The 57,671-nt window shown below is 69.1% G+C and carries 49 protein-coding genes and 4 tRNA genes (2 of these 53 only partly in view); 39 read left to right on the top strand and 14 right to left on the bottom strand.

Translation table 11 applies throughout. The features are described 5' to 3' along the window. The 4 genes from BM424_RS06045 to BM424_RS06030 all read left to right on the top strand — a co-directional run. Nucleotides 1-451, top strand: the end of a protein-coding gene (locus tag BM424_RS06045; protein ID WP_093414271.1) for an NADH-quinone oxidoreductase subunit M. It extends 1,127 nt beyond the left edge of the window; only the last 451 of its 1,578 coding nucleotides appear in the window; the start codon falls outside the window, past its left edge; its stop codon occupies nucleotides 449-451. Between the two features lie 14 nt (nucleotides 452-465). Then, nucleotides 466-2,037 carry an NADH-quinone oxidoreductase subunit NuoN gene (gene nuoN / locus BM424_RS06040; protein WP_093414714.1) on the top strand — a complete coding sequence of 524 codons (1,572 nt, stop codon included), beginning with the start codon at nucleotides 466-468 and terminating at the stop codon, nucleotides 2,035-2,037. A 47-nt stretch (nucleotides 2,038-2,084) separates the two neighbouring features. Beyond that, entirely contained in the window at nucleotides 2,085-3,113 is a 1,029-nt protein-coding gene (locus BM424_RS06035; protein ID WP_093414269.1) for a polyprenyl synthetase family protein, read from the top strand. A gap of 156 nt (nucleotides 3,114-3,269) precedes the next feature. Beyond that, nucleotides 3,270-4,559: a LapA family protein gene (locus tag BM424_RS06030; protein WP_093414268.1), complete on the top strand. Its 1,290-nt coding sequence runs from the start codon at nucleotides 3,270-3,272 to the stop codon at nucleotides 4,557-4,559. A 19-nt stretch (nucleotides 4,560-4,578) separates the two neighbouring features. Here BM424_RS06030 and BM424_RS06025 read toward each other — a convergent pair whose 3' ends face one another. Then, nucleotides 4,579-5,025 (bottom strand): Lrp/AsnC family transcriptional regulator, encoded by a 447-nt coding sequence (locus BM424_RS06025; protein ID WP_093414266.1) that lies wholly within the window; start codon nucleotides 5,023-5,025, stop codon nucleotides 4,579-4,581. Nucleotides 5,026-5,099: 74 nt separating this feature from the next. Between BM424_RS06025 and ddaH the strand changes: the two genes are divergently transcribed. Then, the gene (gene ddaH, locus BM424_RS06020; RefSeq protein WP_093414265.1) at nucleotides 5,100-5,954 is read left to right on the top strand and encodes a dimethylargininase; all 855 of its coding nucleotides are present in this window, start codon (nucleotides 5,100-5,102) and stop codon (nucleotides 5,952-5,954) included. A 96-nt stretch (nucleotides 5,955-6,050) separates the two neighbouring features. Here the strand turns inward: ddaH and BM424_RS06015 are convergent, their stop codons facing one another. Beyond that, nucleotides 6,051-6,962, bottom strand: coding sequence for a YceI family protein (locus BM424_RS06015; protein ID WP_093414263.1), 912 nt, complete (start codon nucleotides 6,960-6,962; stop codon nucleotides 6,051-6,053). A 195-nt stretch (nucleotides 6,963-7,157) separates the two neighbouring features. Here BM424_RS06015 and htpX point away from each other — a divergent pair, with 195 nt between their 5' ends. Further along, entirely contained in the window at nucleotides 7,158-8,033 is an 876-nt protein-coding gene (gene htpX / locus BM424_RS06010; protein WP_093414262.1) for a zinc metalloprotease HtpX, read from the top strand. Nucleotides 8,034-8,055: 22 nt separating this feature from the next. Here htpX and rfbA read toward each other — a convergent pair whose 3' ends face one another. The 4 genes from rfbA to BM424_RS05990 form a co-directional block, all read right to left on the bottom strand. Beyond that, on the bottom strand, nucleotides 8,056-8,931 hold the full coding sequence (rfbA, locus tag BM424_RS06005; protein WP_093414260.1) for a glucose-1-phosphate thymidylyltransferase RfbA: 876 nt from the start codon (nucleotides 8,929-8,931) through the stop codon (nucleotides 8,056-8,058). A 229-nt stretch (nucleotides 8,932-9,160) separates the two neighbouring features. Next, on the bottom strand, nucleotides 9,161-10,477 hold the full coding sequence (locus BM424_RS06000) for an HNH endonuclease signature motif containing protein (RefSeq protein ID WP_175547938.1): 1,317 nt from the start codon (nucleotides 10,475-10,477) through the stop codon (nucleotides 9,161-9,163). 160 nt (nucleotides 10,478-10,637) lie between these two features. Further along, entirely contained in the window at nucleotides 10,638-11,129 is a 492-nt protein-coding gene (locus tag BM424_RS05995; RefSeq protein WP_093414257.1) for a YajQ family cyclic di-GMP-binding protein, read from the bottom strand. A 46-nt stretch (nucleotides 11,130-11,175) separates the two neighbouring features. Then, complete coding sequence (locus BM424_RS05990) at nucleotides 11,176-11,568, bottom strand: VOC family protein (RefSeq protein WP_093414256.1); 393 nt, start codon at nucleotides 11,566-11,568, stop codon at nucleotides 11,176-11,178. 95 nt (nucleotides 11,569-11,663) lie between these two features. Here BM424_RS05990 and BM424_RS05985 point away from each other — a divergent pair, with 95 nt between their 5' ends. Together BM424_RS05985 and BM424_RS05980 are read left to right on the top strand one after the other, a co-directional pair. Then, complete coding sequence (locus BM424_RS05985) at nucleotides 11,664-12,134, top strand: hypothetical protein (protein ID WP_093414254.1); 471 nt, start codon at nucleotides 11,664-11,666, stop codon at nucleotides 12,132-12,134. Further along, entirely contained in the window at nucleotides 12,131-12,493 is a 363-nt protein-coding gene (locus BM424_RS05980; protein ID WP_093414253.1) for a hypothetical protein, read from the top strand. The genes BM424_RS05985 and BM424_RS05980 overlap by 4 nt, the downstream gene beginning before the upstream one ends. A 200-nt stretch (nucleotides 12,494-12,693) precedes the next feature. Here BM424_RS05980 and BM424_RS05975 read toward each other — a convergent pair. After that, a tRNA-Tyr gene (locus tag BM424_RS05975) sits at nucleotides 12,694-12,778 on the bottom strand. 74 nt (nucleotides 12,779-12,852) lie between these two features. Next, entirely contained in the window at nucleotides 12,853-13,161 is a 309-nt protein-coding gene (locus tag BM424_RS05970) for a hypothetical protein (protein ID WP_093414251.1), read from the bottom strand. Nucleotides 13,162-13,511: 350 nt separating this feature from the next. Between BM424_RS05970 and BM424_RS29370 the strand changes: the two genes are divergently transcribed. Continuing rightward, the gene (locus BM424_RS29370; RefSeq protein ID WP_245775622.1) at nucleotides 13,512-13,667 is read left to right on the top strand and encodes a hypothetical protein; all 156 of its coding nucleotides are present in this window, start codon (nucleotides 13,512-13,514) and stop codon (nucleotides 13,665-13,667) included. A 16-nt stretch (nucleotides 13,668-13,683) separates the two neighbouring features. Here the strand turns inward: BM424_RS29370 and BM424_RS05960 are convergent, their stop codons facing one another. Beyond that, complete coding sequence (locus BM424_RS05960; protein ID WP_175547937.1) at nucleotides 13,684-14,091, bottom strand: TIGR03668 family PPOX class F420-dependent oxidoreductase; 408 nt, start codon at nucleotides 14,089-14,091, stop codon at nucleotides 13,684-13,686. A 28-nt stretch (nucleotides 14,092-14,119) separates the two neighbouring features. Between BM424_RS05960 and BM424_RS05955 the strand changes: the two genes are divergently transcribed. The 12 genes from BM424_RS05955 (at nucleotide 14,120) to rplA (ending at nucleotide 22,581) form a co-directional block, all read left to right on the top strand. Then, nucleotides 14,120-15,094 (top strand): alpha/beta hydrolase, encoded by a 975-nt coding sequence (locus tag BM424_RS05955; RefSeq protein ID WP_245775621.1) that lies wholly within the window; start codon nucleotides 14,120-14,122, stop codon nucleotides 15,092-15,094. A 315-nt stretch (nucleotides 15,095-15,409) separates the two neighbouring features. Next, nucleotides 15,410-18,037 carry a putative bifunctional diguanylate cyclase/phosphodiesterase gene (locus BM424_RS05950; protein ID WP_093414248.1) on the top strand — a complete coding sequence of 876 codons (2,628 nt, stop codon included), beginning with the start codon at nucleotides 15,410-15,412 and terminating at the stop codon, nucleotides 18,035-18,037. Between the two features lie 132 nt (nucleotides 18,038-18,169). After that, nucleotides 18,170-18,242 (top strand) — tRNA-Thr (locus BM424_RS05945). A 102-nt stretch (nucleotides 18,243-18,344) separates the two neighbouring features. Further along, a tRNA-Met gene (locus BM424_RS05940) sits at nucleotides 18,345-18,420 on the top strand. A 65-nt stretch (nucleotides 18,421-18,485) separates the two neighbouring features. After that, nucleotides 18,486-18,650, top strand: coding sequence for a 50S ribosomal protein L33 (gene rpmG / locus BM424_RS05935; RefSeq protein WP_132621563.1), 165 nt, complete (start codon nucleotides 18,486-18,488; stop codon nucleotides 18,648-18,650). Between the two features lie 84 nt (nucleotides 18,651-18,734). After that, the gene (locus BM424_RS05930) at nucleotides 18,735-19,184 is read left to right on the top strand and encodes a MaoC family dehydratase N-terminal domain-containing protein (protein ID WP_093414245.1); all 450 of its coding nucleotides are present in this window, start codon (nucleotides 18,735-18,737) and stop codon (nucleotides 19,182-19,184) included. Beyond that, nucleotides 19,181-19,606, top strand: a complete 426-nt coding sequence (locus BM424_RS05925) for a MaoC family dehydratase (protein ID WP_093414244.1) — start codon at nucleotides 19,181-19,183, stop codon at nucleotides 19,604-19,606. Before BM424_RS05930 ends, BM424_RS05925 begins: the two co-directional genes overlap by 4 nt. Before the next feature lie 178 nt (nucleotides 19,607-19,784). Then, nucleotides 19,785-19,857 (top strand) — tRNA-Trp (locus tag BM424_RS05920). Between the two features lie 30 nt (nucleotides 19,858-19,887). Then, nucleotides 19,888-20,262 carry a preprotein translocase subunit SecE gene (gene secE, locus BM424_RS05915; RefSeq protein WP_093414709.1) on the top strand — a complete coding sequence of 125 codons (375 nt, stop codon included), beginning with the start codon at nucleotides 19,888-19,890 and terminating at the stop codon, nucleotides 20,260-20,262. 79 nt (nucleotides 20,263-20,341) lie between these two features. Then, nucleotides 20,342-21,187, top strand: coding sequence for a transcription termination/antitermination protein NusG (nusG, locus tag BM424_RS05910; RefSeq protein WP_093414242.1), 846 nt, complete (start codon nucleotides 20,342-20,344; stop codon nucleotides 21,185-21,187). Nucleotides 21,188-21,341: 154 nt separating this feature from the next. Beyond that, nucleotides 21,342-21,776, top strand: coding sequence for a 50S ribosomal protein L11 (gene rplK / locus BM424_RS05905; RefSeq protein WP_093414241.1), 435 nt, complete (start codon nucleotides 21,342-21,344; stop codon nucleotides 21,774-21,776). Between the two features lie 97 nt (nucleotides 21,777-21,873). Beyond that, nucleotides 21,874-22,581: a 50S ribosomal protein L1 gene (rplA, locus tag BM424_RS05900; RefSeq protein WP_093414239.1), complete on the top strand. Its 708-nt coding sequence runs from the start codon at nucleotides 21,874-21,876 to the stop codon at nucleotides 22,579-22,581. A gap of 234 nt (nucleotides 22,582-22,815) precedes the next feature. Here rplA and BM424_RS05895 read toward each other — a convergent pair whose 3' ends face one another. Next, entirely contained in the window at nucleotides 22,816-23,583 is a 768-nt protein-coding gene (locus BM424_RS05895) for a hypothetical protein (protein WP_093414238.1), read from the bottom strand. A 300-nt stretch (nucleotides 23,584-23,883) separates the two neighbouring features. Between BM424_RS05895 and rplJ the strand changes: the two genes are divergently transcribed. The 13 genes from rplJ (at nucleotide 23,884) to BM424_RS05830 (ending at nucleotide 36,545) form a co-directional block, all read left to right on the top strand. Then, entirely contained in the window at nucleotides 23,884-24,399 is a 516-nt protein-coding gene (gene rplJ / locus BM424_RS05890; RefSeq protein WP_093414236.1) for a 50S ribosomal protein L10, read from the top strand. A 133-nt stretch (nucleotides 24,400-24,532) separates the two neighbouring features. After that, nucleotides 24,533-24,919 carry a 50S ribosomal protein L7/L12 gene (gene rplL / locus BM424_RS05885; protein WP_093414235.1) on the top strand — a complete coding sequence of 129 codons (387 nt, stop codon included), beginning with the start codon at nucleotides 24,533-24,535 and terminating at the stop codon, nucleotides 24,917-24,919. A gap of 306 nt (nucleotides 24,920-25,225) precedes the next feature. Further along, a complete protein-coding gene (locus BM424_RS05880; RefSeq protein ID WP_093414233.1) occupies nucleotides 25,226-26,518 on the top strand; it encodes an ABC transporter ATP-binding protein in 1,293 nt (430 codons plus the stop codon). After that, entirely contained in the window at nucleotides 26,515-27,303 is a 789-nt protein-coding gene (locus BM424_RS05875; protein ID WP_093414231.1) for an MlaE family ABC transporter permease, read from the top strand. The genes BM424_RS05880 and BM424_RS05875 overlap by 4 nt, the downstream gene beginning before the upstream one ends. A gap of 22 nt (nucleotides 27,304-27,325) precedes the next feature. Then, nucleotides 27,326-28,165, top strand: a complete 840-nt coding sequence (locus tag BM424_RS05870) for an MlaE family ABC transporter permease (protein ID WP_093414230.1) — start codon at nucleotides 27,326-27,328, stop codon at nucleotides 28,163-28,165. Then, nucleotides 28,162-29,505, top strand: a complete 1,344-nt coding sequence (locus BM424_RS05865) for an MCE family protein (protein ID WP_093414228.1) — start codon at nucleotides 28,162-28,164, stop codon at nucleotides 29,503-29,505. Before BM424_RS05870 ends, BM424_RS05865 begins: the two co-directional genes overlap by 4 nt. Beyond that, a complete protein-coding gene (locus BM424_RS05860; protein WP_093414227.1) occupies nucleotides 29,502-30,560 on the top strand; it encodes an MCE family protein in 1,059 nt (352 codons plus the stop codon). Before BM424_RS05865 ends, BM424_RS05860 begins: the two co-directional genes overlap by 4 nt. Next, complete coding sequence (locus BM424_RS05855) at nucleotides 30,557-31,537, top strand: MCE family protein (RefSeq protein ID WP_093414225.1); 981 nt, start codon at nucleotides 30,557-30,559, stop codon at nucleotides 31,535-31,537. Before BM424_RS05860 ends, BM424_RS05855 begins: the two co-directional genes overlap by 4 nt. Then, complete coding sequence (locus BM424_RS05850) at nucleotides 31,534-32,727, top strand: MCE family protein (RefSeq protein WP_093414223.1); 1,194 nt, start codon at nucleotides 31,534-31,536, stop codon at nucleotides 32,725-32,727. Before BM424_RS05855 ends, BM424_RS05850 begins: the two co-directional genes overlap by 4 nt. Next, nucleotides 32,724-33,911 (top strand): MCE family protein, encoded by a 1,188-nt coding sequence (locus BM424_RS05845; protein WP_245775620.1) that lies wholly within the window; start codon nucleotides 32,724-32,726, stop codon nucleotides 33,909-33,911. Before BM424_RS05850 ends, BM424_RS05845 begins: the two co-directional genes overlap by 4 nt. Next, entirely contained in the window at nucleotides 33,911-35,014 is a 1,104-nt protein-coding gene (locus BM424_RS05840) for an MCE family protein (RefSeq protein ID WP_093414222.1), read from the top strand. The genes BM424_RS05845 and BM424_RS05840 overlap by 1 nt, the downstream gene beginning before the upstream one ends. Before the next feature lie 12 nt (nucleotides 35,015-35,026). Continuing rightward, on the top strand, nucleotides 35,027-35,545 hold the full coding sequence (locus BM424_RS05835) for a hypothetical protein (protein ID WP_245775619.1): 519 nt from the start codon (nucleotides 35,027-35,029) through the stop codon (nucleotides 35,543-35,545). Nucleotides 35,546-35,582: 37 nt separating this feature from the next. Continuing rightward, entirely contained in the window at nucleotides 35,583-36,545 is a 963-nt protein-coding gene (locus BM424_RS05830) for a prolipoprotein diacylglyceryl transferase (RefSeq protein ID WP_093414220.1), read from the top strand. Between the two features lie 220 nt (nucleotides 36,546-36,765). Here BM424_RS05830 and BM424_RS05825 read toward each other — a convergent pair whose 3' ends face one another. Beyond that, nucleotides 36,766-40,014: a CHAT domain-containing protein gene (locus BM424_RS05825; RefSeq protein ID WP_093414218.1), complete on the bottom strand. Its 3,249-nt coding sequence runs from the start codon at nucleotides 40,012-40,014 to the stop codon at nucleotides 36,766-36,768. 1,083 nt (nucleotides 40,015-41,097) lie between these two features. Between BM424_RS05825 and rpoB the strand changes: the two genes are divergently transcribed. After that, nucleotides 41,098-44,592 carry a DNA-directed RNA polymerase subunit beta gene (rpoB, locus tag BM424_RS05820; RefSeq protein WP_093414217.1) on the top strand — a complete coding sequence of 1,165 codons (3,495 nt, stop codon included), beginning with the start codon at nucleotides 41,098-41,100 and terminating at the stop codon, nucleotides 44,590-44,592. A 115-nt stretch (nucleotides 44,593-44,707) separates the two neighbouring features. Further along, the gene (locus tag BM424_RS05815; RefSeq protein WP_093414215.1) at nucleotides 44,708-48,619 is read left to right on the top strand and encodes a DNA-directed RNA polymerase subunit beta'; all 3,912 of its coding nucleotides are present in this window, start codon (nucleotides 44,708-44,710) and stop codon (nucleotides 48,617-48,619) included. A gap of 626 nt (nucleotides 48,620-49,245) precedes the next feature. Here BM424_RS05815 and BM424_RS05810 read toward each other — a convergent pair. The 3 genes from BM424_RS05810 to pdxR all read right to left on the bottom strand — a co-directional run bounded on the left by BM424_RS05810 (nucleotide 49,246) and on the right by pdxR (nucleotide 51,925). Continuing rightward, nucleotides 49,246-49,569 carry a hypothetical protein gene (locus BM424_RS05810; RefSeq protein ID WP_139274010.1) on the bottom strand — a complete coding sequence of 108 codons (324 nt, stop codon included), beginning with the start codon at nucleotides 49,567-49,569 and terminating at the stop codon, nucleotides 49,246-49,248. A gap of 402 nt (nucleotides 49,570-49,971) precedes the next feature. Continuing rightward, a complete protein-coding gene (locus BM424_RS05800) occupies nucleotides 49,972-50,451 on the bottom strand; it encodes a DUF6319 family protein (protein WP_093414211.1) in 480 nt (159 codons plus the stop codon). Between the two features lie 100 nt (nucleotides 50,452-50,551). Continuing rightward, a complete protein-coding gene (pdxR, locus tag BM424_RS05795) occupies nucleotides 50,552-51,925 on the bottom strand; it encodes a MocR-like pyridoxine biosynthesis transcription factor PdxR (RefSeq protein WP_245775618.1) in 1,374 nt (457 codons plus the stop codon). A gap of 135 nt (nucleotides 51,926-52,060) precedes the next feature. On the opposite strand from pdxR, the gene BM424_RS05790 reads away from it, so the two are divergent. The 3 genes in view from BM424_RS05790 to BM424_RS05780 are tightly spaced (at most 15 nt apart) and all read left to right on the top strand, a layout consistent with a single transcriptional unit that may run on beyond the window. Next, nucleotides 52,061-52,621 carry a YbaB/EbfC family nucleoid-associated protein gene (locus BM424_RS05790; RefSeq protein ID WP_175547935.1) on the top strand — a complete coding sequence of 187 codons (561 nt, stop codon included), beginning with the start codon at nucleotides 52,061-52,063 and terminating at the stop codon, nucleotides 52,619-52,621. A gap of 15 nt (nucleotides 52,622-52,636) precedes the next feature. After that, the gene (locus BM424_RS05785) at nucleotides 52,637-52,945 is read left to right on the top strand and encodes an ESX-1 secretion-associated protein (RefSeq protein WP_093414208.1); all 309 of its coding nucleotides are present in this window, start codon (nucleotides 52,637-52,639) and stop codon (nucleotides 52,943-52,945) included. After that, on the top strand, nucleotides 52,942-57,671 hold the 5' portion of the coding sequence (locus tag BM424_RS05780; RefSeq protein ID WP_093414206.1) for an ADP-ribosyltransferase. It continues 649 nt past the right edge of the window; the window shows 4,730 of its 5,379 coding nt (coding positions 1-4,730); the start codon lies at nucleotides 52,942-52,944; its stop codon lies off the right edge, out of view. Before BM424_RS05785 ends, BM424_RS05780 begins: the two co-directional genes overlap by 4 nt.

Below are 57,671 nucleotides of genomic sequence, written 5' to 3'. Positions count from 1 at the left end.
GCTGCTGGCGGGCACCCTGCTCATCGCCGGTCTGAGCACCCTGTCGCTGCCCGGGACGAACTCGTTCGTCAGCGAATTCCTCGTGCTCGTCGGGTCTTTCACGACCCGGCCGGTGTACGCGACGCTGGCCACGATCGGCATGGTGCTGGCCGCGGTCTACGTGCTGTGGCTCTACCAGCGCACCATGCAGGGCCCGGTGCGCGGCGACGCGCTGCTGGGCACCGCGGGCGGCCCGGGCGCGGTGACCGACCCGAATCGGGAAGGCGCGCACCGGCTTCGGCTCGCCGACCTCGGCGCCCGCGAGATCGCCGTGCTGGCCCCGCTGATCGTGCTGATCGTCGGGCTCGGCGTGTACCCGAAACCGGTGCTGGACGTGATCAACCCGTCGGTCGCGGCAACCATGAGCGAGGTCGGCGTCACCGACCCCGTGACCTCGCAGGGAGGTAACTGACAGTGGGAGCGTTCATGGGAGTCACGGGGAGCGTCCCGGCCCAGCTCGGGGCCGTCCAGGTCCCGCCGATCGACTACGCGGCGATCGCGCCGGTGCTGGTGATCCTCGCCGCCGCGTGCCTGGCGATCCTGGTCGAGGCGTTCCTGCCCCGGCACCAGCGCTGGTCGGTGCAGGTCGGGCTGAGCCTGGTCGCCATCGTCGTCGCCGGTGTCGCGCTGGCGGTCTTCGCGCGGTCCGCGGGCACCGGGGTGACGACGCTGTCGGACTCGCTGGCCATCGACCCGCCGACGCTGTTCCTGTGGGGCACGTTGCTGGCGCTCGGCCTGGGCTCGGTGCTGCTGATCGCCGACCGCTCGGTGGAACCGGGCGGCGCGTTCGTGGCCGAGGCGGCCCCGGCGGAAGGCCCGGGGACGATGAGCCGCGCCGCCGCGTCGGCGGCCGGGATGCGCACCGAGGTCTTCCCGCTCGCCCTGTTCTCCCTCGGCGGGATGATGGTGTTCTGCGCGGCCAACGACCTGCTGACGATGTTCATCGCGCTCGAGGTGCTGAGCCTGCCGCTGTACCTGATGTGCGGGCTGGCCAAGCGCCGCCGGCTGCTGTCGCAGGAGTCGGCGGTGAAGTACTTCCTGCTGGGGGCGTTCGCCTCCGCGTTCTTCCTCTACGGCCTCGCGCTGCTCTACGGCTACGCGGGTTCGGTGAAGCTGCAGGCGATCGCCGACGCCACCGCCGGTTCGGAGCGCTCGGACACGCTGCTGTTCGCCGGCCTCGGCCTGCTGCTGGTGGGCCTGCTGTTCAAGGCCTCGGTCGGCCCGTTCCACACCTGGACCCCGGACGTCTACCAGGGCGCGCCGACCTCGGTGACCGGTTTCATGGCCGCCTGCACCAAGGTCGCGGCGTTCGGCGGCATCCTGCGGGTGCTGCAGGTGGCCTTCGAGGCCTCCAGCTGGGAGTGGCGCGGCGTGGTGTGGACGATCGCCGTGGTGTCGATGGTCATCGGCGTGGTGCTGGGCCTGACCCAGCGCGACATCAAGCGGATGATCGCCTACTCGTCGGTGGCGCACGCCGGGTTCATGCTGCTGGGCGCTCTCGCGCTGTCCGACCGCGGGCTCGCGGCGACGCTGTTCTACCTGCTGGCCTACGGCTTCACCACGATCGCCGTGTTCGGTGTGATCAGCCTCGTACGGCGGTCCGACGGTGAGGCAACTCACCTTTCGGACTGGGCGGGTCTGGCAAAGCGGTCACCTCTCGTTGCCTGGGTGTTCACGTTCCTCCTGCTCGCCCTCGCCGGCATCCCCATGACCAGCGGTTTCGTCGGGAAGTTCGTGGTGTTCGAGGCCGCGCTCACCGACGGGATGGCGCCGCTGGTCGTGGTGGCCCTGGTGGCCAGTGCGGTTGCGGCCTTCTTCTACCTTCGTGTCATCGTGCTGATGCACTTCCAAGAACCGGCTGCGGACGGCCCCACCGTCAGCGTGCCGGGTGCGTTCACGACGGCGGCGATCACGCTGGGCGTGGTCGTGACGCTGTTGCTGGGCGTGTTGCCGACGTTGGCTCTGGACTGGGCGAACGTCGGCGGCTTCGTGTCGTAGAGTGCTCGCCCGTAGGGCGATCGTGGGGGAGCGAAGGCGACGGTGACGTGAGCAGGCCAGCGGATGACCCGATCAGTGAACTGACGGCGGGCGGGTCGGGTGGTTTCCAGATCACCGACACCGCGTTGGCCGACTCGGTCAAGCAGGGCATGGCCCGCGTCGAGCAGCTGCTGCACCACGAGGTGCGCAGCGAGCTCGACTTCGCCACGCGCACGTCGCTGCACCTGGTGGACGCGGGCGGCAAGCGGTTCCGGCCGCTGTTCGTGCTGCTCGCCGCCCAGTTCGGCGACCCCACGACGGACGAGGTGATCAAGTCCGGGGCGGTGGTGGAGATGATCCACCTCGCGACGCTCTACCACGACGACGTGATGGACGAGGCCACCATGCGGCGGGGCGCGACCAGCGCCAACGCCCGCTGGGACAACTCGGTCGCGATCCTCACCGGCGACTTCCTGTTCGCCAAGGGCTCCCAGCTCATCGCCGACCTCGGCGCCGAGGCGGTCCGCCGGATGGCGGTCACCTTCGAGGCGCTGGTCACCGGGCAGATGCGGGAGACCGAAGGCGTCCGCGACGGCGAGGACGCCGTCGACTTCTACCTCAAGGTGATCTACGAGAAGACGGGTTCGCTGATCGCGACCGCCGGTCGCTTCGGCGCCTGGTTCTCCGGGGCCGACGAGGCGACCATCGAGTCGATGGAGCGCATCGGCACGCTGATCGGGACCGGGTTCCAGATCTCCGACGACATCATCGACATCGCCTCGCCGTCGAACGAGTCCGGCAAGACGCCCGGCACCGACCTGCGCGAGGGCGTCAAGACGCTGCCGATGCTGTACGCGCTGGCCGACGAGAACTGCTCGCCGCGGCTGCGGGACCTGCTGTCCCGTCCGCTGGACACCGACGCCGAGGTCGCGGAGGCCCTGGAGCTGCTGCGGGAGAGCCGCGGTCTGGAGCGGACCCGCGGCACGTTGCAGGAGTTCGCCGACGATGCGCGCAAGGAACTCGCCTCGCTGCCGGACGTGCCGGCCCGCGACGCGCTGTCCTCGCTGGTCGACTACGTGGTCGCGCGCACCTGGTGAGCTGTCCGGTGTTCAGTCGCGTGAGCCGGGTGCTGTCTTGAACTCGCCGTGTCCGTCACGAGCGGGTCAAAGAGGTACCGGGGCTCGTCGGGCGCGTGGTAGGAACCCGGGAGTGACCGGCGGTGTCGCTGGAGCCCCGGAGGAGGGACATCACTCGTGATCACCTGGCTGTTCACCCAGGTGTGGCTGTGGAGCCTCGCCGCATTTCTGCTGGGTGCGTTCATCACCTGGTTGCTGTTCGTCCGGCCGCTGCGCCGCCGCCTGAAGGCGGAGCTGTCCCGGCCGCTGCACGCCCAGCCCCTCTACGACGAACCGGTGTACGACGAGCCCGTCTACGACGAGCGGTACGCGGACGACCGGCACGCCGATGACCGCTACGTCGACGACCGGTACGCCGACGAGCGCTACGCCGACGAGCGGGCGACCGCGCACCAGCCCGCGCCGCTGGACCTGCTGGAGCAGCCGCGCCAGTGGGAGGCGCCGGAGGACCACCAGGTCGACGAGTGGGACCGCAGGCCGCGTCCGTGGGTGGCGCCGGAGACGGTGCGCTCCGCTCCCGCCGAGACCCAGGCCGCTGAGACCCCGTCCCCCGAGACCCAGGCTGCGGGAACCCGGCGCCTGCCCGAGCCCGAACCGACCCCGGAACCCGTCGCCGAGACCCTCGTCGAGCCCGTCGCCGAGTCCGAGCAGGCCGGGGACAACACCTGGTTCCGCAACCCCGAGGCCGAGGAGGCCCGGGGTGAGGCGCGGCCGTCGCAGTACCCGCCGGGAGCCGACGACGAGGACTCCGGGCAGCTCTCGGGCCAGCTGCGCTCGTTGTTCGAGCCGGAGTCCGCGGGCGGAGCCCAGGAGCCGTACACGCCACCGGTCGGCGCCGACGCCACTCAGGTGATCCCCGCCGTTCCCCGCGAGCAGGACGCGTCCGCGCAGGTCAGAGGCACCCTCGACGAACCGGGATCGTCCGCGGCACCGCTGCCGAAGCGGACTCCGCAGCCGCGCGCCGACGCCGCGCACGCCGAGGTCCCGCCGATCCCGGAGTCGCTGCGCAGGCACGTCGAGGACGGCCGGCCGCTGCCGAAGGTCGACGAGAACGCCGCCGATCCGGCGGAGATCAAGCTCGTCGACAACCCGGACGAGTCGTCGCCGCTGCCGCGCCGGACGCCGGGCGCGGGCCCGCACCCGGGCCGCGACGCGAAGTGGGAAACCCCCTCGGAAGCCCCCAAGCAGGAAGCCCCGCAGGAGCCCGCCCAACAGGGGTCAGCAGGGCAGGAGCCCGTCCAGCAGGGGTCGACGAAGGCGACCTCCGGGCCGATGATCAAGGGCCACTCGGCGTCCCGGAAGTACCACAGCCCGGACTCGCCCGAGTACGACCAGATCACCGCCGACGTCTGGTTCCGGACGCCGTCCGACGCCGAGATCGCCGGTTTCGAGCCCTGGCACCGCTGAGCCTGAAGGCTCGGAGAGCTCAGCCTGCCTGCTGGGGCTGGCGTTCGAGCAGCCGGGACAGCACCACGGTCGAGACCGTGCGGGAGATGAAGTCGACCTCGCGCAGCCGCTCCATCGCCTCCTCCAGGTGGTGGATGTCGGCCGCGCGCAGGTGCACGATCGCGTCCGCCTGCCCGGACACCGTGTAGGCGGCGACGACCTCCGGCAGCGGTTCCAGGCCGGTGCGGATGCGGTGCGCGGGGACGTTGCCGTGGCAGTGGACCTCCACGAACGCCTCGGTGCCCCAGCCGAGCGCCTCCGGGTCGACCACGGCCGTGAAGCCCTGCAGAACGCCCTGGTCGAGCAGCTTGTCCACCCGTCGCTTCACCGCGGGCGCGGACAGCCCGACGTCCGAGCCGATCTCCGCGTAGCTCGCGCGCGCGTCCGCGACCAGGCGCGAAATGATTCGTTGATCCAGGGCGTCCATGCGCAACATTCTGCCGCAGATCGGGAATGGAGCGGCGTTGATGGCCGGTATCAACACCGCTTAGATTTCGATTCATGACGGCAACAGCGGCGCGATCCGCCGACACGCTTCCGGCCCGGCGGGCCGGCACCCGCCACTTCCTGATGTGCCCGCCCGCGTACTTCACCGTCGAGTACGCGATCAACCCGTGGATGAACCCGGACGAGCCGGTGGACGCGGCTCGGGCGATGGCGCAGTGGGAGGAGCTGAAGAACACCTACCTCCGGCTCGGGCACACCGTGGACGTCATCGAGCCGCAGCCCGGGCTGCCCGACATGGTCTTCGCCGCGAACTCGGGCACCGTCATCGAGGGACGCGTGCTGGGGTCGCGGTTCCGCGCGCCGGAGCGCGCCGCCGAGGCCGAGCACTTCCGCCGCTGGTTCGTCGCCCGCGGCCACCGCGACCTGGTGATGCCGACCCGGATCAACGAGGCGGAGGGCGATTTCGCCTGGACCGGGGAGGTGCTGCTGGCCGGGACGGGTTTCCGCACCGATCCGGCCGCGCACGCGGAGGCGCAGGAGGCGCTGGGGGTGCCGGTCGTCTCGCTCACCCTCGTCGACGAGCGCTACTACCACCTGGACACGGCGCTGTTCGTGCTGCAGAAGGGGCCGAACGCGCAGATCGCCTACTACCCGGAGGCGTTCTCGGAGGGGTCTCGCCGGGTGCTGGCCCGGATGTTCCCGGACGCGGTGATCGCGGACGCGGCCGACGCCTCCTGCCTGGGGCTCAACGGCGTCTCCGACGGCCGTCACGTGGTGCTGCCGGTGGAGGCGGCGGGATTGGCCAAGCAACTCACCGACCGGGGCTACGAGGTGATCGGGCTGGACGTCTCGGAGCTGCGCAAGTCCGGCGGCGGCCCGAAGTGCTGCACCCTGGAGCTGCACTCCTGATGCGCACCTGACAGAGCTCTGAGACGGAGCGGGACGGCGGCGCAAGAGTGTTGCGCAGCCGTCCCGCGGGGCTGTCCCGAGTGCGTCAGGGGCCCGTCATTCCATGACGGCTTGAACGCCGATCTCGATGTTGATCGTCGGTCCGACCACGGCGATGCCCTTGGCGAGGGTGGCCTGCCAGTTCACCGAGTAGTCCTCGCGCCGCAGCACGGCCTTGGCGTCGCAGGCGACCCGCAGGTCACCGTCGAAGCCCGGGCCCTGGTACCTGCGCTGCCCCAGGTAGGACGTCTCCAGGTCGACGGGGCTGGTGGTGCCGCGCAGCGTGAGCCGTCCGCTGACGGTCCAGCGGTCCGCGCGCAGGTGGGTGAGCCGTTCGCTGCGGAAGAGGACCCTCGGGTGCGATTCGACGTCGAGGAAGTCGGCCGACCGCAGGTGGTCGTCGCGCATCTTCACGCCGGTGTCGATGGAGGCGGCCTCCATGACGACCTCGATCTGGGAGTCCTCGAACCGGGGTGCGACCTCGATCATGCCGTCGAACTGGCGGAACTCGCCGTGGATCTTGGACATCCCGATGTGCTGGGCCACGAACCGGATCTCCGTGTGGTACGGGTCGAACCGGTAGCGGCCGGGTTGCGGGAGCTGCAGCGAGTCGTCGGGTTCCAGTCCGAGGCTGCCGAGCGGGGTGTGCTGGTTGACGTGAACCTGGACTCGGGTGCTGAACCGGCGGTAGCCGCCGTTGGTGATGGACAACCGGTGGGCGCCGGGCGCGACGGAGAGCGCGAAACCGCCGTAGGCGTCGGTCTGCGACTCTCCGATAACCTGGTTCAACCGGTTGACGACGGTGACGGTCGCGCCGGGGAGGAGCGCGCCGCGTTCGTCGTGCACCTGACCGCTCACCAGACCGCTGTCCAGTGGCGTCGGGTAGAGGGAGAATCCCCCGCCGCGTGGGGAACGCGCCGGGGTGCCCTCGCTGGCCGACCAGCGTCGGCGCAGCTTGGCGAAAACCATGGGGTGTCCCTTCTGGCCATCCTCCGTTGGGGGGATGTGGAGGATGACTTACGGTTACATCTGCTAGACCTTTCAGCGTAGATTGAAATCTTATTTCATCCGATCGGTGGGTGGAGTTGCATTCCGCACATCCGTTCAGCGGAACCACTGGCCGCGCCCGCGCGTTTTCCAGTTGAATCACGGGCGGAGGCAGAGGTGCACAGTCATTTCAACGGTCTGAAAACCGCAGTGCTGCTCGGTGGGATGAGCGCGCTGGTGCTGCTGGTCGGCGCGATCTTCGGTCGGGCCGGACTGGTCATCGCGCTCGTCGTGGCGCTGGGCATGAACGGGTACGCCTACTTCAACTCGGCGAAGATGGCGCTGCGCTCGATGCACGCCAGGCCGGTCTCGGAGGCCGAGCAGCCGGCCATGTACCGGATCGTGCGCGAGCTGGCGACGTCGGCGCGGCAGCCGATGCCGGCCCTGTACGTCAGCCCGACCCGGGCCCCGAACGCGTTCGCGACCGGCCGCAACCCGCGCAACGCCGCCGTGTGCTGCACGCAGGGAATCCTGGAGCTGCTCGACGAGCGGGAGCTGCGCGCGGTGCTCGGCCACGAGCTCTCGCACGTCTACAACCGCGACATCCTGATCTCCAGCGTGGCCGGTGCGCTGGCCAGCGTGGTGACGTTCCTGGCGAACTTCGGGATGTTCTTCGGCATGTTCGGCGGCAACGACGAGGAACGGCCGAACCCGTTCGCGATGCTGCTCGTGGCGCTGGTCGGCCCGATCGCGGCGGCCGTGGTGCAGATGGCGGTGAGCCGGTCCCGCGAGTACCAGGCGGATGCCTCGGGAGCCCAGCTCACGGGTGATCCGCTGGCGCTGGCCTCGGCGCTGCGGCGGCTGGAGATGGGCACGCAGGCGGCCCCGCTGGCCCCGGAACCGCAGCTGGTGTCGCAGTCGCACCTGATGATCGCCAACCCGTTCCGCCCGGGCGAGCGGCTCGCGAAGCTGTTCTCCACGCACCCGCCGATGGCGGAGCGGATCGCCCGGCTGGAGGGCATGGCGGGACGGCAGCTGCCGCCGATCCGCTGAGCGCGTCTCAGGTGGGCGTGTCTCAGGCCCCGGCTTTCCGGGCGACCTCCATGACGTACTCGCCGTAACCGGACTTGGCTTGCTTGGCGCCGAGCTCGTAGCAGGCCTCGGCGGAGATGAAGCCCATCTTGAGCGCGATCTCCTCCAGGCAGGCGATCCGCACGCCGGTGCGGTGCTCCAGCACCTGCACGAACTGCCCGGCTTCGAGCAGGGAGTCGTGGGTGCCGGTGTCCAGCCAGGCGAAACCGCGGCCCAGCTCGGTCAGCTGCGCCCGGCCTTCTCGCAGGTAGGCGAGGTTGATGTCGGTGATCTCCAGCTCACCCCGCGCCGAGGGCGTGAGGCCCTTGGCGATGTCGACGACGGCGTTGTCGTAGAAGTAGAGGCCGGTGATCGCCATGTTCGACCGCGGTTCGGCGGGCTTCTCGACGATCGACAGCAGCTTGCCGCTGTCGTCGACCTCGCCCACCCCGTAGCGCTGCGGGTCCCGCACGGGATACCCGAACAGGGTGCATCCGAGCAGGTCGCGGGCGCAGTTGCGGAGGATCCCGGAGAAGCCCTGGCCGTAGAAGATGTTGTCGCCGAGCACCAGCGCCACCGGTTCGTCGGCGACGAAGTCGGCCCCGATGACGAACGCCTCGGCCAGCCCGTTCGGCTGCGGCTGCTCGGCGTAGGAGATGTCGATCCCGAACTGCGATCCGTCGCCCAGTAAACGCCGGAACAGCGGCAGGTCGGAGGGCGTGGAGATCAGCAGCACCTCGCGGATCCCGGCCAGCATCAGCACCGAGATCGGGTAGTAGATCATCGGCTTGTCGTAGACGGGGAGGAGCTGCTTCGACACCGCCTGGGTGAGCGGGTGCAACCGCGTCCCGCTCCCGCCGGCCAGCACGATCCCCTTCACAACAGCCTCCACTGAACCTCGAGTCGCACCGGCTCGTCCGGCGGACCCACCCTCGCACGAGGGTAGCCAGCCCAGTGGCCCGCCGTCGGTGCCCAGCCCGAGCAACATGCCCCGTGGCACGAACCCGCCAGGCTCCGCAGCGCGCAGGTGACCCCGGTATGCAGTTGTCAAACAGCAAGCCCTTCGGAGGGCGTGGTGGGGCGACCGGTCAGGTGGTCCGGCCGGTGCTTCAGTCGTCGAGTCGGGCGGTGCGTTGTCGTGGGATCACCTCCTTGATCAGTTGTCGGTGGGCGCCGGGCCGCGGGGCGTCGTCGACCCGGGGTGTTCGCGTCGGGTCGATGCGACGCGGCGGCGTGAACACGGCTCTGCCGTCCGTGATCGCGATGGTCCAGCGGTCACTGTGGACGATCCGGTGGTGGTGCGCGCAGAGCATGACCATGTTGGTCAGCGACGTTTCCCCGCCGTGGAACCACTCGACGATGTGGTGGGCCTGCGACGTCCCCGGCGGGTGCTCGCACCCGGGGAACGCGCACACGCCGTCGCGCCGGTAGAGGGCGGCCCGCAGCTGCGGAGGTGCGGTGCGCTGCTCGCGCCCGTAGTCGAGAGCGGCACCGTCGCCACCGAGGACGACCGGCAGGATTCCGGCGTCGCAGGCCAGCCTGCGCACGTTGTCGGTGCTGATCGGAACGCCGTTGCCGAACGTTCCGGGAGCGATGCCGATGGCGTCGGGGTCGAGGCTGCGCATGAGGTCGTCGTAGTCGACGGCGACCTGGATCTGCACGCGCTGGCCACCCACGCCGGGCATTCCTTCGGCCCCGAGAGCGAGGTCGACCAGCGTGGCCAGTCCGTCCGCGTGGCGCTGTCCGGGTGTGCGCGGGTCCGGCCGACCATCGTGAGCCGGGCACGGCTTGGACAGCGGACGCAGGGCGGCGATGAACTTCTGCCCGGTCTCCTTGTCCAGCCTCGCCTTGATCTGCACGGTGCCGTCGCCGCTGGTGACGTAGTGCAGTTCGCGCGACTCGTGCTGCGCCCGCTCGTCGGCCAGGGCGGTCTGCCGGTCGAAGCCGGCGTTGATGCCCTCGGCGAGCTGCCGCAGGTCCCACGGTCGGCACCGCCGCGCCTGCTCGGTCAGTACCGTCTCCACCCGGACCGCCTCACCGGAGGCCGATCGGGGAAGTTTGCGCAGGCAGGTGGTGATGACCTGGGCGTGCTCAACGCCGATGGCGCCGTCGGCCAGGGCCTGCTTGGCCAGGCCTGTGTCGGCGGTGGCGATCTCGACCCTGCCTCGGGCCTGGCCGGGGTTGATGTTGAGGGCGTCCTGCAGCCAGGTCGCGGTGTTGCGCGCACCGGTGGTGCGGGCGAGGTCGTCGTGGTCGGCCTGGCGGATCAGCTGGGCTTGAACCGAGTACACGTGGCGTGCGAGCGATTCGAGCTCCGAGATCGCATGTCGGAGCTCGTGGGCAGGGGTCGGTGACGCCACGGCCTCCGCGAGCGCGGCCCGAGCCGTGGCAACGGCATCGGCGAAGGTCAACGTCATCGAACTCATGTTCCCCATGATGCCCGCGGGGAATCGAAAACACGAGCGAAAAACCGTCGCTCGATGGGGTGATCATCGAGGGCGCGGAACGCGAAAGTTCTTACAGGTGAAGAAAAAGCCCGTTCCGCCGGTCGATCTGGCGGAACGGGCCGGGGAGAGGTGCCGGGTGTTACCGGTAGTTCTCGAACTGCAGCGCCACGTCGAAGTCGGAGGACTTCAGCAGCGAGATGACGGCCTGGAGGTCGTCCTTCTTCTTGCCGGACACCCGCAGCGCGTCACCCTGGATCTGCGCCTGAACGCCCTTTGGTCCCTCGTCGCGGACCTTCTTGGAGATCTTCTTCGCGATGTCCTGCGAGATGCCCTGCACGATCTTGCCGGTGACCTTGTAGATCTGGCCGGAGCTCGCCGGCTCGCCCATGTCCAGGGCCTTCAGCGAGATGTTCCGCTTGATCAGCTTTTCCTTGAAGACGTCGATCGCGGCCTTGCAGCGCTCCTCGGTCTCCGACTCCAGGACGACGGCGTCCTCACCGGACCAGGAGATCTTGGTCCCGGTGCCCCGGAAGTCGAACCGGTTGGCGAGCTCCTTGGCCGCCTGGTTCAGCGCGTTGTCCACCTCCTGGTGATCCACCTTGCTGACCACGTCGAAGGACGGGTTTGCCACCTGACTACCTCCCAGTTGAGCCGCTGTTCAGGTCTGCCTGGACACGCTACCGGGGTCCGAGCAGGTCCCACTTGTTACCCGCGATGTCCCGGAACACCACCACGCGCCCGTACGGCTCGGTCCGAGGTTCGCCGAGGAACTCCACCCCGGCCTCGACCATCCGCCGGTACTGCGCGTCGAAGTCGTCGGCGTGCAGGAAGAACCCCACCCGGCCCCCGGTCTGGTTCCCCGAGGCCGCGGCCTGCTCCTCTCCGTCGGCCCGCGTCAGCAGCAGCCCGGTCTCCGCCCCCGGCGGCCGCACCACGACCCACCGCTTCGCCCGCCCGTCGTTGGTCAACGACGGCGAGTCCTCCACCAGCTCGAACCCCAGCACCCCCACGAAGAACTCGATGGCCCGGTCGTACTCATCAACGACAAGAGAAACCAGAGAAACCCGCATCCCCCCATGCTCCCGCCTCGCCCCGACGAGACCGATGGTGTGATGACCTGCGAAGCCCGTTGCGAAGGGGCGCACTTTCAAAGTAGTTTGAAAGTATGTCGAGCAAGGTCGAAGCTCAGTTCTCCGAGCTGATCAACCGCCCCAAGGACACCGTCGCGAAGCTCGCGACGGGACGAGAGCTGCTGTTGCATCGGCGAGATGCCGAGGACTTGGTCCTCACGACTGCGACCAGGGCCGAGCAGGACAACCAGGTCGTTTCGGCGACGACACGAATGTTCGTGGCGATGATGCGGCACGACAAGCAAGCGCGAGCGTTGATGCTTGACGTCGTTCCGCAGGCCTTTCCGTGGGTCCGCTTCCTGCCCACGGAAGATCGGCGAGAGTTTCTGGTCGAACTGGTGGAAACCCTTCGCGCTGTTGACGACATCGAGAACCCGGCCCCGGTCGTGGACCTGCTCGCGCAGTGGCGCAACACCGCTGAGGTCCACGCTGACCCCGAACTGCACGCAGCTCTCACGGCGGGTGCCACTGACGAAGGCCCGGTCCCGACGCCTCCTGCCTCATGAGTCCCAAGCGCAAGGAACGTGCTGCACCCCCGGCGGATCACGCGCGGGGGCACTGGGAGATCCGTTTTGGGAACACGGCGTCGGCGTCGGGGTGGGAAGAGCTCTGTCGGCAAGCGGCCGGAAACCTCAGCCGGGCTTGGGAGCTGCTGCGCACCGATCCGGTCCGGACTGCTCAAACCGGGAGGCATCATCGCCTCAAGGGGTCGTTGTCGAGTGCCCCGTTCGAAGGCCGTCAACTGCCGCAGTGGCAGATCGAAGTGACCGGAGCGGCGAGAATCTGGTACTTGATCGACGAGGAACGCAAGACCGTCTGGATCCAGCACGCCGGTACCGGACACCCGAAAGCAACCGAGCGCTGAGGTTTCCGATGCGACGCGAAGCGCGGCCCGCTTGATCAACTGACCACTCGTCGACCACTGCCAGCGGCACTGAACTGGGCGCTAGGCGAGGCGTCGCGCCCGCGAGATCTGAGTTCTGCCGTGGCCCGTCGTACACGGCGGGACTGCAAAGCAAAGACCCCGTGACCGCTTTGATGCTGGTCACGGGGTCTTTTTTCTGCTGGTGCCGGGTGGAGGATTCGAACCTCCGAAGGCAATGCCGGCTGATTTACAGTCAGCTCCCTTTGGCCGCTCGGGCAACCCGGCGTGCTCGCCAGCGTGCTGGCTTGCGGGAAAAAGCATACAGACCGCTTCGGGGGATGTTTCGCCGGGGTCCCCGGTCAGGTTTCCTCTGGGCGGAAGACCAGGTCGTCGGCTTTCTCGGTGCCCGCGGTGAGGGTGTCCCGCTCCTGCCGGCCGAGGGTGTCGGGGAAGTCCGGGCCCGCTGCCTTGATCAGGACCATGAGGCGTTTGGCGAGGCCTCGGGCCTGGGTGAGGCGGATCTGCGGCTCGTTCAGCAGGGCTTGGGATTCGTGGAGCATCTTGCGGTAGCGGTCGTTGAGGTCCGCGCGGGCGTCGAGGAGTTCGAGGGCTCGGGCGAGGTCTTCGAGGTCCGTCGTCGCGACCTGGACGTGGTACGGGTCGGGCACGGCTCGACCCTACTGAGTGCCTGGCGGGGCCCGGCGTCGCCGGAGTTTCCGGGGGCGTCGTCGGTTTGGGGACAGTTTTAGTCATAACTGCCGGGGGTTGGTGTCCCTTTTGTCCGGACAGTTCTGGCAAAAACTGTCCTGCTCCCGGGCCCCGTTGCTCCCGGAGGTGCCGCTGCGCGGGGTGAGGGCCGCGGGACGTGGGGCGTGAATCGAGGGGTTCGTCGGGTTAGCGTGGAGTCATGGCCATTGATCGGGCGGGACGGGCTAGGCGGCGGGCTGCGCTTCGGGCGGCCGGGCCGGAGCCTGGGGCCGGGCCGGAGTCCTCGCCGGAGCGCTCTCGGGGTGGGTCTGTGGCCATGGGGGTTGAGGGGTTGTTCAACGCTGGGGTCAAGCACCAGCTCGACCACCTGGCCTGGGTGGAGGTGGCCAAGGAGGACGAGCGCGAGTCCGGGGCCGGGCCGCTGGACCTCGACTCCGACGTCGTGCATCTCAGGCCGCAGAGCTAGACCGGCCAGAGCTCGATCAGCCGGAGCTGGACCAGCCCGACCAGCGGTGCACGCGCACCGCGATCAGCGGGCCTCCCGGGGGTTTTCCCTGGTACTGCGGGTACTTCGCGATCAGCGCGTCCAGCAGCGGGTGGGTGTCGCGGATCTCCGCCGTGCCGTCGGCGCGGGCCCACCACAGCTTCGACCAGTCCTCGTCGTAGCCGTCCGCCAGGACCGAGACCCGCGGGTTCTCCTCGATGTTGCGGATCCGGCGCAGCGTGCGCCCCGATTTCGGCTTCCAGTCGACCGCGGTGATCAGCTCGTCGGCCGAGGCCGCGAGCACGATCGGCACCACGTGCGGTGTGCCGGTGGCGTCGGCGCTCGCCAGGTGGGCGACCCTGGCCGCGGCGATCCGGTCACGTGCCTGCTCTCGGTTGATGCGCATGGTCACCCGGACTCCGTATGTTCGAGGTGTGCCTTCGAGCGCTCCATCCACCCCAGGGTCCGCCACCGACGTCGGCCCCGGCTACCGCGACCACCTGCACTGGCAGCGCTACCAGGCGTTCTTCCCGGGCGCGCTGCGCCTGAGCGCCGACAACGCGCCCGACGAGCAGTGGTGGCGGTGGCGCGGGCTGAAGGTGCACGTGGACCGGGTCGACCGCCCCGACGCCCCCGCCAAGGTGATCGCGCTGCACGGCGTCGGCACCTACGGCCGCATGCTCGCGCCCTACGGCAGGCTGCCCGCGCTGGCCGACCTCGAGTACATCGCCCCCGACCTGCCCGGGTTCGGGCTCACCGGCGCCCCGCTGCTCGGCGCGACCTACGCGGACTGGCTGGACTGCGTGCGCGACCTGGTGCGCAGCGAGCGGGAACGCGACGGGCGGCCCATCGTGCTGCTGGGCGTGAGCACCGGCGGCAGGCTCGCCTACGACGTCGCCGCGACCACCCGCGTCGACGGGGTCATCACCACCTGCCTCGTCGATCCCGCTCGTGACGAGGTGCGGCGGGTGCTGGCCGCCCGGCCGGAGATGGCGCGCTGGTCGGGACTGCTGTCGCTGGTGCGCCCGCCGTTGTCGGCGGCGCGGGTGCCGGTGCACTGGCTGGTCAACATCGCCGCGGTGTCCAACCAGAGCCAGTACGCAAACCTCGTGTGGGCCGACGAGCTCGCCGGTGGCGGCTGGATCTCGCTGCGCTTCGCCCGCAGCTGCCTGGTGGCCGCCCCGGCGCTGCCGCCCGAGCGCTTCACCGGCACGCCGCTGCTGCTCGCGCACCCCGACGAGGACCGGTGGACGCCGCCGCTGCTGTCGGAGGAGTTCTTCGGCCGGATCGCAGCGCCGACCCGCTCGGCGGCGTTGCGCGGTGCCGGGCACCTGCCCGTCGAGGAGTCCGGGCTGGCCGACCTCGACCGTGCGGTGCGTGACTTCCTGGACGAGTTCGATCTCCAATGATGACATCTTGTGGTCAGACCGAACACGTACCGTGATGTTCTGCTGGTGTTGTTGCGGTGATCCTCACAAAGTTGCTCAGCCGCCCCGCTGAGCGCAAGAGAAACTCCCGCTTCCACTTGATCGGTTCAATCTTCGCAGGTCAGACGACATCTGACCGAAAGAAGATCGCCGCCACCCGCCGGTTGAACCCATCTGATGCGTGCATCCGGAGTGCGCTGCGGGGGCCATTCGACCCTGGCCTTCCGTGCTCTCGTGCGTCACGATCGGCGGACGGACATATGTGGTACGGCCGTATCGCCAGCGGGAGGAGCGTGGATGATCGAGCGTCACCGCTCCCTTGGTCCGCATTCCGGCCTGGAATCAGCCAGGCCTCCGGTCAGAGCCGAGGTCGATCCGGTGCGCCGCCGGACGTTCACGATCTTCTCGTTCGTGGTGCTCGCGGGAGGCGTGCTCGTCTCGCTGCTCACCGCGGGCGGCTCCACCGGGCGGTACAGCCCTGAGCTGCTGTTCATCGGCCCGCTGCTGGCCGTCGGGTTCCTGCTCGCCGAGCAGCTGACCATCGACGTCGACGTCAAGCGCGTCGGCTGGACGATCTCCTTCACCGAGATCCCACTGCTGCTGGGTCTGCTCACCGCGCCGTTCGAGGTGGTGCTCGCGGCGAACCTGCTGGCCGGGCTCGGCGCCCAGGTCGGCAGGCGCGCGGCCACCCACGTCGTCTACAACGCCGGCGTGCTGTGCCTGGAGATCGCGGTGCCGTTCGCGGTCGCCAACCTGGTCAACCGGACTCTCGTGGGCATCGCCCCGGACTGGTTCGGCCCGGTCGTGGGCACCCTGACCTCGCCGCTGATCAGCTGCGGTTTCGCGCTGGCGGCGCTGACCGTGCTCGGCGGTGCGATGAAGGTCGCCGCGGGCGCGCGGCTGGCCGGGCGCACCCTGGCCGTCGGCCTGCTCAACACCTCCGTCGGCCTCATCGGCTACGAGGTCGCCATCGGCACCCCGTGGGGCTGGCTGCTCGTCGGCCTCGTCGCGGTCGCCGTGATCGGCCTCTACCGCGCCTACTCCGACCTGCTGCGCGAGCAGCGCGACCTGGAGGCGCTCAGCGACGTCAGCCTCAGCGTGGCCCGCTCCGGCCAGGGCGCGCCTGCCGCGCCCGACCCCGTCGGCGAGCAGGCCGTGCCGGTGGGCGAGTGGGAGCCGGTCGCCGAGCGGATCCGCGAGCAGCTCAACGCCACCCGGGTGGTGCTGCGGCTGCGGCTCGACCCGCGGGGTGAGGTCACCACGCTCGTCGCCGGGGAACCCCTGCCGGACGCCGCGGTGCAGGCCGCGCCGGACGCGCTGCGCGACGACCCGCTGCTGCAGCTGCCGGGCAGTCACGTGCGGTCCTTCCGGACCCTCGAAGCGCCCGAGGAGGTCCGCCGCGTGCTGCGGCAGCGCGGCGCCTACGAGGCGCTGGTGGTGCCGCTGCGCGGGGCCAGCCAGCTGCTCGGCGCCGTCGAGGTGCACGACCGGGTCAGCCGGTGGCGCGGGTTCGGCCGCGCCGACGTGCGCCTGCTGCACACCCTGGCCAGCCACCTGGCGACCGCGATGGACAACCGCAGGCTGCTCGCCCGGCTGCGGCACGACGCCTACCACGATCCGCTGACCGGGCTGCTCAACCGGACCGGGTTCCGCGAGATCTCCGGCGAGGAGCTGCGCAGCGGGCGCGCCGCCGTGGTGCTGCGCGTCGACCTGGACCTGCTCACCACGGTCAGCGAGGCCCTCGGCTACACCTGGGGCGACCGGATGGTGGTCGCCGCCGGGCGGCGGATGCGCGAGGCCCTGGGCGACGCGCCGCTGGCCCGCCTGGAGGCGAACTCGTTCGCGGTGCTGCTGCTCGACCACACCGAGGAGCAGGCGCACGAGGTCGCGGTCGAGCTCTGCGACGTGATCGCGATGTCGTACCCGCTGGACCGGATCGTCGTCGAGGCCGCCGGGGTCGCCGGTTACGCCTCGTCCGACCCGGCCGACGGCGAGGCCGAGACCGATGTGGACACGCTGCTGCAGCACGCCGACGTGGCGGTGCGGGCCGCGCGCAACGGCGAGGACGGCGTGCGCTGCTACGCCCCGGCGATGGGGCAGGTGTTCCTGCGCCGCTTCCAGCTGGTCACCCAGTTCCGGCAGGCGCTGGACACCGGCCAGGTCGAGGTGCATTACCAGCCCAAGGTCGCGCTGCCGGAGCGCCAGGTCGTCGGCGCCGAGGCGCTGGTGCGCTGGTCGCACCCGGAGTACGGGCGGCTGGACCCGGACGAGTTCGTGCCGCTGGTGGAGGCCACCGGGCTGGTCGACGCGCTCACCGCGTTCGTCCTGGAGTGCGCGCTGATCAAGATCCGGGAGTGGATGGACCGCGGCCTGCGGATGTCGGTGGCGGTGAACCTGTCGGTGCGCAACCTCGCCGACGAGACCTTCCCGGACCGGGTGGCGGAGGCGCTGGAGCGCCACGACATCCCGCCCGAGCTGCTCACCCTGGAGCTGACCGAGTCCAGCGTGATGGCCGACAAGGAGCGGTCCCTGCCGGTCCTGCGGCGGCTGCACGCGATGGGCGTGGTGCTCGCGGTGGACGACTTCGGCACCGGCTACTCGTCGCTGGCCTACCTGCGGCAGCTGCCGGTGGACGAGGTCAAGATCGACAAGAGCTTCGTGCTCGGGATGGGCACCGATCTCAGCGATCTCGCCGTGGTCCGCACGATCGTCGAGCTCGGCCACTCGCTGGACCTGGCGGTGGTGGCCGAGGGCGTCGAGGACGACGCCGCGCGCGATCAGCTGGTCGGCATGGGCTGCGACGTGGCCCAGGGCTACCTGATCTCCCGCCCGCTGTCCGAGGAGCGCTTCGAGGCGTGGCTGCAGGCCCGCACCAAGCGCGACCGCGGCAGCCGCGAGGAGACCGTGCTCACACTGCTGCACTGAGACGCCGAGTCATCCGATCTGGTGGGCACTGGCCTGAAAAGGCGCCCGTGACCTGCGGTTTCACGAAAAGGTACCCCCCTGTTCGCGGGGGTTCGGAGGGTGTGTAAAGTTCTACCCGTTCCGCAAGGAAACGCCCCAATAGCTCAGTCGGCAGAGCGTCTCCATGGTAAGGAGAAGGTCTACGGTTCGATTCCGTATTGGGGCTCGAAAGACAGCTGCGGTGCTCGGTAAACTGGGTGCTGTGGCTGTTTTGCGTGGGATATCCTGCGTCGCTTGAGGCAACCGGTTCACACCGCGTCCTCGGCATGGCGGTGTAGCTCAGTCGGTAGAGCAAGCGGCTCATAATCGCTGTGTCGCCGGTTCAAGTCCGGCCACCGCTACCAGTCACGGGTTCGCGAGGATCTGGTCCAGCGAACCGCCCAGTAACGACCGAGAGAAAGGCACCCCCGTGGCCGCCACCGACGTTCGACCCAAGATCACGCTGGCGTGCGAGGAGTGCAAGAACCGCAACTACATCACCAACAAGAACCGGCGCAACAACCCGGACCGGTTGGAGATGAAGAAGTTCTGCATGAACTGCGGCACGCACAAGCTCCACAAGGAGACCCGCTGACACAGCGGTTCCTTCGCGAACGCCTTCCAAGAGCCCGTTCCCACCTGGGGACGGGCTCTTCTCGTTCTCTAGTAGCCTTCCCGCGTGCCGCTCGACCAGTCATTCATCGGACGTGAGTACCCGCCCACCGAGCCCTACGAGGTGGGGCGCGAGAAGATCCGGGAGTTCGCCCGCGCGATCAAGGACGACTCCCCGCTGCACGTCGACGTGGACGCGGCCAAGGCCGCGGGATACCCCGACGTGATCGCGCCGCCGACCTTCGCGGTGATCCTCTCGATGGCGGCCCAGGACCAGATCGTCGGCGACGAGCAGCTCGGGCTCGACTACAGCCGGGTCGTGCACGGTCAGCAGGACTTCGTCCACCACCGCCCGATCCGGGCCGGCGACCGGCTGGTGACCGTCGCGCACGTGGACGACATCAAGACGCGCGCGGGCAACGACTTCCTGACCGTCCGCGCCGAGATCGCCACCACCGACGGCGAGCAGGTGTGCACCGCCACGTCGATGTTGGTCGTGAGGGGGCCTGAAGCGTGAGCCTGAAGCTGTCGGAGATCTCCGTCGGGGACCCGTTGCCGGGGCTGAGCGTGCCGCTGGTGCGCTCGGACCTCGTCCGGTACGCGGGGGCCTCGGGGGACTTCAACCCGATTCACTGGAACGAGCGGTTCGCCAAGGAGGTCGGCCTCCCGGACGTGATCGCCCACGGGATGCTCACGATGGCCGTCGCCGGGCGGCTGGTGAGCAACTGGACCGGCGACCCGGGCGCGATCGTGCGCTACGGCGTCCGGTTCACCCGCCCGGTGGTCGTCCCGGACGACGCCGAAGGCGCGACGGTGGAGCTCAGCGGCAAGGTCTCGAAGATCAACGACGACGGCACGGTGAAGGTCGCCATCACCGCGAAGTCGGCGGAGCAGGGCGTGCTCGGCGGGGCGTCCGCCACGGTGCGTGTCGCGGCGTGACACCCTGCGCTCACCAGCGGCGAAGTCGTCTTCTCGCCAACACGGGGGGTGCCGTTGGAAGAGCGTTCTCGTCGTGCCGTACACTTTCGAACCTGGGATGCCCGAGCACCTTGGAACCTCGAGTTCCAGGGATGGTCAAGGGCGTCCCGACTTTGCGGTCGGGCTCCACGGGCCGCAGAGGGGTGTAGCTCAATTGGCAGAGCAGCGGTCTCCAAAACCGCAGGTTGCAGGTTCAAGTCCTGTCACCCCTGCGTCGATGCGACGGTGAGCGGAGGATGGTCGTGAGCGAGGACCGCGAGCAGGGCCGGGACGGTGAGCGCGAAGGCGCACGTCCGTCCAGCGCCGCGGCGCGGCGCGAGCGTCGTGCCTCCGCCCGTTCCGGGTCGGACTCCGGTCCGGCGCGCACAACTGAGTCGAAGGGTCGGCCGACGCCCTCGCGGGATGGCCGGCAGGGTCGGGTTTCGCTGTTCCGGAAGATCGGGCGCTTCCTGCGCGAGGTCGTCGCCGAGCTGCGTAAGGTCATCTGGCCGACGCGCAAGCTGCTGGTGACCTACACGCTCGTGGTGCTGGTGTTCGTCAGCATCATGGTGGCGTTCGTCGCTGGCGTGGACGTGCTCTTCGCGAAGGGCGTGGGCTGGCTGTTCGGCACTGGCTGAACCTCCGGGCCCGCCTAAGTGGTGCCGGAGGCGATATGACGACCCGGCACGCAACGCACGAGAGGAAGCGAGACCGACTGTGACCTCGCACGAGGAGACCTCCCAGGAAGCCACCGGCCTCACCGACGAGCAGGTGCAGCCCGAGGCTGCCGAAGCCGAGGCCGCGTCCGTCGAGGCTGAAGAGGCCGGCGCAGTCGATTCCGCGGAAACCGACTCCGCCGACGAGGCGAGCGCCACCTCCGACGAGGCCGACGACTCCGCCTCCGAAGACGCCGCTTCCGAGGACGCCGCTGACGAGGCCGAAGAGGCCGACCCGGTCGAGGAGCTGCGCGCCGCGCTGCGCCGCGCGCCCGGCGACTGGTACGTGATCCACTCCTACGCGGGCTACGAGAACAAGGTCAAGACCAACCTCGAGACCCGTGCTCAGACGCTCGACGTCGAGGACTACATCTTCCAGGTCGAGGTGCCGACCGAAGAGGTCACCGAGATCAAGAACGGCCAGCGTAAGATGGTGCAGCGCAAGGTGCTGCCCGGCTACATCCTGGTCCGGATGGATCTCAACGATCAGTCGTGGAGCGCCGTGCGCAACACGCCGGGTGTGACCGGATTCGTCGGTGCGACCTCCAAGCCGTCGCCGTTGACCATTGACGACGTGCTGAAGTTCCTCGCCCCGCAGGTCGAGGAGAAGAAGCCGGAGGCGGGCAAGAAGGCCCCGAGCGGCCAGGCCGCCGCGGCGACCAAGACCGCGGTCGAGGTCGACTTCGAGGTCGGCGAGTCCGTCACGGTGATGGATGGCCCGTTCGCGACGCTGCCGGCCACCATCAACGAGGTCAACGCCGACGCCCAGAAGCTCAAGGTGCTGGTGTCGATCTTCGGCCGCGAGACCCCGGTCGAGCTCTCGTTCGACCAGGTCTCCAAGCTCTGACCGCTCTCCCGGTCGCGGGAGCGCGGCGGGCTGCGCGTGGCTCTGGCAGGACCCGCGCAGCAGGGGCGATTCCACCGTCTCGTGGTCTCGCCAGATTCGGTGCCGCCTTCCGGCGTCGCCGAGCAACCGGATAGCGAAGACACAGGAAGCAAACATGCCGCCCAAGAAGAAGAAGCTGGCAGGGATCATCAAGCTGCAGATCCAGGCCGGCCAAGCCAACCCGGCTCCGCCGGTCGGCCCGGCGCTGGGTCAGCACGGCGTCAACATCATGGAGTTCTGCAAGGCCTACAACGCCGCGACCGAGGCGCAGCGCGGCCACGTGGTGCCGGTCGAGATCTCCGTGTACGAAGACCGGTCCTTCGACTTCAAGTTGAAGACCCCGCCGGCCGCGAAGCTGCTGCTCAAGGCCGCCGGCGTGCAGAAGGGCTCCGGCGAGCCGCACAAGACCAAGGTCGGCAAGGTCTCCATGGAGCAGGTCAAGGAGATCGCCCAGACCAAGATGGAAGACCTCAACGCCAACGACATCGACCAGGCCGCGAAGATCATCGCCGGTACTGCTCGGTCGATGGGCCTGACGGTCGAGGCCTGATCCGCTGCCGGTCCCGCACCGGCGCGAGAGGGCTGTGGGAGGGCTTGCGCGGCCCGACCAACCACAACTGATCCAACCTGACTTACCGAGGACAGACATGGCACAGCGCAGCAAGGCATACCAGCAGGCGGCCGAGCTGGTCGACCGGGAGCGCCTCTACACCCCGGCCGAGGCCGCCGAACTGGCGAAGAAGACCGCCAAGGTCAAGTACGACGCCACCGTTGAGGTCGCTCTGCGACTGGGCGTCGACCCCCGCAAGGCAGACCAGATGGTCCGCGGCACCGTGAACCTGCCGCACGGCACTGGTAAGACTGCCCGCGTCATCGTGTTCGCCACCGGCGACAAGGCCGCTGAGGCCGAGGCCGCCGGCGCGGACGCGGTTGGTTCCGAGGACCTGATCGAGCGCATTCAGGGCGGCTGGCTCGATTTCGACGCGGCGATCGCCACCCCGGACCAGATGGCCAAGGTCGGCAAGATCGCCCGGGTGCTCGGCCCGCGCGGTCTGATGCCGAACCCGAAGACCGGCACCGTCACCCCGAACGTCACCAAGGCGGTCGCGGACATCAAGGGCGGTAAGATCAACTTCCGGGTCGACAAGCAGGCCAACCTGCACTTCATCATCGGCAAGGCGTCGTTCGACACCGACAAGCTGGTGGAGAACTACGCGGCCGCGCTGGACGAGATCCTGCGCGCCAAGCCGTCGGCGTCGAAGGGCAAGTACCTGAAGAAGGTCACCTTCACGACCACGATGGGCCCGGGCATCCCGGTGGACCCGGCCGCCACGCGCGTGGCCGCTTCCGCCTGACCGGAACACCGCATCTGAGAAATGAGGGCGAGCGCTCGTCGGAGCGCTCGCCCTCATTTCTCGTTTGTGCCGGACCGGTTCGTTTGTGCCGGACCGGTCGACAACGATCGCGGTCAAGATCGATATCCCGTTTGTCCGGTCGATTCCGGGGAAGGAAAACGTCCGCCCCGGAAAATGGTGACCGCGGGTGCCGGGCCGGTCACTCGCGATTCACCCATTTCCGGGGCGGAGGAATTACGGGCAGGACGACGACGTGAGGGCGTAGGCGGAGATGGTCCACCCGCCCTGCGGCGTTTTGGTGAGTCGGAACGTGCCCAGTTGCGGGCCTCCGGTGACCTGCATCCGGCAACCGAGCACCTGCGCTTCGGAACCGGCTTCGACGATCGCGTCGTGGCCGAATTTGGGATTCGCGTAGGCGTTGGGATCGGTGATCTGGTCGTGCACCGAGCGGGCCGCCGCGGCGCAGTCACCGGGCGTCCCGTAGGCCTTGCCGAAGCCGTCCTTGCCCTGGGCGTCGAACAGCGCGCACGCCTGCTCCGGCGGCACGGCCCGCAGGTAGTTGTGGACGCTGCGGATGGCCTGCTGCGGGTTCTGCGCGGTCATCGGGACCGCGTCCACCGGGGCGCTGCCGCCGGTGCCGCTCCCGCCTCCCGAAGAGTCGCTCCCGCCGAAGTAGTGGTCGTAGGCCAGGTTCAGCAGGAGCAGGGCGATGAGCACGTAGAGGATCCGCCGGACCCACTTGTAGCGCAGCGCGCCGAGGGCCTTCTTCCACCACGGCTTCTCGGGCTGCGGGGCGCTCGCCGCACCGCCGCCCTGGGAGGCCTGCCACTCCTTGAACCGCTTAAACTCCAGGAACTCCTGGTACTCCGCGTCCTCGGACGCCTTCGGGGCCCGAGCACCGGGGGACGGTTCCGGGGCCCGGTCGGGCTCGGCGACGTCGACGACCTCCGCGTCGACGATCTCGGGCAGGTTGTCGGAGCGCGGTTCCCGCTGATCAGCCACGCACACATGATGCCGGGCGGCAGGGGGTCGGTGGAAGCGCCCGCACCGGGTCCAGTACTCTTGAGGAGGTTCCACCCAAGACCGCTGGTCTTCCTCCACGCTCGGCGACGGGCCGCGAGGAACGAAGGTCCCGTGAGATGCGGGCGACCCGCGCAGGAGGGACGAGGCTGGTGCAGCGCGTCTTGTGCGCGTCCGCGCCGTTTTCACGCCCCGTGCTGCCCTGCGCCGGGGCGTTTCGTCGTCTCAGGGCCGACTCTGACCGGCTAGGTCTGCCGCAGTCGGAAACAGAGAGGAGGCGACATGGCGAAGTCCGACAAGATCGATGCGGTCAGCGAAATCGCGGAGAAGTTCAACTCCTCCACCGCTGCCGTCGTGACCGAGTACCGCGGGCTCTCGATGGCTCAGCTGTCTGAGCTGCGCCGCTCGCTCGGCTCGAACGTGAGCTACCGTGTCGCGAAGAACACGCTGGTCAAGCGTGCCGCCGAGCAGTCGGGCGTCGAGGGCCTCGACGACCTGTTCGTCGGCCCGACCGCGATCGCCTTCGTCGAGGGCGAGCCGGTCGACGCTGCCAAGGCCATCAAGGAGTTTGCCAAGGGCAACCAGAACCTGGTGGTCAAGGGCGGGTACATGGACGGCCGCCCGCTGTCCGTGTCCGAGGTCGAGAGCATCGCCGACCTCGACTCGCGCGAGGTCACGCTGGGCAAGCTGGCCGGCGCGATGAAGGCCAAGATGAACCAGGCTGCCGCGCTGTTCCAGGCGCCGGCGTCCCAGGTGGCTCGCATGGCCGCTGCCCTTCAGGAGAAGAAGGGCGAGTAAGGCTCTCCGCAGTCCGCAGTGGACGGTGCGTGCGAGCGCGCCGCCGAAGCGGGTCTCGGAGCCGTCTTTCGCGCGACAACCCCCTTCCCGGACGCCGCCGGTGCCCGGGCACTGAGCAGAAAGGAACGCCGACATGGCGAAGCTGAGCAACGACGAGCTGCTGGACGTCTTCAAGGAGATGACCCTCCTGGAGCTGTCGGAGTTCGTGAAGCAGTTCGAGGAGACCTTCGACGTCACCGCCGCCGCCCCGGCCGCGGTCGCCGTGGCTCCGGCCGCCGGTGGCGAGGCCGCCGCCGCTGAGGAGCAGGACGAGTTCGACGTCATCCTCGAGGGCGCTGGCGACAAGAAGATCCAGGTCATCAAGGTCGTTCGCGAGATCGTCTCCGGCCTGGGCCTGAAGGAGGCCAAGGAGCTGGTCGAGGAGTCCGGCAAGGCCATCCTGGAGAAGGTCGACAAGGAGAAGGCCGAAGAGGCCAAGGGCAAGCTGGAAGAGGCTGGCGCCAAGGTCGTCATCAAGTGAGCCTTCTGACTCACTGCTCTGGGGCCAAAGACCTACTTCTGGTCTGAGGACTCACAGTAAGAGAACGGGCACTCGCTGTTGCGGGTGCCCGTTCTCTTTTCCTGAGGACGGAAACAAGCATCTTTTTTCGGACGTATCTCTGCGGGTCACTTGATTTGTAGTGAACTCATGAGTAACCCTGCTGCGTCGAGCTCGTTGCATAGGTGTGACGCCAACTACCTTCGTTAAGCGCGTCACATGTGCAAGGGTGCTTCTCCGGGGAATGTTGTCCCCGGAATCGGTGTAATCGAGGACGCGGAGGTTCGGATGGGCGTCGAGGTGGTTGTCGACGGGCTCTCGAAGTCCTTCGGCCCGCAGACCATCTGGCGGGACGTCTCGCTGAATCTGCCCCCGGGTGAGATCAGCGTGCTGCTCGGGCCTTCCGGCACCGGTAAGTCGGTGTTCCTGAAGTCGCTGGTGGGTCTGCTCAAGCCGGACGAGGGTCAGGTGATCATCAACGGGACGGACATCTGCACCTGTTCCGAAAGTGATCTTTACGAGGTTCGCAAGCTTTTCGGCGTGCTGTTCCAGGACGGCGCGCTGTTCGGCTCGATGAACCTCTACGACAACATCGCCTTCCCGCTCCGCGAGCACACGCGCAAGAGCGAGACCGAGATCCGCAACGTGGTTCTCGAGAAGATGGAGATGGTCGGCCTCATCGGTGCGGAGGACAAGCTCCCCGGTGAGATCTCGGGCGGTATGAAGAAGCGCGCCGGTCTGGCCCGCGCTCTCGTGCTGGACCCGGAGATCCTGCTGTTCGACGAGCCGGACTCGGGTCTGGACCCGGTGCGGACCGCGGTGCAGAACCAGCTGATCGTCGACCTCAACGCGCAGATCGACGCGACCTTCCTGATCGTCACGCACGACATCAACACCGCCCGGACCGTGCCGGACAACATCGGCATGCTCTACCGCCGGAACCTGGTGATGTTCGGGCCGCGCGAGGTGCTGCTGACCTCGGACGAGCCGGTCGTGGTGCAGTTCCTCAACGGTCGCCCCGACGGCCCGATCGGCATGAGCGAGGAGAAGGACAGCGCGCTGGTCGAGGCGGAGCTGGCCAAGCACGGCAGGCCGAAGGTGCCGCACATGATGCCGCAGCTGGAGGTCAGCCCCGGGCTGCCGGACCGCGCCGCGGTGCACCGCCGCAAGGAGCGCGTGCTGCGGCAGCTGCGCTCGCTGAGCCCCACGGCGCAGGAGGAGATCCTCAAGAGCCTCACGCCGGACGAGCTGGCGCTCTACGGCTTCCAGTCCCCGGCGACGGGGTCCTGGCCGCAGCAGCAGCCGGCCCCGCAGGCCCAGCGCCCCCAGCCCCAGCAGCAGCCGCAGCAGCCGCCGCAGCCGCAGCGCCAGGCCCCGCCGCAGCAGAACTTCCCGCAGCAGCAGCCCGTTCAGCAGCAGGCCCCGCAGCAGGCCCAGCGGCCTTCGCCGCACCCGCGTCAGCCGGAGCAGGAGCCGGTGTGGCCGGGTGGTCTGCAGGCCGACGGCGCGCAGCCGGGGCAGGAGACGGAGTCGGCGGGTGGCCGCCGGCGTTGGTTCGGTCGCAAGCGAGGTGAGCAGTGAGCGCGTCCCGGGTGCAGTTCCCCGGTGCGGGCGGGCTGCGCCAGACGGGCCGCCTGTTCGCACTCGGCATGGACATCGTGCGGGCCATGCCCTCGCGTCCGTTCCAGATCCGCGAGTTCATCCAGCAGTGCTGGTTCATCGCCAGCGTCACGATCCTGCCGACCGCGCTGGTGTCGATCCCGTTCGGCGCGGTCATCGCGCTGCAGCTGGGGTCGCTGACCCGGCAGATTGGCGCGCAGTCGTTCACCGGTGCGGCCAGCGTGCTGGCGATCATCCAGCAGGCGAGCCCGATCGTGACGGCGCTGCTGATCGCCGGTGCCGGTGGTTCGGCGATCTGCGCCGACCTGGGGTCGCGCAAGATCCGCGACGAGATCGACGCGATGGAGGTGCTGGGCGTCTCGCCGATCCAGCGCCTCGTGGTGCCCCGGGTGCTGGCCGCGATGCTGGTGGCCGTGCTGCTCAACGGCATGGTCAGCGTCGTCGGCGTGATCGGCGGCTACACGTTCAACGTGATCATGCAGGGCGGTACGCCGGGTGCGTACATGGCCAGCTTCAACGCGCTGGCGCAGCTGCCGGACCTGTGGATCAGCGAGCTCAAGGCCCTGATCTTCGGCTTCCTCGCCGGTGTGGTGGCGGCCTTCCGCGGCCTGAACCCGCCACCGGGTCCGAAGGGCGTCGGGGATGCCGTGAACCAGTCGGTGGTGATCACCTTCCTGCTGCTGTTCGCGGTGAACTTCATCCTCACGACGCTGTACCTGCAGTTGGTCCCGCCAAAGGGAATGTGACGGCCGCCAGGGGAATGGGAACATGGTGACGATCTCGCAGCGCGCCAAGCGCGCGGCCCGACGGCCGGTGGAGCTGCTGGACGACCTGGGTGACCAGATGTCGTTCTACATCCGCTCCCTGGCGTGGATTCCGCGGGCCATCACCCGCTACGCCAAGGAAACGCTGCGCCTGCTGGCCGAGGTCAGCTTCGGCAGCGGCGCCCTGGCGGTCATCGGCGGCACGGTCGGCGTGATGATCGGCCTGACGCTGTTCACCGGCACCGTCGTCGGCCTGCAGGGCTTCTCGGCCCTGGACCAGCTGGGCACCTCGGCGTTCGCCGGCTTCATCTCCGCCTACTTCAACACCCGGGAGATCGCGCCGCTGGTGGCCGGTCTGGCCCTGTCGGCGACGGTGGGTTCCGGGTTCACCGCCCAGCTCGGCGCGATGCGGATCTCCGATGAGATCGACGCGCTGGAGGTCATGGGCGTGCCGAGCCTGCCGTACCTGGTGACCACGCGCGTGATGGCCGGGTTCATCGCGGTCGTGCCGCTGTACGTGCTGGGCCTGCTGACCTCCTACGTGGCCTCCCGCGGCGTCACCGTCTACCTCTACGGGCAGTCGGCGGGCACCTACGACCACTACTTCAACCTGTTCCTGCCTCCCGAGGACGTGCTGTGGTCCTTCGGGAAGGTCCTGATCTTCAGCGTGGTGGTGATCATGACGCACTGCTACTACGGGTACCGCGCCAGCGGCGGCCCCGCCGGGGTCGGCGTCGCGGTGGGACGCGCGGTGCGGACCGCGATCGTGACCACCGCGCTGCTGGACTTCTTCCTCAGCCTCGCGATCTGGGGCACCACGACGACCGTTCGGATCACCGGATGAGCGCGCAGGGAGCGGTCCCCAAGGTCAAGCGCAGGCTGATGGGTCTGGCGCTGCTGATGAGCATGGTCATGTTCGTCGTGCTGTGCCTGGCGTTCTACAACAAGGCGTTCACGTCCTCCTCGGATGTCATCCTCAAGGCCGCCTCGACCGGCAACCAGCTGCTGCCGGACTCCGACGTGAAGGTCCGCGGCATGGTCGTGGGCCGGGTCGTCAACGTGGAGTCCGACGGCAAGGGCGCGGAGCTGCACCTGGCGCTGGAGCCGGACAAGGCCAAGGAGATCCCGGCGAACGTCTCCGCGCAGCTGCTGCCGCGGACCCTGTTCGGCGAGCGCTACGTGGCGCTGGAGCTGCCCGACAAGCCCTCGTCGAAGACGCTGGCCGCGGGCGGTGTCATCGAGCAGGACCGGACCCGCGCCGGGCTGGAGTTGGAGACGGTGCTGGCCGACACGATGCCGGTGCTGCAGGCGATCAACCCCGCCGACCTGTCGGCGACGCTCAACGCGCTCGACCAGGCGCTGTCCGGTCGCGGCGACCAGGTCGGCGACACGCTGTCGCAGCTCAACACCTACCTGGCCGGGCTGAACCCGGCGATCCCGGACCTGCGGGACAACCTGCAGGAGCTGGTGGGGGTCGCGCAGACCTACGAGCAGGCGGCGCCGGACATCATCAACGCGCTGGAGAACTTCTCCACCACGGCCCGGACGCTGGTGGACCAGAAGCAGAACCTGCAGAAGCTGACCGGCCAGGTCACCACGTCCTCCGGTGACCTGACGACGTTCCTGGACCAGAACGGGCAGAACATCATCCGGCTCGCCGACGCGCAGCGCCCGACGCTGGACCTGCTGGCCGAGTACTCACCGAGCTACCCGTGCTTCCTGGGCGAGATGGCGGAGTTCGTGCCGCGCGTCCGGCAGGCGTTCGGCGAGGGCACCGACGAGCCCGGTCTGCACGTGACCCTGGAGATCGCCCCGCACCGCGGCAAGTACCGCCCCAACCAGGACGAACCCGAGTTCGCCGACCACCGGGGGCCGCGTTGCTACAACTTCATGGAGCACCTGAACCCGATGCCGGAGTACCCGCCGGACGGCCCGTTCAAGGACGGCTCGGTCCCGCCCGCGCCGTCGCGGTCGGTGACCGGCGGCCTGAACCCGCCGGCGACCACCAGCCAGCAGTCGGCCCCGGCCGGGACCGCGACGCAGTGGGTGAACTCGCCCGCTGAGCGCGACATGGTGGCCACGGTGCTGGCCCCGGCCCTGGGCAGGCCCTCCTCGGAGGTGCCCGACTGGGGCGGTCTGCTCGTCGGACCGGTGCTGCGAGGCGCGGAGGTGAGCTACCGATGAACGGGATCAGCATTCGCGGACCGCTGACCAAGTTCCTGATCTTCGTGGTGATCACCTCGCTGGCCACCGGCGTGCTGATCATGACGATCGCGAACCAGGACATGCGCTCGACGAACTCCTACAAGGCCCGGTTCACCGACGTCACCGCGCTCAACGTGGGCGACGAGGTGCGGATCGCGGGCGTGAAGGTCGGTCAGGTCGAGGACATCGAGCTCGTCGACAACAAGGTCGCCGAGGTCGAGTTCAACGTCGCCGACCGCCGGCTGCCGTCGTCGGTGACCGCGACCATCAAGTACCGGAACCTGGTGGGGCAGCGCTACATCGCGCTCGAGCAGGGCGCCACGCCCGCAGGCAACGGGGGCGCCTCGGGCGGCACCGTCCGCGGCGGCTACCTGGCGGCGGGCGAGACGATCCCGCTGGAGCGCACCAAGCCCGCGCTGGACCTGACGGTGCTGCTCGGCGGGTTCAAGCCGCTGTTCCAGGCGCTGAACCCGGACGACGTCAACAAGCTGTCCTACGAGATCATCCAGGTCCTGCAGGGCGAGGGCGGCACGGTCGAGAGCCTGCTGTCCCACACGGCGTCGCTGACCAGCACCATCGCCTCGCGCGACCAGGTGATCGGTCAGGTCATCAACAACCTCAACGGCGTGCTCGACACCGTCAACGCCCGCGACCAGCGGCTCTCCGAGCTGGTGGGGCAGCTGCGGCAGGTGGTGTCCGGGCTCGCCGAGGACCGCGACTCCATCGGCAGCGCGATCACCGCGATGGACGGGCTGACCAACACCACCGCCGGGCTCCTGCAGGACGCCAGGCCGGGGTTGCAGGCCGACATCGACGGTCTCGGCCAGCTGTCGAAGAACCTCAACGGCCACGAGCAGATCGTGGACCGGGTGCTGCACAACATGCCGAACAAGCTCGAAAGCCTGTCCCGCACCGCCTCGCACGGGTCGTGGTTCAACTTCTTCCTGTGCCAGACCTCCGGCAACGTCGGCGTCGGCGATCTCAACCTGCCGCTGCCGCTGACGCCCGTGACCCAGCCGAGGTGTCAGCGATGAGTTCCTTCTCCCAGCGCGATCCGCTCAAGATCGGTGTCGCCGGCATCCTGGTGCTGGTGGTGCTGTTCCTGCTGGCCGCGAACTACGAGCGGCTGCCGTTCATCAGCGGCACCACCTACACCGCGGAGTTCTCCGAGGCCGCGGGCCTGCGGGCGGACAACGAGGTCCGCGTCGCGGGAGTGAAGGTCGGCTCGGTCTCCGACGTCGAGCTCGCCGGCGACCGGGTGCTGGTCAGCTTCCGGGTCTCCGGCGCCGAGCTCGGCGACCACACGACCGCGGCGATCAAGGTCAAGACGCTGCTCGGCCAGAAGTACCTGGCGCTGGACCCGCAGGGCTCCAAGCCGATGGACGACGACAAGCCGATCCCGCTGAACCGCACGATGTCGCCCTACGACGTCATCGAGGCCTTCAGCGACCTGTCCAAGAACGTCGACCAGATCGACACCCAGCAGCTCGCCAAGAGCTTCGAGACGCTGTCGAGCACGTTCAAGGACACCCCCGGTGAGGTCAGCGGCGCGCTCAACGGGCTTTCCCAGCTGTCGCAGACCATCTCGTCGCGCGACGAGCAGATCGAGCACCTGCTCAACAACACCACGCAGGTCTCGCAGCAGCTCGCCGACCGCAACGAGGACTTCGAGAAGCTGCTCTCCGACGGCAACCTGCTGCTGCAGGAGCTGCGGGCCCGCCGCGACTCGATCTCGTCCCTGCTGACCGGCACCCAGGAGCTGTCGCAGCAGCTCACCGGCCTGGTCAACGACAACCAGGCGCAGCTCAAGCCGACGCTGGAACAGCTCGACAAGGTGACCAAGATGCTGCAGCGCAACCAGGCCAACCTGGACAAGAGCCTCAACACCTTCGCCCCGTTCACGCGGCTGTTCTCCAACGTGCTCGGCAGCGGCCACTGGTTCGACACATACATCTGCGGTCTGCTGCCGCCCGCCGTCGGGCCGATCAACCAGGAGGGTTGCAAGCAATGACGAGCGCACCCTCGAAGAGCTCCAACCTGGCCAAGATCCTCACCATCGGGATCGTGGTCGTGCTGCTCGGCGCGGTCGGCGGCTGGTGGCTGTTCTACGGAGCGGCCGACCGCAAGGTCACCGCCTACTTCGACGCGGCCGTCGGCCTCTACCCGGGCGGTGACGTGCGGATCCTCGGCGTGCCGGTCGGCACCATCGACGAGGTCACGCCGCAGGGCAAGCAGGTCAAGGTCGTGCTCAGCGTGGACCGCGACACCGCGATCCCGGCGAACGCGAGCCTGGTGGCGGTCTCGCCCAGCATCGTCTCCGACCGGTACGTGCAGTTCGCGCCGGTCTACAAGGGAGGCCCGAAGCTGGGCGACAACGCGGTGATCCCGGCCGACCGGACCGCGACCCCGGTCGAGCTGGACAACATCTACCGCAGCCTCAACGACCTCACCCAGGCCCTGGGACCCAACGGCGCCAACAAGAACGGCGCGCTGACCGACCTGCTCAACACCGGTGCCGCCAACCTCGGCGGCAACGGCAAGGCGCTGTCGGACACCCTGCGCAACCTAGGCGAGGCCGGCACCACGATGTCCGGCAACAGCGAGGAGCTGTTCAAGACCGTCGACAACCTGCAGCGCTTCACCGGGATGCTGGCCCAGAACGACGACCAGATGCGCCGGTTCAACACGCAGATGGAAGAGGTCAGCAGCAACCTCGCCGGGGAGCGCAACGACATGAGCGCCGCGCTCGCCGAGCTGTCGGTGGCGCTGGGCAAGGTCGAGTCGTTCGTGCGCGACAACCGCGGGCTGCTGCAGTCCAACGTCAGCCAGCTGCACGACGTCGCCGCCGTGCTCGTCAAGCAGAAGGAAGCGCTCAACGAGTCGCTGACCACCGCGCCGCTGGCGATGAGCAACCTGAACAACACCTACAACGGCGCCTCCGGGACGCTGGACCAGCGGGCGATGTTCAACGAGCTCAACCAGCCGCCGCTGGTGTCGGTGTGCAAGCTGCTCGACCAGTCCCGGCCGCAGCAGCTCCCGGTCGAGGTCACCAGCGCCTGCGACGCGCTCAAACCGGTGATCCAGGGCACCGAGAAGCTGCCGACGCTGGCCCAGACGCTCAGCGCGGCGCAGTCCGGGAAGCTCCCGCCGCTGCCGCTGCCGGTGACCAACCTGCTCCAGCCCGCCGGAGGTGGCCAGTGATCTCGCGGCTCGTGCGATCCGTGTTCAACCGCTCCTCCGCGATCAAGGTGGGAGCCGTGGCGACGGTCGGCCTGCTGGCGCTGTCGGGTTGTTCCTCGCGCGGCGTCTACGACATGCCGCTGCCGGGCGGCGCCGACGTCGGCGACCACCCGTACGACGTGAAGGTCCACTTCGCCGACGTCCTCGACCTGGTGCCCAACGCGGGCGTGCGGGTCAACGACGTCGCGGTCGGCAAGGTCTCCGACATCACCCTGGCGCCCGGGACCTGGGACGCCGAGGTGACGGTCACCGTCAACGGCGACGTGAAGCTGCCCGCGAACGCCATCGCGCGGCTGCGCCAGTCCAGCCTGCTCGGCGAGAAGTACGTCGAGCTCGCCGCGCCGCCGAAGGCCGCCTCCGGGCGGCTCACCGACGGCGCGACGATCGGGATCGACCGCACCAACCGCAACCCCGAGGTGGAGGAGGTCCTCGGCGCGTTGTCGCTGCTGCTCAACGGTGGCGGTGTCGCGCAGCTGCAGGACATCACCAAGGAGCTCAACAAGGCCATGAGCGGGCGCGAGTCCGACATCCGCGGCCTGCTCAACAACCTCGACGAACTGGTCGCCGGGCTCGACGCGCAGCGCGACGACATCGTCCGCGCGCTCGACAGCATCAACCGGCTCTCGGCCAAGCTCAACGAGCAGCGCGGCAGCATCGACACCGCGCTTAACGACCTCGGCCCCGGCCTGCAGGTGCTCAACGAGCAGCGCGGGCAGCTGGTGACCATGCTGCAGTCGCTGGACAAGCTCTCCGGGGTGGCGACCAACGTCGTCGACAAGTCCCACGAGGACCTGGTGCACGACCTCAACCAGCTGGCGCCGACGCTGCACCAGCTGGCCGCCGCGGGCGACTCGCTGCCGAAGTCGCTGGAAACCCTGGTCACGTTCCCGTTCCCGGACAACGCGGTGCAGGGCATCGGGGGCAGCGACTACAACAACCTGTACCTCAAGGTCGACCTGAACCTGAGCACCATCGTCGACAACCTCGGGCGCTCCCGGCAGCCGCTGGTCCCGCTGCCCGACTCGGTCCCGCTGCCGCTGAACGGTCAGCAGCAGCAGGAACAACCCGCACCGACCCAGCCGAAACCGGAGGAGCAGCAATCCGGCGGCGGCCTGCTGGGCTGGCTGTTCGGAGGTGACAACTGATGCTCACCCGTCGCGCCCGATACCAGATCATCGCTTTCGTGCTGATCGCGCTGATCGGTTGCAGCTACGCCGGATTCAAGTACGCCGGGGTCGACCGGCTCTTCGGCAACCGCGGTTACGCGGTGGCGCTGGAGCTGGCCAGCACCGGCGGTGTCTTCCAGAACGCCGAGGTCACCTACCGCGGTGTGCCGGTCGGCCGGGTCGGCGAGCTCAAGCTCACCGAGAACGGCGTGCAGGTGCCGCTGGACATCGAGAACAGCGCGCCGCCGATCCCGTCCGACGTGGAGGCCGTGATCACCAACCGCTCGGCGGTCGGCGAGCAGTACGTGGACCTGCGTCCCAAGCGGGACAAGGGCCCGTACCTCAAGGAGGGTTCGGTCATCCCCGAATCCCGGACGACCACGCCGCTGCCGGTCCAGGACCTGATGATGAACCTGGACGGCTTCGCCAAGTCGGTGCCGCAGGACTCGCTGCGTACCGTCGTCAGCGAGCTCGGCACCGCGTTCCGCGACAACGGCGGCCACCTGCAGACCATCCTGGACACCTCCCGCGAGTTCACCGCGCAGGCGCAGAACCACCTGCCGCAGACGGTGCAGCTGCTGGAGGACGGCAAGACCGTGCTGGCCACCCAGAACGACCAGGGCTCGGCCATCAAGTCCTTCAGCAAGGACCTGAACCTGCTGTCGGAGTCGCTGAAGAAGTCCGACGGGGACCTGCGCGGCGTCATCCAGAAGGCGCCGCCGGCCGCGCAGCAGCTGTCCGGCCTGATCAAGGACAACCCGCGGATCGGTCCGCTGCTGGCGAACCTGACCACGACCTCGCAGCTCCTCTCGGCGCACCGGGACGGCATCGAGCAGCTGTTCATCAGCTACCCGGCGCAGGTCGCGGTCACCAACACCGTCGTTCCCGGGGATGGCACCGCTCACTTCGGACTGGTTCTCAACCTGTTCGACCCGATGCCGTGTACCAAGGGATATGAGGGGACGCCGGAACGCAGCGGCACCGACATGTCGCCGGTCCCGCTGAACAAGGACGCGCACTGCGCGGAGCCTCCGGGCAGTCCGATCAACGTGCGCGGCGCGCAGAACGCACCCGGGCAGTAAGAGAGGCAACACGTGACCGAACAAGCCGACACCGCTCGCCGGCGGCCCACGCTGTCGCTGGTGCTGTTCGTGGTGAGCCTGGTGTGCGCCCTGGTGTTCGGGGTGTTGTGGGTGTTCGCACTGAACAGCTCCACGGTCGCCTACGCGGAGACGCGCGACGAGGCGCTGCAGCAGGGCCAGGAAGCGATCATCAACTTCAACACCCTGGACCACAAGGACGTCGACCGCGGCCTGCAGCGGTGGGAGGACTACTCCACCGGTCCGCTGCGGGACGAGGTCAAGCAGGGCCGCAAGGACTACGCGACCCGGATCCAGCAGGCCAAGAGCACCACCACGGCGCGCGTGCTCGACGCCGGCATCGCCGAGCTCGACGAGAACGCGGGCAAGGCGCGGATGATCGCGGTCGTGCAGATCACGGTGACCGTCGAGGACCAGCCCCCGGCCAACAAGCAGGATCGCTACCAGGCAGAACTCACGCGTGAGGGCGACGTCTGGAAGCTCAGCGGACTGGGCACCGTCCCGGTCGGCTGAGCGGCGAGACCCGAAAGCGATTCGAGGAGTACAGCCAGTGCCAAGCAACCGCCGTTCCGGCGCGAACCGGCAGCCCTCGGCCCGCCGGCCGAAGGTCGCCGGCCTGCGCAAGCGCCCCACCTCGCCCGCCTCGTCCTCCTCCCAGGCGGAGGACGAGGAGGTCAACGGCACTGCGGTGACCGACCAGGCCCAGGACGCCCGGACCGATGAGACCGCCTCCGAGAGCACGGCTTCCGAGGCCGACGGGACCGTCGCGGCCGAGTCCGGGTCGGCGGAGGTCGCCGGGGGTTCCGAGAAGCCGGGGGCCTCGGAGAGCGAGTCCGCTGCGGACGAGTCCGATGAGGACTCCGAGTCGTCCGAGGAAGCCGAGTCGTCGGAGGACGCCCGGTCGTCCGAGGATGCGGGGTCGTCCGAGGACACGGGGAGTTCCGAGACCTCCGCTGCGAAGTCCGAGTCCTCCGACGGCGAGTCGCAGGACTCGGATACCGAGGAGGCGGCGAAGTCCGGCAAGCCGTGGCTGCTCTGGGCGGCGACGGCGCTGCTGCTCGCGCTGGCGATCTTCTTCGGCGTCGCGACCTACACGACCTACTACACCGGCCCGGCCGCCAACGAGGCGTTGACCTCGGCGGGCGAGACCAGCGAGGTCAACGGTCAGGTCAGCGACGGCGTCCAGAAGCTGTTCTCCTACGACTTCAACGACACGGCCAAGACCGAGAACGCCGCCAAGGACCTCCTGGTCGGCTCGGCCGTGCAGAAGTACAACGAGCTGTTCGCCCTGGTCAAGCAGCAGGCCCCGCAGCAGCAGCTGATCGTCACGACCACGGTCAAGAACAGCGCCGTGACCCGCCTGGAGGGCGACCGCGCCGAGGTCCTGGTCTTCGTCGACCAGCACGCCATGCGCGCCAACACCGGTGAGTCCAACATCGGCCCCGCTCAGCTCTCGGTCAGCGCCGAGAAGCAGGGCGACAAGTGGAAGATCACCAACCTCACCCTCCGCTGACCCACCTCCGTCACGCAGCCCCTCCCGCCCCGAAACCTCGGTGCCGGAGGGGCTTCTGCGTCACCAGCGGACAGTTTTAGCCATAATTGTCCGGACAAAAAGGACATTGATCATGGGTGATTATGGCTAAAACTGTCCCCTGGTGACTCGGGAACCCCCGCGACACCTCAACCCCACCGCACTTCCGCACTTCCGCAGTGCTGCGGTGGGGATGGTGGGGTCAGGGGCCGACGTGGATGTGGGCGCTCCAGGTGGCGTGGTCGTTGGGGCGGGCGTTGCGGAGTTCGCGGGCGGCGTTGTGCAGCGCGTAGGCCGCGCCGTCGGTGCCGTAGCCGTTCTGCCCGAAGACCTCCGAGTAGAAGTCCGCGTGAGCCTCCACCGCGCTCGCGCCGTCGACCTCCCACAGGGTGCCGATGACGTGCGTGAACCCGGCGAACCCGAGCGCCGAGGCCAGGGACAGCGCCGCCGCGCACGGCTGATCCGCCGCGCTGGCCACCTGACCCAGGTAGCAGAACTCCGCCTGGTCCAGGGCCATCTGCCCCAGCTCGACGAGCCCCAGCGGCCGCTGCCCGTCCCGGTCCAGCAGCATCCCCGCCGCCGGCTGCGCCGGGAACTGCGAGCTCGGCTCGCAGATGTGCACCCACGGGTAGTTCGGCAGCATCCGCAGCACGTCGGTCGCGCTCGCGCTCTCCGTCGAGATGATCTCCGCGGTCGGCCAGTACCGGGCCAGCACCTGGTTCTGCGGCGGCAGCTCCCGCGAGACCTGGACCGCCGAACCCGCCGCCACCAGGGCGTCGCCCTCCGGCACCGGCCGGGTGCGGGCGCGCAGCAGGCAGCCGAGCGTCGGCGTGTAGGACGACACGACGCGGTCCAGCGCCGACGCCCCCGCGTGCGCGGTCGCGGCGTGCAGCGGCAGGTACGCCGCCGCCCCGAAGCAGCTCCACCACACCCGCGGCCACCGGCTTCCCGCCGCCGGCGTGTTCAGGTATCCCATCCGGTCCAGGACCGGGCGCACCATCCGCACCCAGGTCCAGTCCAGCACCTCGGCCATCGTGGCGTGGTCGTCCTGCTGCGCCGCGGTCAGCAGCGTCAGCGCCTGCTCACCGGCCCGGTCCGGGGTGGCGTGCGAGATCGGGACGGTCAGCACCCGGCCGCCGAAGATCACCAGCACGTCCGACCGGTAGCGGCTGAGGTTGACGATCGCCACCGACCCGTCACCGCCGACCCCGCTCAGCTCGGAGAACGGCCGCATCCGCAGGTGCCCGGGCTGGACCTCGCGCACCTCGTCGATCAGCGCGGACCAGGCGTCGGCCAGCCGCGTCCGGTCGTCGGCGTCACCGAGGTCGGGGTCCTCGGCCGGGCGGTCCAGCAACCGCCGCAGCCGCACGATCTCGTCCGCCAGGTCCGGGTGGTCGCGGTGCAGCGCACCGAGCTCGCCGCCGCTGGGCAGGAAGTCGGCCAGGATCGCCGACCGGCCGTGCTCGACGAGCTCCACGGCCTTGTCCGGTTCGCCGGCCTCGATGGCGCTGGCCGCGGCGTCGGCCACGATCGACGCCCACCGCTGCTGCGCGCTCGGGGAGGCCACGACCCGCTTGCCGCGGGTCATCAGCGGCAGCAGCTCGACGGCCGTGGTGAACGACTCCAGCGCCTCCGACCAGCGCTGCTCCTGCGCGCTGATCCGGCCAGCCAGCGCAGCGGCCCGCAACCGCTGCTCGGACGGGGCGTTGCTCTGGTCGGCGGCCTCGGTGAGGACCTTGCGCGCCCACCGGTAGTACCGCCTGCGGCCGGTGCGCTGGTGCAGCGCCTGCAGCGCGAGCCCGAGCTGGATGGACACCACCGCTCGGCCCGGGACGGTCTCCGGCATCGCGATCAGGGCCTGGTCGAACAGCTCGATCGCGGTCTCGACGTCCTGCGCGCGCCCGGCCCGCTGGAACCGGTGGGTGAGCACGGTGCCGAGCTGGACCCACGCGATCTGCTGGGTCTCCGGCACCGCGTCCTTGGCCGCCTCGCGCGCGAGGTCGGCGGCGCGGTCGAGGTCGTCGCGGTTCTCGCCGTGCTCGTAGCGCACCAGCAGGCTGGTGTTCAGGGCGGTGATCATCCGCGCGCGCTGGGAGGGTGCCGCGGCCTCCACCGCCGCCTCCCCGGCGGTGACCGCGGTGTCGAGCGCCTTGGCCTCGCCGCCGTGCAGGAAGTGCCTGCGCAGCAGGATCGCGTAGCCGCCCAGGGCCAGCGCGCGGGAGGTGTCCTCGGTGGCCAGCGCCCGCACGGCCGGGGTGATCGGGCGCAGCACGCGGCGCAGCTGCCCGGACTCGCCGGTGGCGTCGACGTGCTCGACGGTGGCCGCCGCCAGCTGCCACACGGCCGTGCCGAGCTGCGGGTTCCCGCCTTCGAGCACCCCGAGGACGCCGATCAGCTCGTTGATCGCGGTGTTGAGGTCGGTGAGGTCGCCGTTGCGCTGGAAGCGCAGCCGCAGCGCCTCGGCGTAGCGGCACAGCCCGCCGCGCCGGGTGTCGCCGTCGGGCAGCGCCCCGGATCCGGCCGCGAGGTGCTTGATCGCCTCGTCGAGGTCGTCCGGGTCGCTGTTGCGCTGGTAGCGGCGCATCAGCGCGGAGCCGAGGTTGATCAGCAGCTCGGAGGTGGTGGCGTCGGAGGCCGGGGAGATCCGCGCGGCCTCCCGGAACACCGCGATCGACTCCTCGTCGGATTCGGGCGAGTCGGCGAGCCGGGCGTGCAGCTTGAGCGCGTTGGCCAGCCGCAGCAGCACCATCGGGCGCCGCTGGTCGCGCTTGGGGGTCTGGCCGACGGCGTCGCGGGCGACCTGCGCGCCGTCGGCGGCGATTCGGGCCTGACCGGTCTTGCCCGCGAGGTCGGTGAGGGCGAGCGCGAGGTTGCAGAAGTAGAGGATGCGGTCGCGGTCCCCGGAGTGGGCGGCCTCGGCCGCCGAGCGGTAGTAGCCGATGGCGTCCTCGAGGTCGGCGAGGTCGCGGCTCTGGACGTAGCGCAGCTGCGCGGCGCTGCCGAGGTTGTTGAGCACGCCGGCCCGCGCCGGGTCGTCCGCGCGCAGCACGCCCGCGGTATTGCGGAAGATCTCGGTGACCCAGGGCAGGTTGGTGAAGTCGAGGGTGGTGACGATCTGGTTCATCGCCGCGATGGCGTCGGCGTAGCGCTGCTCGGGGCTGCGACGCTCACCGCTGCCGGGCTGCCCGGGGTTGGGCGGGCCGGGTTGCTGCCCGACGGCCTGCTGGCTCCCGGTCCCGGGTCCCGTTCCGGGGTTGGTGCCGAAGCCCGGGTTGGTGCCGGTGTGCGGTCCGCCCGCTCTCGCGTCGGGGGCGTCCGCGGGGGCCTCGCCGTCGTCCTCGGGGGCGAACCAACTGGATTGTGGGGTGTGAGGGCCGCTCTGGTCCTGGCCTCCGGTCCAACGCTGCAGCCCGCGGAACCGCTCGCTCGCGCGGCTTGCATCGTCTGTCATCGGTCGTTTCTCCTGTGGCCTGCCGGGCACCGGTCGGGGAGGCCGGTGGTCATCTCACGTTACCGGCGGAGTGAATTGTCGAGTAGCCCATGTGTTACTGGGTGGGATCGCCTCCGGAGGCAGCGGGTCCCCCCGTTGGATGTAATTGCTGAGCTTCGTGGGGAGAAACTACTAGCTCTGCGCGACGGCTTCAGCCCCGTAGGGGAATGTTTAAGACAACCCGTGGTCTCGATGTGGTCAAGCGGGCAAGATCGTCGCGGGGTGTTGATGTTGCGCCCGGTTCGCTACGACGTTCGGGGGACGGTCGTCCAGTTCACCCGGCCTGCCGCAACTCACCGTAGTTGATCATGAACAGCCGTTTCCAGATATTCCCGGTCGTTCCGAGTGGTCTCGGGTGGTCCCGCGAATTGGCCTGGACCAATCTTTTCAAGATCCCGAAACCGGGACGCCCGAATTTCCCCGCGCGAACAATCCCGCGGGTGCCGGAATTGGGTCGCGTGGGGCTGGTGGGAATTGTGTGACCCGCGACGCGCGAGGGGCGATCGCCCACTTTCGTGTGGACGTGGATCCGCCGTCGGACGGTCTCGGGTGGTCTCGCGAGCCCCGCGCCGGGATCCGCGCGGCGCCGGACGTCCGTCCCGGGTGGACTCACAGGAGGGTTCAGAGACTTGTCAAGAGCCGATCGGAGGGGGTTCGCCAACGGCGTGACAGGAGTCCCTCGTGCGATGATCAAAAGCGCCTGACCAGGTTAAAAAGGCCCCTCGGCGGTCACGTGAGGTGATCGTGTTTTCCGCCACGAGGGTGAACGATCGGTGATCTCTTGACTGAGAGCGCGCGCGGGTTCACTCTGGTCCTCAACGCGGGGCTGGGCCGCCATCGGTGGGCCCCCTCGACAGCTGGCGTCCTTCCGGCTAGACTGCTACTTTGCGCTGTCCTCTTATTGGTCTGTCCCGCACTGGACCGTAGGATGGTCGGCGCCATTGCACCCTTGACAGCTGTGCTAGCGATCTGCGCGCTTGCCTGACGCGCGCTTGTCGCCGCGAGCACGGCTGTAGCCAGTTCAGAGTCCCGGAAGGACGCATCTTGGCAGTCTCCCGCGCGACCAAGGTCTCTGCAGCTTCCAACTACACGTCGGGGATCCCTGGGGCACCCAAGCGGGTCTCGTTCGCGAACATCCGCGAGCCGCTGAACGTGCCGAACCTGCTAGACCTGCAGATCCAGTCCTTCGAATGGCTTGTCGGTAACGAGGCCTGGTTCCAGCGCCGGGTCGACGCCGGCGAGGACAATCCGGTTGGTGGTCTTGAGGAGGTCCTGAGCGAGATCTCCCCGATCGAGGACTTCTCCGGATCGATGTCGCTGTCTTTCTCCGATCCGCGCTTCGACGAGGTCAAGGCCTCCGTCGAGGAGTGCACGGACAAGGACATGACCTACGCCGCCCCGCTGTTCGTCACCGCGGAATTCACCAACCACTCCACTGGCGAGATCAAGAGCCAGACGGTGTTCATGGGTGACTTCCCGATGATGACCGACAAGGGCACGTTCATCATCAACGGAACCGAGCGGGTCGTCGTCTCCCAGCTCGTGCGTTCCCCCGGTGTCTACTTCGACCAGTCGGTCGACAAGACGACCGACAAGGACGTCTTCAGCGTCAAGATCATCCCCAGCCGCGGTGCGTGGCTGGAGTTCGACGTCGACAAGCGCGACACCGTCGGTGTCCGCATCGACCGCAAGCGCCGCCAGCCGGTCACCGTGCTGCTCAAGGCGCTGGGCTGGTCCACCGAGGCCATCCGCGAGCGCTTCGGCTTCTCCGAGACGCTCATGGCGACCCTGGAGAAGGACCACACCGGCGGCACCGACGAAGCGCTGCTCGACATCTACCGCAAGCTGCGCCCGGGCGAGCCGCCGACCAAGGAGAGCGCGCAGACCCTCCTGGAGAACCTGTTCTTCAAGGAGAAGCGCTACGACCTGGCTCGCGTCGGCCGCTACAAGGTCAACAAGAAGATCGGTCTCTCGCAGTCCTACGACACGGGCGTGCTGACCGAAGAGGACATCGTCACCACCATCGAGTACCTGGTCCGCCTGCACGCGGGCGAGACCGAGATGCCCGCTCGCGGTGACGACGCCGGCGACAACATCCCGGTCGAGGTCGACGACATCGACCACTTCGGCAACCGCCGCCTGCGCACCGTCGGCGAGCTGATCCAGAACCAGGTCCGGGTGGGCCTGTCCCGCATGGAGCGCGTCGTCCGCGAGCGGATGACCACGCAGGACGTCGAGGCGATCACGCCGCAGACCCTGATCAACATCCGCCCGATCACGGCGGCGATCCGGGAGTTCTTCGGCACCTCGCAGCTGTCGCAGTTCATGGACCAGACCAACCCGATCGCGGGTCTGACGCACAAGCGTCGTCTCTCCGCGCTCGGCCCGGGCGGTCTGTCCCGTGAGCGCGCCGGCATGGAAGTCCGAGACGTGCACCCCTCGCACTACGGCCGCATGTGCCCGATCGAGACGCCGGAAGGCCCGAACATCGGTCTGATCGGCTCGCTGGCCACGTTCGCGCGGGTCAACCCGTTCGGCTTCATCGAGACGCCGTACCGCAAGGTCATCGACGGCCGGGTCACCGACCAGATCGACTACCTGACGGCCGACGAAGAGGACCGCTACGTCAAGGCGCAGGCCAACGCCAAGATCGACGACGACGGCAACTTCGTCGACGACCGCGTCCTGGGTCGGCGGAAGGGCGGCGAGGTCGAGCTGCTCGCCCCGAACGAGATCGACTACATGGACGTCTCGCCGCGGCAGATGGTCTCCGCCGCGACCGCGATGATCCCGTTCCTCGAGCACGACGACGCCAACCGCGCCCTGATGGGTGCGAACATGCAGCGTCAGGCGGTGCCGCTGCTGCGCAGCGAGTCCCCGCTGGTCGGCACCGGCATGGAGCTGCGCGCCGCGGTCGACGCCGGTGACGTGATCACCGCCGAGAAGGCGGGCGTGGTCGAGGAGCTGACCGCGGACTTCGTCACGATCATGGCCGACGACGGCAGCCGCCGCTCGTACCGGATGCAGAAGTTCTCCCGGTCCAACCACGGCACCTGCATCAACCAGAAGCCGATCGTCAACGAGGGCGACCGGATCGAGGCGGGTCAGGTCATCGCGGACGGTCCGTGCACCGAGAACGGCGAGATGGCCCTGGGCAAGAACCTGCTCGTGGCGATCATGCCGTGGGAGGGGCACAACTACGAGGACGCGATCATCCTGAGCCAGCGCCTGGTGCAGGACGACGTGCTCACCTCGATCCACATCGAGGAGCACGAGGTCGATGCCCGCGACACCAAGCTCGGCGCCGAGGAGATCACCCGGGACATCCCGAACGTCTCCGACGACGTGCTGGCCGACCTCGACGAGCGCGGCATCATCCGCATCGGTGCCGAGGTCCAGGGCGGCGACATCCTGGTCGGCAAGGTCACGCCGAAGGGCGAGACCGAGCTGACCCCGGAGGAGCGCCTGCTCCGCGCCATCTTCGGCGAGAAGGCCCGCGAGGTCCGCGACACCTCCCTGAAGGTGCCGCACGGCGAGACCGGCAAGGTCATCGGCGTCCGCGTGTTCAACCGCGAGGACGACGACGAGCTGCCCCCGGGCGTCAACCAGCTGGTGCGGGTCTACGTCGCGCAGAAGCGCAAGATCTCCGACGGTGACAAGCTCGCCGGCCGCCACGGCAACAAGGGCGTCATCGGCAAGATCCTGCCCGCCGAGGACATGCCGTTCCTGTCCGACGGCACCCCGGTCGACATCATCCTCAACACCCACGGTGTTCCGCGTCGTATGAACATCGGCCAGGTGCTGGAAACGCACCTCGGCTGGATCGCGTCGCGGGGATGGGAGATCGACCCGGACGCCGACTGGGCCCAGCGCCTTCCGGAGGAGCTGCTCGACGTCGAGCCCGGCACCAACACCGCCACCCCGGTGTTCGACGGTGTCCGGGAGGAGGAGATCACCGGTCTCCTCGCGTCGACCAAGCCCAACCGCGACGGCGAGCGGATGGTCGGCCCCGACGGCAAGGCGCAGCTGTTCGACGGCCGCAGCGGTGAGCCGTACCCGTACCCGACCGCGGTCGGCTACATGTACATCCTCAAGCTGTCGCACCTGGTGGACGACAAGATCCACGCCCGCTCCACCGGCCCGTACTCGATGATCACCCAGCAGCCGCTGGGCGGTAAGGCGCAGTTCGGTGGTCAGCGCTTCGGTGAGATGGAGTGCTGGGCCATGCAGGCCTACGGTGCGGCCTACACGCTGCAGGAACTGTTGACGATCAAGTCCGACGACGTGGTGGGCCGCGTCAAGGTCTACGAAGCGATCGTCAAGGGCGAGAACATCCCCGAGCCGGGTATCCCGGAGTCGTTCAAGGTGCTGCTGAAGGAGCTTCAGTCGCTGTGCCTGAACGTCGAGGTGCTCTCCAGCGATGGCGCGGCGATCGAGATGCGGGACAGCGAGGACGAGGACCTGGAGCGCGCCGCTGCCAACCTCGGCATCAACCTGTCGCGCAACGAGAACCCGTCGGTGGACGACATCGCTCACTGACCCTCGCCGCCGGCCCGCGGGCTAGTCCCGCGGGCCGGCGACCGACCCAACCTGGCACTCGCTTCCCCCGGTGGCCCCGGGAGGAGCACCATTCGACCAAGGGAGAAGACCCGACGTGCTTGACGTCAACTTCTTCGATGAACTCCGCATCGGCCTCGCCACGGCCGACGACATCCGCCAGTGGTCGTACGGCGAGGTCAAGAAGCCCGAGACCATCAACTACCGAACCCTGAAGCCGGAGAAGGACGGGCTCTTCTGCGAGAAGATCTTCGGTCCGACCCGGGACTGGGAGTGCTACTGCGGTAAGTACAAGCGGGTCCGCTTCAAGGGCATCATCTGCGAGCGCTGCGGTGTCGAGGTCACCCGCGCCAAGGTGCGCCGCGAGCGGATGGGCCACATCGAGCTGGCCGCCGCCGTCACGCACATCTGGTACTTCAAGGGCGTTCCGTCGCGGCTGGGCTACCTGCTGGACCTGGCCCCGAAGGACCTCGAGAAGATCATCTACTTCGCGGCCTACGTGATCACCGGTGTGAACACCGAGCTGCGGCACAACGACCTGTCGACGCTGGAGAGCGAGATCAGCGTCGAGCGCAAGCGCGTCGCCGACCAGCGCGACGCCGACCTGGAGGCCCGGGCCCAGAAGCTCGAGACCGACCTGGCCGCGCTCGAGGCCGAGGGCGCCAAGAGCGACCAGCGCCGCAAGGTCAAGGAAGGCGCCGAGCGCGAGATGAAGCAGCTGCGCGACCGCGCGCAGCGCGAGCTCGACAAGCTCGACGAGATCTGGGACACCTTCACCAAGCTGGAGCCCCGTCAGCTCATCGCCGACGAGGTCCTCTACCGCGAGCTCTACGACCGGTACGGCGAGTACTTCACCGGCGGCATGGGCGCCGAGGCGATCCAGACGCTGCTGGCGAACTTCGACATCGCCGCCGAGGCCGAGGGCCTGCGGGAGACCATCCGCAGCGGCAAGGGCCAGAAGAAGCTGCGCGCCCTCAAGCGGCTCAAGGTCGTGGCGGCCTTCCAGGCCACCGGCAACGACCCGAGCGGCATGGTGCTCAACTGCGTGCCGGTCATCCCGCCGGACCTGCGTCCGATGGTGCAGCTCGACGGTGGTCGCTTCGCGACCTCCGACCTCAACGACCTGTACCGCCGCGTGATCAACCGCAACAACCGCCTCAAGCGACTGATCGACCTCGGCGCGCCCGAGATCATCGTCAACAACGAGAAGCGGATGCTGCAGGAGTCCGTGGACGCGCTGTTCGACAACGGCCGTCGCGGGCGTCCGGTCACCGGCCCGGGCAACCGGCCGCTGAAGTCGCTGTCCGACCTGCTCAAGGGCAAGCAGGGTCGTTTCCGCCAGAACCTGCTGGGCAAGCGAGTCGACTACTCGGGCCGTTCGGTCATCGTCGTCGGCCCGCAGCTGAAGCTGCACCAGTGCGGTCTGCCGAAGGAAATGGCCGTCGAGCTGTTCAAGCCCTTCGTCATGAAGCGGCTGGTCGACCTCAACCACGCGCAGAACATCAAGTCCGCGAAGCGGATGGTGGAGCGCCAGCGCCCGCAGGTGTGGGACGTGCTGGAAGAGGTCATCGCCGAGCACCCGGTTCTGCTGAACCGCGCTCCGACGCTGCACCGCCTCGGTATCCAGGCCTTCGAGCCGCAGCTGGTCGAGGGCAAGGCCATCCAGCTGCACCCGCTGGTCTGCGAGGCGTTCAACGCCGACTTCGACGGTGACCAGATGGCGGTCCACCTGCCGCTGTCGGCCGAGGCCCAGGCCGAGGCCCGGGTCCTGATGCTGTCCAGCAACAACATCCTGTCGCCGGCCTCCGGTCGGCCGCTGGCGATGCCGCGTCTGGACATGGTCACGGGCCTGTACCACCTGACCCGCCTGGTCGAGGGAGCCAAGGGCGAGGGCCTGGCGTTCTCCTCGGTCGGCGAGGCGATCATGTCCTTCGACCGCGGCGTGCTGGACCTGCAGGCCAAGGTCAAGATCCGGCTGCGGGACCTGGTCCCCAACGCCGAGCAGATGCCGGAGGGCTGGGAGCCGGGCCAGCCGTGGATCGCCGAGACCACGCTGGGCCGCGTCTGGTTCAACGAGCTGCTGCCCGAGGACTACCCGTTCGTCGACGACCTGCTGCCGAAGAAGAAGCAGGCCGCGATCGTCAACGACCTCGCCGAGCGGTACCCGATGGTCACCGTCGCCCAGACGCTGGACAAGCTGAAGGACGCCGGTTTCCACTGGGCCACCCGTTCCGGTGTGACCGTGTCGATCACCGACGTGGTCGTGCCGCCGAACAAGACCGAGATCCTCGACAACTACGAGGCCAAGGCCGACCAGGTCGAGAAGCGGTACCGCCGCGGTGCGCTGTCCTACCAGGAGCGCAACGCCGAGCTGGTCAAGGTCTGGACGGCGGCCAAGGACGAGGTCGCCGAGGCGATGGAGACCAACTTCCCGGAGGACAACTCGATCAGCACGATCGTGAAGTCCGGGGCCGCCGGTAACATGACGCAGGTCGTGCAGCTGGCCGGTATGCGTGGTCTGGTGTCGAACCCGAAGGGTGAGTACATCCCGCGCCCGATTAAGGCGAACTTCCGCGAGGGCCTGTCCGTGCTGGAGTACTTCATCTCCAACCACGGTGCCCGCAAGGGTCTCGCCGACACGGCGCTGCGTACCGCTGACTCGGGTTACCTGACCCGTCGTCTGGTGGACGTCTCGCAGGACGTCATCGTCCGCGAGACCGACTGCGGCACCGAGCGCGGTGTGAAGATGCCGATCGCCGAGGTGCTGCACGACGGCCGGATCATCCGTCACCAGCACGTCGAGACCAGCGTCTACGCCCGCACGACCGCCGAGGACGTCACCGACGCCGACGGCAACATCGTGCTGGCCCGCGGTTCGGACCTGGGCGACCCGGCGATCGAGAAGCTGCTCGCCGCCAAGGTCACCAAGGTCAAGGTCCGCAGCGTCCTGACCTGCGAGTCCGGCGTGGGCGTCTGCTCGGTCTGCTACGGCCGCTCGATGGCCACCGGCAAGCTGGTCGACGTCGGCGAGGCCGTCGGCATCGTCGCCGCCCAGTCCATCGGTGAGCCCGGTACGCAGCTGACGATGCGCACCTTCCACCAGGGCGGTGTCGCCGGTGACGACATCACCACCGGTCTGCCGCGTGTGCAGGAGCTGTTCGAGGCCCGCGTCCCGAAGGGCAAGGCCCCGATCGCCGACACCTCCGGCCGCATCCGGCTGGAGGACAACGACCGCTACTGGAAGATCACGATCATTCCGGACGACGGCGGCGAGGAGATCGTCTACGACAAGCTGTCCAAGCGTCAGCGGCTCGCGGCGATCTCGGTCGACGGCACCGAGCGGCAGATCTCCGACGGCGACCACGTCGAGGTCGGTCAGCAGCTGCTCGAAGGTGCGGTCGACCCGCACGAGGTGCTGCGCGTGATGGGCCCGCGCGAGGCCCAGCTGCACCTGGTGAACGAGGTGCAGGAGGTGTACCGGTCGCAGGGTGTGGGCATCCACGACAAGCACGTCGAGGTCATCGTCCGCCAGATGCTGCGCCGGGTCATCATCATCGACTCGGGTGCCACCGAGTTCCTGCCCGGTTCGCCGGTCGAGCGCTCGCAGTTCGAGGCGGAGAACCGCCGCGTCGTCGCCGAGGGCGGCGACCCGGCTTCCGGCCGTCCGGTGCTGATGGGCATCACCAAGGCGTCGCTGGCCACCGAGTCGTGGCTGTCGGCGGCCTCCTTCCAGGAGACGACCCGCATCCTCACCAACGCCGCGATCGAGGGCGCGAGTGACAAGCTGGTCGGCCTGAAGGAGAACGTGATCATCGGTAAGTTGATCCCGGCCGGTACGGGCATCAACCGGTACCGCAACATCCAGGTGCAGCCGACCGAGGAGGCACGGGCCGCGGCCTACGCGATCCCGTCCTACGACGACAGCTACTACACCCCGGATGTGTTCGGCGCCGGCACCGGTGCGGCCGTCCCGCTGGACGACTACGACTTCGGCCGGGACTACCGCTGAAGTTCCGAGTGAAGTAGCCAAGAGCCCCTGCCCGACTCCTCCGGGCAGGGGCTCCTTCTCGTTCCGGGATGGCCAGCAGCGGCGCGGGGTGGAGCGGACTGCGATGCCCCGGCCCCGGCCGCGTGACCGGGTTCGTGCTGGTCAGGCCTCGTCCGTGGCCTCGTCGCCCGGGGCGGGCTGGGCGTCGTAGTGGTCGGCGAGGGCTTCGGCCTCGATCTTCGGCATGGGCAGGGTCTGCTCAACGGGCGCTTGGGTCATGGTTCTGGAAGCTAGTCCAGGCGGGACGAGACCGGAACCGCCCTTGATCATTTCGTTGACTACTCCGGATCGACCCAGACCCGTCCTCTCACCGCGGGTCCGCGGGGTGGGGAAGTTTTCATGAAAACTGTCCTCCCCACCAACCCAGAGCAGATGTCACCGGAAACTTCCCCCAACGACTCCGGACACCCCACCCCACCAGCACGTTCTCTCGCCGTGGGGTGGTTGAGATGCCAGTCGAAACCCCGGTTCGGGGACGTGGTGGGGGAAGTTTTCATGAAAACTTCCCCACCCCCCACAACGGGTCCGGACACCTCAAGACATGAAAAAGCCCCTGCTGGGCAGGGGCTTCGACGTGGGTCCTGAGCTCAGGCGAGGAGCCTGGCCAGGGCTGCTTCGAGTCGGGTCACTCGGGTCTCGAGCGACTCGCGGGCTTCTTGCTCTCTGGTCGCGTCTTCGAGGATGTGGCGGATGTACGCCGTGCGTCGCATTCCGAGCTGTTTAGCCTGGATATCGAGGGCGTTGCGCGTCTGCTCGGTGACTCGGATCGATACGGTCACCATGTTGGGAGCCTCGACCCAGGAGCCGTCCTCGGCACCTGGTTCGTCCGCGCCCGAGTGCGTCTCGTAATACTCGGCCAGCTCTTCGAGCTTCTCCTTGGGCATCGGCAGCTGCTCGCCCTTGTAAGACATGCTTGTCATCATCGCGCCTTTCGCCTGAAAAGTTGTCGCTCTCGGTCCTCCATGTCGCGTGCGGTGATCACGAACGCGCGCCCGCAGCCGTCGTCGGAGAGAACTACGAGCAGGTAGCGGCCGGCAGTGGATCGGCCGTATACGACCCAAGTGCCTCCTCGACCGCGCTGCCTGTAGTAGGGCCGAGCCAAGATCGCCTCGCGGACTTCGTCCAAGGTGACCCCGTGTCTGGCGATGTGGTCGGCCGACCACTGGCTCTCCTTCACTTCCTTGAACACGGACGATTCTAACACATACGTGTTAGGAGATGAGGACATGAAAGAGCCCCTGCTGGGCAGGGGCTCTTTCATGTCCAGGGGACCGTGCCTGGGAGGGGACCACGGCGCCCCGGGAGTCTTCGGGTCAGCCTTCGAGCTCGGCGAGGGCCTTGCGGACCCGCTCGACCTCGGCTTCGAGTTCGGCGAGCTTGGCCTCGTGCTGCTGGCGGGCTTCGTTGATGACGCCTTCGATGGTCTCGAAGATCTCCGGGTTCAGCTCGGCGGCGGCCTTGGACACCGCGGCGGCGGCGACCGGCAGGGCCTGGACGACGCGCTTGCCCTGGTGCATCAGCTCGGCCTGCCACTCGCCGTCGGCGGTGCCGGTGACCGTGAGGGTGAGCTCGACCGTGCGGGTCTTCTTCGCCGAGCTCTTGCGGGTCTGGCGCTTCTTCGGCGCCTCGGCCCCGGCGGAGGCGCCGGAGGAGGCCTCGGTGGAAGCCTCGGACGAGGCGTCGGTGGCAGCCGGCGCCGCGGCTGCCGGAGTCTCGGGCGAGGTCGGGTCGGTGGCGACAGCGGTGCTGTCGGTGCCGGTGGCCTCGGCCGCGGTGGTCTGCTCTTCGGTCAACTTGTCTCCTGTTTATCGCGGGAGGGGACACCAGAATAGAACAAGTGTTCCCCCTTCGTGCTACGGACACGGCGGCGACGCGCAGTGTCGCCCGATCGAGTCACCGCTCCAGGACGGTGACCAGCGCTCGCAGCGCGGGACGGAACGCGTGGTCCGACGGCGCCGCGTACCCGACGATCACGCCGGGCGGGTGCTCGCCGGGAGCGACCCAGTGCGGCCCCAGCACCTGGAGTTCCACCGAGTGCCGCCGCGCTCCGTCCAGGACCTCGCTCTCCGTGGGTCCTTCCGGATCCAGCTGCAAGGTCACGTGCAGGCCCGCCGAGATCCCGGCCGGGTGCGGCCGGTGGTTCGCGCGCATCCCGCGCAGCGCTTCACCGAGCTGCTCGCGGCGCTGCCGGTAGGTGGCGCGCGATCGGCGGACGTGCTGATCGTAGGCCCCCGACAAGATCAACTCTGCCATGGCCAGCTGTTCGAACAGCGGGGCGTGCAGACCGCTGGTCCGCTTGAGCTCGCGCACCGGCTCCACCAGCCGCGACGGCAGCGCCAGCCACGCCAGTCGCAGCGCCGGGGCCAGCGTCTTGCTCGCCGTGCCGGCGTAGACGACGTTGTCGGGAGCCATCCCCTGCAGCGACCCGACCGGTTGGCGGTCGAAGCGGAACTCGCCGTCGTAGTCGTCGTCGATGACCAGCAGGTCCTCGTCCTTGGCGCGGCGCACCAGCTCGGTCCGCCGGGCGGAGCTCATGCTCACGCCCAGCGGGAACTGGTGCGCCGGGGTCACGACCACGGCCCGGCTCCGCAGCCGCGACACGTCGAGCCCCTCGGAGTCCACCGGGATGCCGTGCACGGCCATCCCGAACCCGGCGGGGATGTCCCACAGGTGCGGCGCGGACGGGTCCTCGAAGTCCACCGACGTCTCGCCCTGATCCGCAAGGGTATTGCTGAGCAGCGACAACGCCTGGGTGTAGCCGTTGCAGACGATGATGTTGGCCGGGGTCGTGGCCACCGCCCGCTCGCGCGCGAGGTAGCCGGCGAGGGCTTCCCGCAGCCGCGGGTGGCCCTGCGGGTCGCCGTAGCCGAGGTCGTCGGTGGGCGCGTCGCGCAGCGCCCGCCGGCTGGCCGCCAGCCAGTCCCGGCGCGGGAAGGCGCTCAGGTTCGGCCGGCCCGGCCGGAAGTCCCAGCGCCCCGCTTCGGGCTCCGGATCGGTCGCGTGCGGCGATGCGGGAGCCGGTGCGGGCGGCAGCTCGGCGACGACCGTGGGGGCGCCCTGGCGGGCGATGAGGAAGCCCTCGGCGGCGAGCTGCTCGTAGGCGCGGGTGACGGTGCCGCGCGCGATGCCGAGCTCCTGGGCGAGCGAGCGGGTCGAGGGGACCCGGGTCCCGGCGGCCGGCGACCCGTCGCGGATGGCGCTTCTGAGGGTCTCGGTCAGCTGCTTGCTGTCCGGCCGATCCAGCCCGGCGAACCATCCCCCCGTCACGATCCCGACCCTACATTCCGACTTCCCGGACAGCGTGATCCTCGCCTCTCGCGGGAAATCTCGGATCCGGTCTGATGGCACCTGATCGGTTGATAACGTGCTCATCCGCTGGACGGTTGATCGACGGGGAGTGCTGTGGCGGAGGACTTCGGCAGGGACATCGGCGCCGCCGAGCGGATGGTCCGGGAGTGGCAGGACCGCGCGGCGGAGAAGGCCGAGAAGTTCACCCGGCTTCAGCAGCAGGTCGAGGGCATCGCGGTGACCGAGACGTCCCGCGACGGCGCGATCCGGGTGACCGTCGCCTCCAGCGGAATGCTGCAGGACCTGCAGCTCACCGACAGCGCGAACAACCGGCCCATGCCCCGGCTCGGCGCGGACATCATGCGGCTCGTCCAGCAGGCGCAGGCCAAGATCCCCGGCCGGATGCAGCAGGCCGTCGAGGACACCGTCGGGATGGCCGACACGGCCGCCCAGCACGTGCTCGACCAGGCCCGCAGGCACTTCCCGGAGCCGCCGCCGGAGGAGGAGCCGCCCGCGCGCGGGGGCGGTCGCAACGAGATCCGGCCCGCCGTCGAGGACGACTACCAGCCGCCGCGTCGTCAGCAGCCGCCCAAGCCTCCGCAGCAGTCGCCCGGTCGTCGCAGGCCGGACGACTTCGACGACGAGGACTTCGGCAACGGCTCCTTCCTGCGCTGATTCGGGGGACAGCACATGCCCGACGAGATGAACGTCGTCATCGAGAGCCTGCGCACCCACGCGTCCAAAGTGGATGGTGTGGTGGATCAGCTGAGCACGGCCGTCGATGCCTCGCAGCAGGTTTCGCTGGACAACAGCGCCTACGGCGTGCTGTGCCAGCCGTTCGCGATGATGATCGACTTCGCTGAGCAGAAGGGCGTGGACGCGGTGCGCGAAGCGGTGAAGTCGATGCAGGAGATCGCCGACGACGTGCGCACCACGGCCGAGGACTACCAGGAGATCGACGACCGCAACAGCGAGCTGATCCGCGGGGTGCAGCCGTGAGCAACCCGCTCGTCGAGAAGCAGCCGGACAGCGGCGACGGCTTCATCACCAAGGGCACCGGTGACCAGGGCTGGGTGGCGGGCATCGGCATCGCCGAGTCCGTCAACGACGTCTCCAGCCTCAACGAGGGGTCCAGCTGGGTCGAGTCCGGGCTCGCCTACGGCGGTCTCGCGCTCGAAGGCATCAGCATGGCCGTCGACCCCATCGGCACCCTGCTGTCCTACGGGCTGTCCTGGCTCATCGAGCACGTCCAGCCGCTCAAGGAGGCCCTCGACTGGTTCGCCGGTGACCCCGACGGCGTCGCCGCCTACGGCAAGACCTGGGAGAACGTCTCCAAGGCCGTCGAGGAGGCCGCGAGCCAGTACAAGGCCGCCGTCAAGGCCGACACCGCCGACTGGACCGGCGCCGCGGGCGACGCCTACCGCAGGACCGCCGCGGAGAAGGGCGAAGCGCTCGACGGCGCGGCGAAGCTGGCGGGCACCATCGGCTCGGTCGTGACGATCATGGGCGAGGTCGTCTCGTTCGTCCGCGAGTTCGTCCGCGACCTGGTCGCCGACTGCATCTCGCGGCTGATCACCTACGCGCTGGAAGCCCTGCTGCCCCCGATCGCCTCGCTGGCCTGGGTGGTGCCGCAGGCGGTCGCGTTCATCTCCAAGACCGTCAGCAAGATCGCCGACGTGGTCAACAAGCTGATCAAGACGATCAGCAACGTCTCCCCGAAGCTCGCCAAGCTCGCCGAGGCCTTCGGCGACATCATGAAAGCCCTGGGCGGGAAGGGGAAAGCCGGAGCCGGGGCGGTCAGCAAGGTCGCGGAGAAGCTCGACGTCGCCGAGCACCTGGCCGCCAAGTCCTGGAAGAAGATCGACGAGACCTTCGGTACCGACGTCGTCGGTCGCCACAACGCCAGGTTCGGCGGTCCCGACACCCCGAATGCCCCGGACTCCGGCGACGATCTCGATTCGGCGTCCGCGGAGGGTGGACGGTCGTCGTCGCAGGATGATTCGTCCACGCGATCGAGCTCGACCTCAGAGGGTGGTTCGCCGTCCCAGGATTCCTCGGACGGGTCGGGATCTGTTTCGGCGCAGGCAGATTCGAGTTCCGGCACCAGTGGTCGGACGGATGGTGACTCCGGTTCCGGGACTCCCGACTCGGGTTCGAGCGGATCGGGTCAGTCGCACTCCGGATCGGATTCCCCGACCGCGCAAGCGGATTCGGGTTCGAGTCACGCTGACGCGGGAACGCAGACGTGGTCGAGTTCCGATGCGGGTCAGCCGACCTCTGCCGATGCGACTCCGCAGTCGCGACCGGATTCCGGTGCGCCGCAGTCGGATTCGGTCAGGTCGACGGACGACTCGGGGTCCCAGGCCGGTTCGGCCTCCACGCACTCGGGCTCGGGAGGCGCGCCCCACGCGGCCGCGGGATCGCCGTCCGCCCAGACCCACGCCGGTTCCGGCGGTTCGACGCCGGACACCCCGCGCGCTCCCGCGCACACCTCGGCCGCCAGCGTCGAGGCGCCGGCCCGGCCGCCGGAGACCGCAGCTCCGCAGTCGGCACCGTCGGCTCCACGCCCGGATCAGCCGAGCGCGGCCCCGTCCGGGACCGCGAGCCCGGCGGCTCCGTCCGGTGGTGCCCCGTCCGGTGGCACGCCGTCGCCGCGCGGTGCGGGACGTCAGGGCTCCGGCGGGTGGACCGGCACGTCCGGGCATCCGGGCGCCGCGCACATCCCGAGCCGTCCGCACGCCGACGCCCCGGCCCGCCCGCGCCCGGACGCTCCGGACCGTCCGCGCCCGGACGCTCCGGACCGTCCGCAGTCCCCGCGCCCGGACGCCCCGAGCCGTTCGCACGTGGACGGCCCGAGCCGTCCCAACATGGCCCGTCCGCAGGCCGACGCCCCGGTGCACACCCCGCGCGGCGGGACTCCCTCCCCAGCGGCGGCCCGCCCCGGCACCCCGATGCAGCGCCAGGTCGCGGCCCCGTCGCGCCCGGAGCACCTGCGCACCGCCGAGGCGCCCCGCACGCCGATCCCGGCCCAGCGCGCCCCTGAAGCGCCGAACAGCCTTGCTGACCAGCCCAAACCCGATCAGCCGAGGGTGTCGACCGCGGAGTCGATGGCGGCCGAGACCCCGCCGAAGGACGGGTGGCAGGCCGCCCACCACAAGGTGACCCACACGCCGCGCCTCGACATCTCCGACGAGCTGCGCGAGAAGCTGGGCCCGCGCCGGCGCGACATCGAGGCCACCTCCGCCGGTCTGTCGTTCACCAGGCCCCCGAAGGAGCACTACTTCGGCCAAGCCGAGTGGGCCAACAAGCGGCCGCGCTGCTCGGTCGACCCGAACCGCTTCACCGTCGAGATGCACGGCGGCCCGAACGGCGTGAAGTTCAAGGACCTGGACCTCGACGCCAAGGAGCTCGCCGAGATCATCAAGGGCACCTCGGGCTACAAGGAAGGCACCCCGATCCGCCTGGTCTCCTGCGAGACGGGCGCCGACGTCCCCGGCGGTAAGAACTTCGCCCAGCAGCTCTCCGAGGAGCTCGGCGTCGAGGTCCTGGCCCCGAACAGCAACGCCTGGGTCGACAACTACGGCAACATCTACGCCAGCGAAACCCGGGCCAAGTTCGACAAGGACGAGTCCGGCACCCCGCACCCCCGCCTGGACTCCCCGGGCGAGTGGACCGCTTTCCGCCCCGACGGCACCAAAGCAGTCCACAACAGCCCCTACCCACCCGGCCACAACCCGGAGTGGACCCGAGGAGGAGTACAGGCAGAACACGCCCAACGGCGGAGCATGTTCGGTGGTGGGCCGAACGACAACTACTCGGTCGACCCGGCCACCGGGCACCACTACGGCAACGCGCCCCCACCGGGACAGTTCGGGCCGCCGCCGAACCAGGCCTACCCGCCGCCGCAGCCGAGCTACCCGCCCCACAACCAGGGCTACGCGCCGCAGCCCGGACCGAACCACCCCTACCCGCCGCAGTCCGGGCCGTATCAGGCGCACCCGCCGCAGCCCGCGCCGAACCAGGGGTATCCGCAGCCCGCGCCGAACCAGGGGTATCCGCAGCACGCGCCGAACCAGGCGTACCCGCCTCAGTCCGGGTACGCCCAGCACGGGCATCAGGCAGCCGGTTATCCCGCGCAGCCGCCCGGTCCACCGCCGCAGCCGTATTCCCCGGCCAGCGGACACCAGCCGTACCCGGGCCCTGGCCCCCAGGTGCAGCCCCAGCCGAACGCGGTACAGGGGAATCAGCCGTGGATGAACGGCGGATACCCGCCGCAGCCCCAGCACGCACCGCAGCACGGTGCTTACCAGGCGCCGACGCCTCAGCAGGGCACGCACAATCCGTACTCGCAGCCGCAGCCGCAGCCGCAGCCGCAGCCGCAGCCGCAGCCGCAGCACGGGTATCCCCCGCAGGGGGCCCAGCTGTCCGGTTCGGCACCACATCAGGCGGCTGCTCCGCCTCACGTCGGGCAGAACGCGCCCTCGCAGGCAGGTCAGCCGCCGACCGCGCAGCACGGGCCGTCCCAACAGGGTTTTCAGCCCCACCCGACGGCGCAGACGCCTCAACCTCAGAACGTCTCGCCGAAGCCGGCTCCGGCTCAGCCGCTGCCGAACCAGGGCGGGTCTCCGCACGCAGGAGGTTCTGCTCCGCAGCCTTCGGTGAAGCCGCAGGCAGCAGCACCCCCGCCTGGTCCGCCGCAGGCCCCTGCGGCAAAACAGGGTCCCCCGTCCCAGCCGCAGCATCAGCCGGTGGCGCAGCCGAAGCCCCAGTCGACGACTCCACAGCCGCCCCACCCGGCCCCTGCACAACCGAAGCTGTCCGACTTCGAACCGGCCGCGCCCAAGCAGGGGGCTGCGCAGCCGCCGCACGCGCCGTCCCCGTCGACCGCGACCCCGCCCCACGGGGCGCATGGTCAGGACGTCGCACCGAAGCTGTCCGACTTCGAGGAACCCTCGGTTCAGCCGACAGCATCCGTTCAACCGCAAGCGCCCTGGGACGGTGCGTCTTCACCGCCCCACAGCGCTCCGCAGCAGTCCGGGAACCCGGCCGCCCATGGCACTGCTGCGTCTGAGAACGGCGTCACGTCACACGGTGCGGGCCAGAGTCCCCTCGGCGAGTCCGTGACGCCTTCGAGTCCTGTCCTCGACGACTTCGCGCCTGCGAGTTCCGCTCACTCCTCCGCACAGCACGTCTCATCGGAGTCCTCTTGGAAGTCGGACTTCGAACCGGCGACTGACCACAAGTCTGCTGATGTGGCGTCCGGGACAGGGCACAAGGTGTCGTCGTCAGAGCCTGCGTTGGACGATTTCAACCCGGGACCTGCCCACCACGAGACCCCGCCCGTTTCAGGCAAGCTCGAGGATGACTTCGCGCCGAAGGCCACGGACAGCTCTTCTTCAGAAGCTTCGCCGTCGACGACGAACGCTGATAAGGGCCTGTCGGACTTCGAGTCGTCTCCCAACGCCCCGCACGATGGTGAGTTTCTCGATGCCGTACCGGATGACCATGGCCCGAAGGGTATGGAGGCGCTCGACGAAGCGACGACCTTTGGTTCCGAGCCACCTGCGCACGTTGAACGGAGCGAGTTTCTTCAGGAGATCGCGGACCCGAACTTCCGCGCTGATCGTGAGACCTTGAACTCGGTCGACAACTATTACAACAGGCACCCGGAGGGCGACGATCTGGAGCACGGTCTCCAGCTCCAGCTCGACCGGTACCTCCCTGA

The organism is Saccharopolyspora flava (assembly GCF_900116135.1).
Classification (GTDB): domain Bacteria; phylum Actinomycetota; class Actinomycetes; order Mycobacteriales; family Pseudonocardiaceae; genus Saccharopolyspora; species Saccharopolyspora flava.
The sequence above is the reverse complement of the archived record's forward strand: the minus strand, read 5'-3'. Positions and strand labels throughout refer to the sequence as shown.

Coding starts and splice junctions, on each gene's coding strand:
- nuoN (WP_093414714.1), top strand. CDS start 466: ATGGGAGTCACGGGGAGCGTCCCGGCCCAGCTCGGGGCCGTCCAGGTC.
- BM424_RS06025 (WP_093414266.1), bottom strand. CDS start 5,025: ATGGACGCCCTGGATCAACGAATCATTTCGCGCCTGGTCGCGGACGCG.
- ddaH (WP_093414265.1), top strand. CDS start 5,100: ATGACGGCAACAGCGGCGCGATCCGCCGACACGCTTCCGGCCCGGCGG.
- BM424_RS06015 (WP_093414263.1), bottom strand. CDS start 6,962: ATGGTTTTCGCCAAGCTGCGCCGACGCTGGTCGGCCAGCGAGGGCACC.
- BM424_RS06000 (WP_175547938.1), bottom strand. CDS start 10,477: ATGAGTTCGATGACGTTGACCTTCGCCGATGCCGTTGCCACGGCTCGG.
- BM424_RS05990 (WP_093414256.1), bottom strand. CDS start 11,568: ATGCGGGTTTCTCTGGTTTCTCTTGTCGTTGATGAGTACGACCGGGCC.
- BM424_RS05985 (WP_093414254.1), top strand. CDS start 11,664: ATGTCGAGCAAGGTCGAAGCTCAGTTCTCCGAGCTGATCAACCGCCCC.
- BM424_RS05980 (WP_093414253.1), top strand. CDS start 12,131: ATGAGTCCCAAGCGCAAGGAACGTGCTGCACCCCCGGCGGATCACGCG.
- BM424_RS05960 (WP_175547937.1), bottom strand. CDS start 14,091: ATGCGCATCAACCGAGAGCAGGCACGTGACCGGATCGCCGCGGCCAGG.
- BM424_RS05950 (WP_093414248.1), top strand. CDS start 15,410: ATGATCGAGCGTCACCGCTCCCTTGGTCCGCATTCCGGCCTGGAATCA.
- rplK (WP_093414241.1), top strand. CDS start 21,342: ATGCCGCCCAAGAAGAAGAAGCTGGCAGGGATCATCAAGCTGCAGATC.
- rplA (WP_093414239.1), top strand. CDS start 21,874: ATGGCACAGCGCAGCAAGGCATACCAGCAGGCGGCCGAGCTGGTCGAC.
- rplJ (WP_093414236.1), top strand. CDS start 23,884: ATGGCGAAGTCCGACAAGATCGATGCGGTCAGCGAAATCGCGGAGAAG.
- rplL (WP_093414235.1), top strand. CDS start 24,533: ATGGCGAAGCTGAGCAACGACGAGCTGCTGGACGTCTTCAAGGAGATG.
- BM424_RS05880 (WP_093414233.1), top strand. CDS start 25,226: ATGGGCGTCGAGGTGGTTGTCGACGGGCTCTCGAAGTCCTTCGGCCCG.
- BM424_RS05870 (WP_093414230.1), top strand. CDS start 27,326: ATGGTGACGATCTCGCAGCGCGCCAAGCGCGCGGCCCGACGGCCGGTG.
- BM424_RS05865 (WP_093414228.1), top strand. CDS start 28,162: ATGAGCGCGCAGGGAGCGGTCCCCAAGGTCAAGCGCAGGCTGATGGGT.
- BM424_RS05860 (WP_093414227.1), top strand. CDS start 29,502: ATGAACGGGATCAGCATTCGCGGACCGCTGACCAAGTTCCTGATCTTC.
- BM424_RS05855 (WP_093414225.1), top strand. CDS start 30,557: ATGAGTTCCTTCTCCCAGCGCGATCCGCTCAAGATCGGTGTCGCCGGC.
- BM424_RS05850 (WP_093414223.1), top strand. CDS start 31,534: ATGACGAGCGCACCCTCGAAGAGCTCCAACCTGGCCAAGATCCTCACC.
- BM424_RS05840 (WP_093414222.1), top strand. CDS start 33,911: ATGCTCACCCGTCGCGCCCGATACCAGATCATCGCTTTCGTGCTGATC.
- BM424_RS05825 (WP_093414218.1), bottom strand. CDS start 40,014: ATGACAGACGATGCAAGCCGCGCGAGCGAGCGGTTCCGCGGGCTGCAG.
- BM424_RS05810 (WP_139274010.1), bottom strand. CDS start 49,569: ATGTCTTACAAGGGCGAGCAGCTGCCGATGCCCAAGGAGAAGCTCGAA.
- BM424_RS05785 (WP_093414208.1), top strand. CDS start 52,637: ATGCCCGACGAGATGAACGTCGTCATCGAGAGCCTGCGCACCCACGCG.